This is a genomic window from Aminobacter niigataensis (assembly GCF_014200015.1).
GTDB lineage: Bacteria > Pseudomonadota > Alphaproteobacteria > Rhizobiales > Rhizobiaceae > Aminobacter > Aminobacter niigataensis.
Genome location: NZ_JACHOT010000007.1, coordinates 167,564 through 222,111, shown reverse-complemented (window position 1 = coordinate 222,111; position 54,548 = coordinate 167,564). Strand labels below are relative to the sequence as shown.

The 54,548-nt window shown below is 63.6% G+C and carries 58 protein-coding genes, 1 other RNA gene and 1 pseudogene (2 of these 60 running past the window's edge); 31 read left to right on the top strand and 29 right to left on the bottom strand.

Features of this window, described 5'->3' with window-relative positions; genetic code table 11:
* From GGQ99_RS21810 to GGQ99_RS21800, 3 genes are all read right to left on the bottom strand, one after another.
* Positions 1-428 carry the 5' portion of a TadE/TadG family type IV pilus assembly protein gene (locus GGQ99_RS21810; protein WP_246389691.1) on the bottom strand. Its footprint begins 175 nt before the window's first position, so only the first 428 of its 603 coding nucleotides appear in the window; it begins with the start codon at positions 426-428; its stop codon lies off the left edge, out of view.
* Between the two features lie 70 nt (positions 429-498).
* Positions 499-1,071, bottom strand: a complete 573-nt coding sequence (locus tag GGQ99_RS21805) for a TadE/TadG family type IV pilus assembly protein (protein WP_108609533.1) — start codon at positions 1,069-1,071, stop codon at positions 499-501.
* 134 nt (positions 1,072-1,205) lie between these two features.
* Complete coding sequence (locus tag GGQ99_RS21800) at positions 1,206-1,583, bottom strand: pilus assembly protein N-terminal domain-containing protein (RefSeq protein WP_246389690.1); 378 nt, start codon at positions 1,581-1,583, stop codon at positions 1,206-1,208.
* Between the two features lie 401 nt (positions 1,584-1,984).
* Between GGQ99_RS21800 and GGQ99_RS21795 the strand changes: the two genes are divergently transcribed.
* The 9 genes from GGQ99_RS21795 to GGQ99_RS21755 all read left to right on the top strand — a co-directional run bounded on the left by GGQ99_RS21795 (position 1,985) and on the right by GGQ99_RS21755 (position 10,967).
* Positions 1,985-2,167, top strand: coding sequence for a Flp family type IVb pilin (locus tag GGQ99_RS21795; protein ID WP_108609531.1), 183 nt, complete (start codon positions 1,985-1,987; stop codon positions 2,165-2,167).
* 151 nt (positions 2,168-2,318) lie between these two features.
* Complete coding sequence (locus GGQ99_RS21790; protein ID WP_108610078.1) at positions 2,319-2,840, top strand: A24 family peptidase; 522 nt, start codon at positions 2,319-2,321, stop codon at positions 2,838-2,840.
* A 125-nt stretch (positions 2,841-2,965) separates the two neighbouring features.
* Positions 2,966-3,781 (top strand): Flp pilus assembly protein CpaB, encoded by an 816-nt coding sequence (gene cpaB, locus GGQ99_RS21785; protein WP_183264156.1) that lies wholly within the window; start codon positions 2,966-2,968, stop codon positions 3,779-3,781.
* Entirely contained in the window at positions 3,778-5,295 is a 1,518-nt protein-coding gene (locus GGQ99_RS21780) for a type II and III secretion system protein family protein (RefSeq protein WP_108609529.1), read from the top strand. Before cpaB ends, GGQ99_RS21780 begins: the two co-directional genes overlap by 4 nt.
* A gap of 14 nt (positions 5,296-5,309) precedes the next feature.
* A complete protein-coding gene (locus tag GGQ99_RS21775; RefSeq protein WP_183264155.1) occupies positions 5,310-6,041 on the top strand; it encodes a CpaD family pilus assembly protein in 732 nt (243 codons plus the stop codon).
* A 26-nt stretch (positions 6,042-6,067) separates the two neighbouring features.
* Positions 6,068-7,351 (top strand): CpaE/TadZ family protein, encoded by a 1,284-nt coding sequence (locus GGQ99_RS21770; protein ID WP_183264154.1) that lies wholly within the window; start codon positions 6,068-6,070, stop codon positions 7,349-7,351.
* 29 nt (positions 7,352-7,380) lie between these two features.
* Positions 7,381-8,886, top strand: coding sequence for a TadA family conjugal transfer-associated ATPase (locus GGQ99_RS21765; protein WP_183264153.1), 1,506 nt, complete (start codon positions 7,381-7,383; stop codon positions 8,884-8,886).
* A 43-nt stretch (positions 8,887-8,929) separates the two neighbouring features.
* The gene (locus GGQ99_RS21760; protein WP_183264152.1) at positions 8,930-9,943 is read left to right on the top strand and encodes a type II secretion system F family protein; all 1,014 of its coding nucleotides are present in this window, start codon (positions 8,930-8,932) and stop codon (positions 9,941-9,943) included.
* Positions 9,944-9,950: 7 nt separating this feature from the next.
* Positions 9,951-10,967 (top strand): type II secretion system F family protein, encoded by a 1,017-nt coding sequence (locus tag GGQ99_RS21755; RefSeq protein ID WP_108609525.1) that lies wholly within the window; start codon positions 9,951-9,953, stop codon positions 10,965-10,967.
* A 75-nt stretch (positions 10,968-11,042) separates the two neighbouring features.
* On the opposite strand, the gene GGQ99_RS21750 is transcribed toward GGQ99_RS21755, so the two are convergent.
* Positions 11,043-11,852, bottom strand: coding sequence for a tetratricopeptide repeat protein (locus tag GGQ99_RS21750; protein WP_183264151.1), 810 nt, complete (start codon positions 11,850-11,852; stop codon positions 11,043-11,045).
* Between the two features lie 135 nt (positions 11,853-11,987).
* Here GGQ99_RS21750 and GGQ99_RS21745 point away from each other — a divergent pair, with 135 nt between their 5' ends.
* The 3 genes from GGQ99_RS21745 (at position 11,988) to GGQ99_RS21735 (ending at position 14,721) form a co-directional block, all read left to right on the top strand.
* Positions 11,988-13,352 (top strand): leucyl aminopeptidase family protein, encoded by a 1,365-nt coding sequence (locus GGQ99_RS21745; protein WP_183264150.1) that lies wholly within the window; start codon positions 11,988-11,990, stop codon positions 13,350-13,352.
* Between the two features lie 161 nt (positions 13,353-13,513).
* Complete coding sequence (locus GGQ99_RS21740; protein WP_183264149.1) at positions 13,514-13,864, top strand: MarR family winged helix-turn-helix transcriptional regulator; 351 nt, start codon at positions 13,514-13,516, stop codon at positions 13,862-13,864.
* The gene (locus tag GGQ99_RS21735) at positions 13,861-14,721 is read left to right on the top strand and encodes a C40 family peptidase (protein ID WP_183264148.1); all 861 of its coding nucleotides are present in this window, start codon (positions 13,861-13,863) and stop codon (positions 14,719-14,721) included. The genes GGQ99_RS21740 and GGQ99_RS21735 overlap by 4 nt, the downstream gene beginning before the upstream one ends.
* A 12-nt stretch (positions 14,722-14,733) precedes the next feature.
* Here GGQ99_RS21735 and GGQ99_RS21730 read toward each other — a convergent pair whose 3' ends face one another.
* From GGQ99_RS21730 to GGQ99_RS21690, 9 genes are all read right to left on the bottom strand, one after another.
* Positions 14,734-15,678, bottom strand: a complete 945-nt coding sequence (locus GGQ99_RS21730; protein WP_183264147.1) for a 2-hydroxyacid dehydrogenase — start codon at positions 15,676-15,678, stop codon at positions 14,734-14,736.
* Positions 15,679-15,693: 15 nt separating this feature from the next.
* Entirely contained in the window at positions 15,694-17,322 is a 1,629-nt protein-coding gene (locus GGQ99_RS21725) for an ABC transporter ATP-binding protein (protein WP_183264146.1), read from the bottom strand.
* Positions 17,319-17,711, bottom strand: a complete 393-nt coding sequence (locus tag GGQ99_RS21720; protein ID WP_183264145.1) for a type II toxin-antitoxin system VapC family toxin — start codon at positions 17,709-17,711, stop codon at positions 17,319-17,321. The genes GGQ99_RS21725 and GGQ99_RS21720 overlap by 4 nt, the downstream gene beginning before the upstream one ends.
* Positions 17,708-17,956 carry a type II toxin-antitoxin system VapB family antitoxin gene (locus GGQ99_RS21715; RefSeq protein WP_159091736.1) on the bottom strand — a complete coding sequence of 83 codons (249 nt, stop codon included), beginning with the start codon at positions 17,954-17,956 and terminating at the stop codon, positions 17,708-17,710. Before GGQ99_RS21715 ends, GGQ99_RS21720 begins: the two co-directional genes overlap by 4 nt.
* Positions 17,957-18,005: 49 nt before the next feature.
* A complete protein-coding gene (locus GGQ99_RS21710; RefSeq protein WP_183264144.1) occupies positions 18,006-19,148 on the bottom strand; it encodes an ABC transporter permease in 1,143 nt (380 codons plus the stop codon).
* Positions 19,148-20,251 (bottom strand): microcin C ABC transporter permease YejB, encoded by a 1,104-nt coding sequence (locus GGQ99_RS21705; RefSeq protein WP_108609516.1) that lies wholly within the window; start codon positions 20,249-20,251, stop codon positions 19,148-19,150. The genes GGQ99_RS21710 and GGQ99_RS21705 overlap by 1 nt, the downstream gene beginning before the upstream one ends.
* Before the next feature lie 45 nt (positions 20,252-20,296).
* Positions 20,297-22,102, bottom strand: coding sequence for an extracellular solute-binding protein (locus tag GGQ99_RS21700; RefSeq protein WP_246389689.1), 1,806 nt, complete (start codon positions 22,100-22,102; stop codon positions 20,297-20,299).
* Positions 22,103-22,164: 62 nt separating this feature from the next.
* The gene (locus tag GGQ99_RS21695) at positions 22,165-24,045 is read right to left on the bottom strand and encodes an extracellular solute-binding protein (RefSeq protein WP_183264142.1); all 1,881 of its coding nucleotides are present in this window, start codon (positions 24,043-24,045) and stop codon (positions 22,165-22,167) included.
* A gap of 153 nt (positions 24,046-24,198) precedes the next feature.
* Positions 24,199-24,903 (bottom strand): c-type cytochrome, encoded by a 705-nt coding sequence (locus tag GGQ99_RS21690; protein WP_108609514.1) that lies wholly within the window; start codon positions 24,901-24,903, stop codon positions 24,199-24,201.
* A gap of 201 nt (positions 24,904-25,104) precedes the next feature.
* On the opposite strand from GGQ99_RS21690, the gene GGQ99_RS21685 reads away from it, so the two are divergent.
* From GGQ99_RS21685 to GGQ99_RS21675, 3 genes are all read left to right on the top strand, one after another.
* Entirely contained in the window at positions 25,105-25,833 is a 729-nt protein-coding gene (locus GGQ99_RS21685; RefSeq protein ID WP_183264141.1) for a 3-deoxy-manno-octulosonate cytidylyltransferase, read from the top strand.
* Positions 25,834-25,850: 17 nt separating this feature from the next.
* Positions 25,851-26,717, top strand: coding sequence for a prephenate dehydratase (locus tag GGQ99_RS21680; RefSeq protein WP_183264140.1), 867 nt, complete (start codon positions 25,851-25,853; stop codon positions 26,715-26,717).
* A 78-nt stretch (positions 26,718-26,795) separates the two neighbouring features.
* The gene (locus GGQ99_RS21675) at positions 26,796-27,578 is read left to right on the top strand and encodes a class I SAM-dependent methyltransferase (protein WP_183264139.1); all 783 of its coding nucleotides are present in this window, start codon (positions 26,796-26,798) and stop codon (positions 27,576-27,578) included.
* A gap of 33 nt (positions 27,579-27,611) precedes the next feature.
* Here GGQ99_RS21675 and GGQ99_RS21670 read toward each other — a convergent pair whose 3' ends face one another.
* Genes GGQ99_RS21670 through GGQ99_RS21660 form a run of 3 tightly spaced genes read right to left on the bottom strand, consistent with a single transcriptional unit; the run spans position 27,612 to position 29,955 of the window.
* Positions 27,612-28,496, bottom strand: coding sequence for a bifunctional helix-turn-helix transcriptional regulator/GNAT family N-acetyltransferase (locus GGQ99_RS21670; RefSeq protein ID WP_183264138.1), 885 nt, complete (start codon positions 28,494-28,496; stop codon positions 27,612-27,614).
* A gap of 48 nt (positions 28,497-28,544) precedes the next feature.
* Entirely contained in the window at positions 28,545-29,501 is a 957-nt protein-coding gene (gene nudC / locus GGQ99_RS21665; protein ID WP_183264137.1) for an NAD(+) diphosphatase, read from the bottom strand.
* Between the two features lie 34 nt (positions 29,502-29,535).
* A complete protein-coding gene (locus GGQ99_RS21660; RefSeq protein WP_108609508.1) occupies positions 29,536-29,955 on the bottom strand; it encodes an HIT domain-containing protein in 420 nt (139 codons plus the stop codon).
* A gap of 185 nt (positions 29,956-30,140) precedes the next feature.
* Here GGQ99_RS21660 and ffs point away from each other — a divergent pair.
* From ffs to GGQ99_RS21645, 3 genes are all read left to right on the top strand, one after another.
* An RNA gene (gene ffs / locus GGQ99_RS21655) (signal recognition particle sRNA small type) lies at positions 30,141-30,237 on the top strand.
* 122 nt (positions 30,238-30,359) lie between these two features.
* Positions 30,360-32,177, top strand: coding sequence for a DNA polymerase III subunit gamma/tau (locus GGQ99_RS21650; protein WP_183264136.1), 1,818 nt, complete (start codon positions 30,360-30,362; stop codon positions 32,175-32,177).
* Between the two features lie 18 nt (positions 32,178-32,195).
* A complete protein-coding gene (locus tag GGQ99_RS21645) occupies positions 32,196-32,519 on the top strand; it encodes a YbaB/EbfC family nucleoid-associated protein (RefSeq protein ID WP_108609506.1) in 324 nt (107 codons plus the stop codon).
* A gap of 126 nt (positions 32,520-32,645) precedes the next feature.
* Here GGQ99_RS21645 and GGQ99_RS21640 read toward each other — a convergent pair whose 3' ends face one another.
* Positions 32,646-33,686 (bottom strand): zinc-binding dehydrogenase, encoded by a 1,041-nt coding sequence (locus GGQ99_RS21640; RefSeq protein WP_183264135.1) that lies wholly within the window; start codon positions 33,684-33,686, stop codon positions 32,646-32,648.
* Between the two features lie 181 nt (positions 33,687-33,867).
* On the opposite strand from GGQ99_RS21640, the gene GGQ99_RS21635 reads away from it, so the two are divergent.
* The 3 genes from GGQ99_RS21635 to GGQ99_RS21625 all read left to right on the top strand — a co-directional run bounded on the left by GGQ99_RS21635 (position 33,868) and on the right by GGQ99_RS21625 (position 36,731).
* Positions 33,868-34,587: a cell wall hydrolase gene (locus GGQ99_RS21635; RefSeq protein WP_183264134.1), complete on the top strand. Its 720-nt coding sequence runs from the start codon at positions 33,868-33,870 to the stop codon at positions 34,585-34,587.
* Positions 34,588-34,675: 88 nt separating this feature from the next.
* A complete protein-coding gene (recR, locus tag GGQ99_RS21630) occupies positions 34,676-35,281 on the top strand; it encodes a recombination mediator RecR (protein ID WP_108609504.1) in 606 nt (201 codons plus the stop codon).
* Positions 35,282-35,501: 220 nt separating this feature from the next.
* Positions 35,502-36,731, top strand: a complete 1,230-nt coding sequence (locus GGQ99_RS21625) for a lytic murein transglycosylase (protein WP_343061765.1) — start codon at positions 35,502-35,504, stop codon at positions 36,729-36,731.
* Between the two features lie 191 nt (positions 36,732-36,922).
* Here the strand turns inward: GGQ99_RS21625 and GGQ99_RS21620 are convergent, their stop codons facing one another.
* Both GGQ99_RS21620 and GGQ99_RS21615 read right to left on the bottom strand, forming a co-directional pair.
* On the bottom strand, positions 36,923-37,924 hold the full coding sequence (locus GGQ99_RS21620) for an LLM class flavin-dependent oxidoreductase (RefSeq protein WP_183264133.1): 1,002 nt from the start codon (positions 37,922-37,924) through the stop codon (positions 36,923-36,925).
* A gap of 96 nt (positions 37,925-38,020) precedes the next feature.
* Positions 38,021-39,073 (bottom strand): LLM class flavin-dependent oxidoreductase, encoded by a 1,053-nt coding sequence (locus GGQ99_RS21615; protein WP_183264132.1) that lies wholly within the window; start codon positions 39,071-39,073, stop codon positions 38,021-38,023.
* Positions 39,074-39,291: 218 nt separating this feature from the next.
* Between GGQ99_RS21615 and GGQ99_RS21610 the strand changes: the two genes are divergently transcribed.
* Positions 39,292-39,720, top strand: a complete 429-nt coding sequence (locus GGQ99_RS21610; RefSeq protein ID WP_108609500.1) for a DUF6481 family protein — start codon at positions 39,292-39,294, stop codon at positions 39,718-39,720.
* Positions 39,721-39,925: 205 nt separating this feature from the next.
* Here GGQ99_RS21610 and sugE read toward each other — a convergent pair whose 3' ends face one another.
* The gene (gene sugE, locus GGQ99_RS21605) at positions 39,926-40,240 is read right to left on the bottom strand and encodes a quaternary ammonium compound efflux SMR transporter SugE (protein WP_108610073.1); all 315 of its coding nucleotides are present in this window, start codon (positions 40,238-40,240) and stop codon (positions 39,926-39,928) included.
* 159 nt (positions 40,241-40,399) lie between these two features.
* Complete coding sequence (locus GGQ99_RS26330; protein ID WP_108609499.1) at positions 40,400-40,525, bottom strand: hypothetical protein; 126 nt, start codon at positions 40,523-40,525, stop codon at positions 40,400-40,402.
* Between the two features lie 155 nt (positions 40,526-40,680).
* Between GGQ99_RS26330 and GGQ99_RS21600 the strand changes: the two genes are divergently transcribed.
* Positions 40,681-41,649 (top strand): cation diffusion facilitator family transporter, encoded by a 969-nt coding sequence (locus GGQ99_RS21600; RefSeq protein ID WP_425486848.1) that lies wholly within the window; start codon positions 40,681-40,683, stop codon positions 41,647-41,649.
* A 27-nt stretch (positions 41,650-41,676) separates the two neighbouring features.
* On the top strand, positions 41,677-42,081 hold the full coding sequence (locus GGQ99_RS21595) for a GFA family protein (RefSeq protein ID WP_183264131.1): 405 nt from the start codon (positions 41,677-41,679) through the stop codon (positions 42,079-42,081).
* A gap of 7 nt (positions 42,082-42,088) precedes the next feature.
* Here GGQ99_RS21595 and GGQ99_RS21590 read toward each other — a convergent pair whose 3' ends face one another.
* Positions 42,089-43,354 carry a DNA recombination protein RmuC gene (locus GGQ99_RS21590; protein WP_183264130.1) on the bottom strand — a complete coding sequence of 422 codons (1,266 nt, stop codon included), beginning with the start codon at positions 43,352-43,354 and terminating at the stop codon, positions 42,089-42,091.
* Between the two features lie 103 nt (positions 43,355-43,457).
* On the opposite strand from GGQ99_RS21590, the gene def reads away from it, so the two are divergent.
* From def to truA, 4 genes are all read left to right on the top strand, one after another.
* Positions 43,458-43,988 (top strand): peptide deformylase, encoded by a 531-nt coding sequence (gene def / locus GGQ99_RS21585; protein WP_108609497.1) that lies wholly within the window; start codon positions 43,458-43,460, stop codon positions 43,986-43,988.
* A gap of 146 nt (positions 43,989-44,134) precedes the next feature.
* Positions 44,135-45,070, top strand: a complete 936-nt coding sequence (fmt, locus tag GGQ99_RS21580) for a methionyl-tRNA formyltransferase (protein ID WP_183264129.1) — start codon at positions 44,135-44,137, stop codon at positions 45,068-45,070.
* Complete coding sequence (locus tag GGQ99_RS21575) at positions 45,067-45,576, top strand: GNAT family N-acetyltransferase (RefSeq protein ID WP_183264128.1); 510 nt, start codon at positions 45,067-45,069, stop codon at positions 45,574-45,576. The genes fmt and GGQ99_RS21575 overlap by 4 nt, the downstream gene beginning before the upstream one ends.
* Positions 45,577-45,599: 23 nt before the next feature.
* Positions 45,600-46,352 carry a tRNA pseudouridine(38-40) synthase TruA gene (gene truA, locus GGQ99_RS21570; protein ID WP_183264127.1) on the top strand — a complete coding sequence of 251 codons (753 nt, stop codon included), beginning with the start codon at positions 45,600-45,602 and terminating at the stop codon, positions 46,350-46,352.
* Here the strand turns inward: truA and GGQ99_RS21565 are convergent.
* From GGQ99_RS21565 to dapD, 4 genes are all read right to left on the bottom strand, one after another.
* Positions 46,337-46,933 carry a transporter gene (locus GGQ99_RS21565; protein ID WP_108609493.1) on the bottom strand — a complete coding sequence of 199 codons (597 nt, stop codon included), beginning with the start codon at positions 46,931-46,933 and terminating at the stop codon, positions 46,337-46,339. The two genes, truA and GGQ99_RS21565, sit on opposite strands and share 16 nt — an antisense overlap.
* 14 nt (positions 46,934-46,947) lie before the next feature.
* Positions 46,948-48,135: a succinyl-diaminopimelate desuccinylase gene (gene dapE / locus GGQ99_RS21560; protein WP_183264126.1), complete on the bottom strand. Its 1,188-nt coding sequence runs from the start codon at positions 48,133-48,135 to the stop codon at positions 46,948-46,950.
* A 146-nt stretch (positions 48,136-48,281) separates the two neighbouring features.
* Complete coding sequence (locus tag GGQ99_RS21555; protein WP_183264125.1) at positions 48,282-48,659, bottom strand: DUF805 domain-containing protein; 378 nt, start codon at positions 48,657-48,659, stop codon at positions 48,282-48,284.
* Positions 48,660-48,729: 70 nt separating this feature from the next.
* Complete coding sequence (dapD, locus tag GGQ99_RS21550) at positions 48,730-49,584, bottom strand: 2,3,4,5-tetrahydropyridine-2,6-dicarboxylate N-succinyltransferase (protein ID WP_183264124.1); 855 nt, start codon at positions 49,582-49,584, stop codon at positions 48,730-48,732.
* Between the two features lie 144 nt (positions 49,585-49,728).
* On the opposite strand from dapD, the gene GGQ99_RS21545 reads away from it, so the two are divergent.
* Positions 49,729-50,568 carry an LOG family protein gene (locus GGQ99_RS21545; RefSeq protein WP_108609491.1) on the top strand — a complete coding sequence of 280 codons (840 nt, stop codon included), beginning with the start codon at positions 49,729-49,731 and terminating at the stop codon, positions 50,566-50,568.
* Between the two features lie 9 nt (positions 50,569-50,577).
* Here GGQ99_RS21545 and GGQ99_RS21540 read toward each other — a convergent pair.
* Positions 50,578-51,426, bottom strand: a pseudogene (locus GGQ99_RS21540) (DUF817 domain-containing protein); the annotation flags it as partial.
* A complete protein-coding gene (locus GGQ99_RS21535) occupies positions 51,423-52,133 on the bottom strand; it encodes a pyrimidine 5'-nucleotidase (RefSeq protein ID WP_055980607.1) in 711 nt (236 codons plus the stop codon). The pseudogene GGQ99_RS21540 and the gene GGQ99_RS21535, both read right to left, overlap by 4 nt.
* A 162-nt stretch (positions 52,134-52,295) precedes the next feature.
* On the opposite strand from GGQ99_RS21535, the gene GGQ99_RS21530 reads away from it, so the two are divergent.
* Positions 52,296-53,057, top strand: a complete 762-nt coding sequence (locus tag GGQ99_RS21530; RefSeq protein WP_245439537.1) for a GGDEF domain-containing protein — start codon at positions 52,296-52,298, stop codon at positions 53,055-53,057.
* A gap of 105 nt (positions 53,058-53,162) precedes the next feature.
* Entirely contained in the window at positions 53,163-54,068 is a 906-nt protein-coding gene (locus GGQ99_RS21525; protein WP_183264123.1) for a DMT family transporter, read from the top strand.
* A gap of 10 nt (positions 54,069-54,078) precedes the next feature.
* Here GGQ99_RS21525 and phhA read toward each other — a convergent pair whose 3' ends face one another.
* Positions 54,079-54,548, bottom strand: the 3' portion of a protein-coding gene (gene phhA / locus GGQ99_RS21520; protein ID WP_183264122.1) for a phenylalanine 4-monooxygenase. The gene runs 364 nt beyond the window's last position; the window shows 470 of its 834 coding nt (coding positions 365-834); its start codon lies beyond the right edge, outside the window; its stop codon occupies positions 54,079-54,081.

Here is a 54,548-nt window from a genome sequence, read left to right as displayed (position 1 = left end):
GCGCCCTTGGTCTTGAGGGCGTCGGGCACGGTCGTCACCGTGTCCTTGACGACGTCGGGCTTGCCGACGCCGTCGACGTATTTGCGCGACCAGACCACCAGCACTTGGGGCGACGCCTCGTCGGTGACCTGGATTGCCGTGATGAAGATCTTGCCGGTGCTGCGGTTGTAGGGCTGCAGGATCGACTCGGCAATCTTCATCACCGCGTCCACTTCGGTTGCCTTGATCGTCTGCTGTTGCGTGATGAGATCGGCGACCATCGAGCCGGCCCGGCTGACTTTCTTGTTCGTCTCGATCGCCTGGGAGACCTCCATGGTCACGAAATACAGCGACAACAGGAGAGGGACGACGAAGGCGAATTCGACCGCGGCGATACCGCGCCGGTCGCAAATCAGGGCATATGCGTATGATCGCAATTGCTTCAGCATCGATTGTGCCCCCCGCCACGCCGACATCCCAAGACTTTCCGCTAGCTGCGGCCGTAACTGGCCGTTTCGATCAATCATTGAACGGTTCGTTCTGCCAGATGGCAGACGCAAACTGCAGCGTATAGCCACCGTTCAGGTTCGACATGGACGCCCGCATGAAGTCGGTGATGACTGGCCATTTGTAAAAAACGCGCAGCATGTTCTTGGTGCCGGCTGGTCCAGGCGTGACACTAATGCCGGTCGTGTCGATCTCCCGGCCAGTCAGCCTGAGCTTCACGTCGGCCGCAGCAGCAAAAGTTGGATAGCTGCGCAGGTCAACGATCAGATTGGGGCACCCGTCGGCGACGATGACCTCAAGACGCTCACAGATCTTGCCTTCCAGCCAATCTTTGGTGACGTCCTTGCTCTTGACCTGTCCAGTGCGCAACTGGCGGGCGACATCGTCGACTGCGTTAGAAAGTACCTGCTGGCCGGCGAATGAAATGCAACTCTCGAGGATCGCAAAGACCAGCAGCGAGAAAGGTATCACCAGCATGACGAACTCGATCGCCGTGCTGCCACTGCGGTCGCGCGCGAAGCCGGCGAACAATCCCCGCCGGCGCGCCTTCGTCTTGTCATGCACTGCAGACGCTGTGTCGCTCATGTCCCGACCGCCTTCTCGTTCCGGGCGGACAATAGTGCAAAGCCGTTGAGGTCCCGTTTTGATGTTCGGGAAAATAGCAGGCAAAATCTTTACCCAAGGCTAACCTTGTCCGGTACGTCCTGCGGGTCCCACGCTTACTGGGAAGCGTTCATCTCGCTTTCGGACATCCGCTCGGCGTCGCTCTTGTAGGAGCTCTCGCAATAGGGCGTGCAAGAGAGCGTCTGTATCTCGGAGCGGCGGTAGATCCGTACGGAAGAGGCGTCGTGACGGATGACGGTCACCTGTTCGTCGACGATGGGCGTGCCGTCCGCATCGAGCACCACGAGGTTGGTGACGCCAAAACCCTTGCCGGTCAGCACTAGGGTCGAAGCGTCTTGGACCGAGGCGTCGGCGATGGACGAGTTGCCGACCACGATGGTGTCGGCAGGGCGGGCGAGTCGCACGATCTTGGCCTGGTTCATCGTCACTTCGATGCCGCCACCCGCATGGGCCGGCACAGCGGCGGCGGCCATCGCTATCGCAACTGCGCACGCTCCCGGAAAGAAAGCTTTCGGCCTTGTCATCGCTGCCCCTCGATCACTGTCAGTATCGACTGATCAACGGAAGATGAACGCTTTTGGTGAACCAACAGTTAAGCCGTCTGACTGGTGGCAACCGGTGCGCGAGCAGCGCCGCTAAGGAAGTGCCATGCAGCCCCCCAAACGCCTCGCGTGCAGCGGTTCCCAGCTGAAGACAAAAGGTCAGCCCAGCTTAGCCTGTAGTTAACCACACGATGGCAATGGCCGGCTAAAGGTTTCGGTAAGGCTGTTTCTTAAGCCGTTTGAAAGAGCTCCCCGCTAGGTTGCACTCATCCGATCGACGACAAAGAAATGTTGACGGAAGTGCTGTAACAAACGGAGTAAGGAGCTCTCCAATGTCCAATCTCATCGCACGCTTTGTGAAGGACGAATCCGGCGCGACCGCCATCGAATACGGTCTGATCGCCGCCCTTATCGCAGTTGCCATCATTGCCGGCGCCGGCTTGGTTGGCAGCGCGCTCGACACCAAGTTCAGGGGTGTCGCGACGGCAATCGAAAACGCCCCTGTGGCTCCGTGATAGGCGGCTCTACGCCAAAAATCACGTAGACAAAAAGCGAAAGGCTGCTCAAGGGCGGCCTTTTTCTTTTTGAGAATAGGCCCAGCCTTCACCCAAGATTAATGTCAATTCTCTAAGTTAGATCTTGGTTCAACCTATCAGGTATGTGGCGATGCTTGAAGCACTGATCTTTGTCGTGTTCCCGTTCTGCATGGTCTACTCGGCCGTATCCGACACCATGTCGATGACCATCGCCAACCGCGTGCCGCTACTCCTACTTGGCGTCTTCCTTGTCGTCGCGCCGCTGACCGGCATGGCCTGGGCCGACATCGGCATGCATCTTGCTGCAGGCGCCTTGCTTCTTACCGTCACCTTCGCGCTGTTCGCACTCGGCGGCATGGGCGGCGGTGACGCCAAGCTCATCGCCGCGTCCGCCGTTTGGATGGGGTTCGGCATGCCGCTGATGCAGTACCTGCTTACCTCCGCTGTATTTGGCGGGATGCTGACGCTCGCGATCCTGACCTTCCGCAGTTCCGCTCTTTCCCACATCACCAGCCAGAACATGTTCCTCAGGAATTTCTCCAAAGATGCCGGCGGCGTGCCCTACGGCATTGCGCTCGGCATAGGTGGCCTGATCACCTATCCGAGTTCGCCCCTGATGGTCTGGGCGCTGGAGCGGCTGACTGCCCAATGATCTCCACGCCTGCGGGCGTAAGGTATCGTTAATCATATATATAAGCATCGCGTTAACCATAATTTGACGATTGGCTATGCAAAGTCCGACTTGGCTTGATGGGTTGCCGGGGCGAGGTTCGGACAATGGCTGCATCGCGACTAATGATACTTGGCGTAGCGGTCGCCGCCGCGGGTGGCGCTGGTTTCGTCGCCAAGAATATGTCTGCTCCACCTCCTCAGGAGGTCATCGTCGAATCCGGGCCGCAACAGCCGCAACTCGCGCTCACCGACGTGCTGGTGCTCACCGGCGACGTGCCGATGGGCGGTGTTGTGGAGGGCAACATCGGCTGGCAGCCTTGGCCGAGCGACGCGATAAATCCCAATTTCATCACGCGCAGCGTCGAGCCTGAAGCGCTGGAAAAATTCAAGAATTCGGTCGCGCGCCTTGCCATGTACGGCGGCGAACCGCTGCGCAAGTCGAAGCTGATCGGCGAAGGCCAGAGCTTCATGTCGGCGGTTTTGCCGGCAGGCAGTCGCGCAGTCGCCACTGCGATTTCCGCCGACACCTCCGCCGGCGGCTTCATTCTGCCGAACGACTATGTCGACGTGATCATGACCCGTCGCAGCGATGCCGCGAAATCGGGAAGCGGCTTCACCACCGAGACCATCCTCAAGAACATCCGCGTGCTGGCCATCGACCAGACCATCCAGGAGGATGAGGAGGGCAAGAAGGTCAAGGTCGGCGAAACCGCGACGCTGGAACTCACCGCTCAGCAGGCCGAGATCATCACCGTGGCCCAGCAGATGGCGGACCGCCTCACCCTTGCCCTGCGCTCGGTTGCCGACGCCCAGGAAAAGAACCTCGCCGAGGCCGACTATCTGGTCTCGGGTAGTGGCAAGCGCGGCACGGTGCGGCTGATCAAGTCAGGTGAGATTTCCGAATCGGGAGCAAGGAAATGAGGTCCACCGCCAGACTTCTTGTGACTGCTGCGACGTTGGCCATAGGCTCCGTTGGGGTCTGGCAGTCGCCGGTACTTGCTGCCAAGGCGAGGGTCGGCGCGGAAAATTCCAGCCAGCGCGTCAAGCTTGGGCTCAACAAGTCGGTGGTCATCGACCTGCCGTCTGACGCCTACGATATCCTTGTCGCCAATCCGGCTGTTGCCGATGCAGTGACGCGCACGGCGCGCCGCATCTACCTGTTCGGCAAGTCGGTCGGCCAGACCAACATCTTCGTCTTCGGCCCCAATGGCGAGCAGATCGCCAGCCTCGATCTCGCTATCGAACGCGACGTTGCCGGGCTTGAGGACTACATCAAGCGTTTCATCCCGAATTCGCAGATCAAGGTTGAATTGATCAACGACAACGTCGTGCTGACCGGCATGGTCGATACGCCGCTCGATGCCAAGCGCGCTGTCGATCTGGCGACCATCTTCGTCACCGGCGGTGAGGCGACGACCGGGCAATATTCGCAGACCGCCAGCGGCGGCTCCGAAAATGGCGGCGTCGACATCGACAATCCTGACTCGACGCGCCAGAAGAGCAAGATCGTCAACCTGCTCCAGATCGTCGGCGACGACCAGGTGATGCTCAAGGTCACCGTCGCCGAGGTCAGCCGCACGGTGATGAAGCAGCTCGGCGTCAACATGATCGGCTCGGGCGATGCCAACGGCATCAGCTGGGGCGCCATCAGCGACAGCATCCCGGGTCTCGGCAAGCCGCTTGGCGCCTCGCAGGTCTCGATCGGGACCTCGCTTCTCGACGCGTATGTCAATGCCATGGAACAGGCTGGCGTGATGAAGACGCTGGCCGAGCCGACACTCACCGCAGTTTCGGGCGAAAAGGCGACCTTCAAGGTCGGCGGCGAGTTCAACCTGGTGACCAACCAGGAAGGCGGCGGCTCAAGCGGCGGCCGGACCTACGAAATCGAGAAGATCGAATACGGCATCGGTCTCGAATTTCAGCCGGTGGTGCTGTCGCCAGGGCGTATTAGTCTCAAGATCAGAACCCAGGTCTCCGAGCCGACCACCGAAGCGTCGGTCTCGCTGTCGGGAGGCGGATCCCGCGGAGCGAGGTTCAATGCTCCTGGCATGACGGCCCTGTCGATCCGTAAGCGCCTGGCCGACACGACGGTGGAGCTGCCCTCCGGCGGGTCGATGATGATTGCCGGCCTCGTCCGCGACGACGTGCGTCAGGCGGTCAACGGATTGCCCGGGCTGTCCAAGATTCCCGTTCTTGGCACCCTGTTCCGCAGCCGCGATTTTGTCCGCAACGAGTCCGAACTCGTCATCATCGTCACGCCGTATCTGGCCCGTCCGGTGGCGCGCAACGAGCTCGCCAGGCCCGACGACAATTTCAACGCCGCCAGCGACGGCGCCGGCATGTTCCTCGGCCGCGTCAATCGCGTCTACGGCACCATGAAAACCGACAAGCCCATGGGCCGTTATCACGGCGTCGTCGGCTTCATCTACAAATGAGCGGGGATAGGGGCATGTCTCAGGCAATACACCACGCCACGCGCGCCACCGGCCGGACCCGGCAGGAAATGTCGCGCCTCTTCCGTCCGCTTCTGGCGGCGGCCGCGGTTGCCCTTGTCGCCGGATGCGCGACCAACCGCGACAGCGTCACTGTCGGCTCGATCCCGGATGACTACCGAACCAATCACCCAATCGTCATTGCCGAGAAGAACCAGACCCTCGACATCGCGGTCGGCACCAGCGATCGCGGCATCTCCAAGGGCCAGGAAGCGACATTCGCCGGCTTCCTCAGCGACTATGACCGCCGCTCGAAGCCGGCGCTGACGATCATGGTGCCCGCGGGGGCCTCGAATGATGTAGCGGCGAACGAGGCCGCGCGGGCGCTGGCGCGCGTCGCGACGAGGAATGGCGTGCCGTCGAACCGTATCGACATCGCCCGCTACCAGGCGGCCTATGCCGATGCCGCGTCGCCGGTACGTGTGACCTACACCGCCATGCGCGCGCAGACCGACCGGTGCGGCAGCTGGCCGGAGGACGTGCTCAACACGACCGAGAACAAGCACTACGCAAATTTCGGCTGTTCCTATCAGAACAATCTCGCCGCACAGGTTGCCAACCCTGCCGACTTGCTTGGACCGCGCAAGCAGACGGAGATCGACGCTGAAAATCGCGGCGAAGTGATCGATCTCTACCGCAAACGCGGGATCACCACCGAGTTCAACAAGAACTCCGAAGTGAACTATTGATCGCGAGCTATGGGAAGAACGAGACAATGAGCAATCTCGCCTACGATTCCCAGCCTGAGAACGCGGAGCAGCCGCATCAGGACATGGCATTGATGCAGGCGCTGCGGCCCGTGCCGCGCATCTCCATCCAGGCCTTCTGCGAGACCGACAGCGTCGCGGGCCCGATCGAACGCGCCGGCGCCGACCGACGCATGGCCAAGGCCCACCTCCAGGTTCATATGGGCGGCGTCGAGACTGCGGTAGAAGTCTATCGCGGCTCGCCGACGCCCAACCTGATCATTCTCGAATCGCGCCGCGAGCCGAAGAACCTTCTCGAAGCCCTGCACGCGCTGTCGGAATATTGCGACCCGAGTTCCAAGGTCGTGGTCATCGGGCACTACAATGACATTGCGCTCTATCGCGAGTTGATCCGCTCGGGCATTTCCGAATATGTCGTGGCGCCCGTATCGACCGCCGACATCGTCAGCGTGATCTCCTCGATCTTTATCGATCCCGAAGCGGAGCCGATGGGCCGCTCGATCGCGTTCGTCGGCGCCAAGGGTGGCGTCGGCTCCTCGACCATCGCCCACAACGTTGCGTGGAGCATGTCCAGCCTGTTCAAGTCGGAAGTGGTCGTTGCCGACCTCGACCTGGCTTTCGGTACCGCCAACATCAACTTCGATCAGGACCCCGCCCAAGGCATTGCCGAGGCGGTGTTTGCGCCCGAGCGCGTCGACGAGGTCTACCTGGACCGCCTTTTGGCCCAATGTGCCGAACACCTGTCCCTGCTTGCCGCGCCCTCGACGCTCGAGCGCGTCTACGATTTCGATCCAGAGGCGTTCGCCCAGATCATCGACACCGCTCAGCGCAGCACCCCGCTGCTGGTGCTCGATGTCCCCCACATCTGGAGTGGTTGGAGCAAGAACACCCTGGCCCGTGCCGACGAAGTGGTCATCACCGCCACGCCGGAACTCGCCAATCTGCGCAATACCAAGAACCTGGTCGATATGCTCAAGCGGCTGCGGCCCAACGATCCGCCGCCGAGGCTGATCCTCAATCAGGCAGGTCTGCCCAAGCGTCCGGAAATTGCGGCAAGCGATTTCGCCGAACCGCTCGGCATCACCCCGATGTCCGTCATCCCCTTCGACGCGCTGCTGTTTGGCAATGCCGCAAACAATGGCCGCATGCTGGGCGAGATGGATGCGAAGAACCCGACGGTCCATATGATCAACGAGATTGCGCATGTGCTGACTGGGAGGTCGGAAGCCAAGGTCAAGAAACAGTCAGGGCTTGGCGGAATTCTGGCCCGGCTCAAGGCTCGCAAGAAGTGATGCCGGCGCGGCGGAGGCGATAGTCGACCATGTTTGGCAGAAGAGGCAGCGACGACGGCAACCGCTCAACGCCGGGATTCCGCCCGAACGCACCCATACAGGCGCCGGTCGCGAGCACCAGCGACACACTGGTCGCGCCGCGTCCCCCCGTCCCGGCGCCGCCCGTAGAGCCGGCCGCGGCGCAGCGGCGGACGGTCCAGCCGGCTCCGCCATTCGCCGCCGCGGAACCGCGCAAGGCGCAGCGCGAACGCAGCGAAAGCTACTACGACACGAAAAGCCAGGTCTTTTCGGCGCTGATCGACACCATCGACCTGTCGCAATTGGCCAAGCTCGATCCTGACAGTGCGCGTGAGGAAATCCGCGATATCGTCAACGATATCATCGCGATCAAGAACTTCGCAATGTCGATCGCCGAGCAGGAAGAGCTGCTCGAGGATATCTGCAACGACGTTCTCGGCTATGGTCCGCTGGAGCCTTTGCTGGCCCGCGACGACATCGCCGACATCATGGTGAATGGCGCCAGGAACGTCTACATCGAAGTCAACGGCAAGGTCGAACAGACGGGCATTCGCTTCCGCGACAACCAGCAACTGCTCAACATCTGCCAGCGCATCGTCAGCCAGGTCGGCCGCCGTGTCGATGAATCCTCGCCGATCTGCGATGCGCGCTTGCCAGACGGGTCCCGCGTCAACGTCATCGCGCCGCCGCTGTCGATCGACGGCACCGCGCTCACCATTCGAAAATTCAAGAAGGACAAGCTGACGCTCGACCAGCTCGTCAAGTTCGGCGCGATTTCCCAGCATGGCGCCGACGTGCTGAAGATCATCGGCCGGGTCCGTTGCAACATCGTCATTTCAGGCGGTACCGGTTCGGGCAAGACGACCCTGCTCAACTGCCTGACCAACTATATCGACCGCGACGAGCGCATCATCACCTGCGAGGACTCGGCAGAACTGCAGCTGCAGCAGCCGCATGTGGTCCGTCTCGAAACCCGTCCCGCCAACCTGGAAGGCGAGGGCGAGGTGACCATGCGCGACCTGGTCAAGAACTGCCTGCGCATGCGTCCGGAGCGGATCATCGTCGGCGAAGTGCGCGGACCGGAAGTGTTCGACCTGTTGCAGGCGATGAACACCGGCCACGACGGATCGATGGGCACCATCCACTCCAACAGCCCGCGCGAGTGCCTCAATCGTATCGAGTCCATGATCGCCATGGGCGGCTATTCGCTGCCACAGAAGACGGTTCGCGAGATCATCGTCGGTTCCGTCGACGTCATCATCCAGGCCGCCCGCCTGCGCGATGGCTCGCGCCGCATCACCCACATCACCGAGGTGATCGGCATGGAAGGCGACGTCATCATCACCCAGGACCTGGTGCTCTACAACATCAAGGGCGAGGACCAGAACGGCAGGCTTCTCGGCCAGCACGTTTCCACGGGGATCGGCCGGCCGCATTTCTGGGACCGGGCACGCTACTTCGGCGAGGATTCCCGGTTGGCCAATGCTCTCGAGAGCATGGAAAAGAGCGCTGACTGAGATGGCACTAACAACGATGCGAGCAGGGAGGATTTAGCGCGCCATGTTCGGGCTTGATGCTTCAATGCTGGTATTTGTCGCGCTTGCCGGTCTCAGCGCCGGCCTGGTGGCTTACGCTTTCCTGTTCAAGCGCATGGAAACCGAGAGCAACACCGAGCGCCGCCTTTCGACTGTAAGGCAGACCGAAACGGATCGCTCGCTGGTCAAGGCTTCGCGCGATCGGACTGCCGAAGTCGCCAAGCGCAGGAAGTCGGTTCAGGACACGCTCAAGGAACTGGACGACAAGCAGAGGGCCAAGGACCGCAACATCAAGAAGCCGCCGCTGAAGGTCCAGATCCGGCAGGCCGGCATGCAGGTGACGATCGAGCGCTTCTATGTCTATTCGGTGGTTTGCGGCATCGTTGCGACTCTTTTCGTCTACATCGCCGGTGCCCCGCTGATCCTGCTGCCCGGTGCGCTGCTTGCAGGCACGATCGGCCTGCCGCGCTGGTTTGTCGCCTTCCGGCGCAACCGTCGCGTCAAGCAATTCCTGGAAGAGTTTCCCAATGCGCTCGACATCATCGTGCGTGCGGTGAAGTCGGGTCTGCCGCTCAACGACGGCATTCGCCTCATCGCGTCGGAATCGCCGGAGCCGGTGCGCGGCGAGTTCCGCCGCATAGTCGAGTCTCAGCAGGTCGGCATCGCCATCCCCGATGCGGCCTTGCGCATGACCGAGACCATGCCGTGCCCCGAGGCCGGTTTCTTCGGTATCGTCATCCAGATTCAGAGCCAAGCGGGCGGCAACCTCTCGGAAGCATTGGGCAACCTGTCGCGCGTGCTGCGTGACCGCAAGAAGATGAAAGCCAAGGTTCAGGCGCTGTCGATGGAAGCAAAGGCCTCGGCCGTAATCATCGGCGCCCTGCCGATCATCGTCGCCACCCTCGTCTACCTATCGAGCCCGAACTACATCATGCCGCTTTTCACCACGAATACCGGCAACCTGATCCTGGGCATCTCGGGCATCTGGATGTCGATCGGCATCTTCGTGATGCGCAAGATGATGAATTTCGAGGTCTAGTGCACAAATGACCGATCAAGTCGTCAAGTCGCTCACGGATCCGTCCTTCCTCATCGCACTGCTGGTCGGAATCGCTGTCTTTGCCACGGTCTTCACCGCGATGCCGTCGCTGATCGGCAATCCGCTCAAGGCGCGCATGAAAGCCGTTGCTCTGGAACGCGATGAGTTGCGCGCCAAGCAGCGCGTCCGCCTCGCCGCCGAAAGTGATCGCCGCCGTGGCGCGCTGCGCGAGCAGCAGCATGTCGGCATGCGCAACATCGTCGAGCGCCTCGACCTGCGCCGTGCGCTCGTTGACGAAGGGACGCTCAACAAGCTGAAGGTTGCCGGCTTCCGCGGCCAGAATCCTCTAACGCGCTTCCTGTTCTTTCGCCTGGTGTTGCCCTTCGTCGGCTTCGTGCTGGCGGCTGTCTACGTGTTCGCAATGGGCGGAGCCGCGGAAAAGCCGATCTTCGTCAAGATTTTCATCTGTATCGTGGCTGCCTATGCCGGTTTCTACCTGCCGGTGCTCTACGTCTCCAACCGCGCCACCAAGCGCAAGCAGTCGATCCAGCAGGCATGGCCGGATGCACTCGACCTGATGCTGATCTGCGTCGAATCGGGCATGTCGGTGGAAGCGGCGCTTCGCAAGGTCGCCGATGAGATCGGCTCGCAATCCGTCGACCTCGCCGAAGAGTTCGTGCTGACCAACGCCGAGCTTTCCTACCTGACTGAGCGCCGCCAAGCCTATGAGAACCTCGCCGCCCGCACCGGCCTCGACTCCGTCAAGTCGGTGACCCAGGCCTTGATCCAGGCAGAGCGCTACGGCACCCCGGTCGCGCATGCCCTGCGCGTGCTGGCAGCCGAAAGCCGTGACATGCGCATGAACGCTGCCGAGAAGAAGGCTGCCGCACTGCCGCCCAAGCTGACAGTGCCGATGATCCTGTTTTTCCTGCCGGTGCTGTTTGCCATCATCCTCGGCCCTGCCGGCATCCAGATCAGCGAACGCGGCCTGTTTGGCGACAAGCCGCAGTCGAGCAGCGAATAGGTTCCGCATCGCCAGTCATGAACGAAAAAGGCCGCGTCAGACAACGCGGCCTTTTTCGTATCCGGCGGCAAGCGGTCAGTTGGTGGTGGGCTTGTCCTCGGCCTTGATCTGGTTCCAGGCGTTCTGCTGGGCAAGCATGTTTCGGAGATAGGTGACATTGGCCTGCGCTTGTTCGGGCGAAAGCTCCTGTTTGGCGATCTGCTCGGCTTCGCCGAACCGTCCCTGGAGGCCGATGGCGAGCGCAAGATTTTGGCGCACGCGGCTGTCCGCGCCCTGCTGCGAGGCGGCCGAGCGCAGATAGGTCTCGGCCGACTTCAGGTCGCCTTCGAGCACATAGGACATGCCGAGATTGGAGAGCACGGTCGGCTCGTTCGGCTTGAGGTCGAGCGCCTTGCGGTAAAGGCTGCGCGCGTCCTGTGTCTGGCCGAGCTGGTCGAGGATCGCTGCCTCTGCCGAGACCAACTTCCAGTCGGGATATTCCGGGGTCTGGGCGCGGCGCACGGCGTCGAGCGCCGGCTGCAACTCGCCCGACGCGGCCAGCGCCTTGCCGTATGCGGCGAGCACGTCCCGGTCCTTAGGGTAGCCGATCGCGAGCTTGCGCATGACAGCGAGCGATTGATCGGTCTGGCCCTTCATCTGCAGCACCGAGGCGTACTGCATAGCCACCGGCTTGTTGTTCGGGTCGCTGGCATAGGTGCGTCCGATCTGGTCGGCGGAACCTGCGATCGCGCCGGTCGACATGGTGTCGACCGATTTGCCACGGCCGATCGAACCGGTGGTCATCTTGCTGGTGCCGCAACCGGCGACGCCTGCCATCAGCAGTGCCACGAAAGCCGCTCTTGCAAGGCGTTTTCCCGTTGCGTTCATCGAGCGATTGGTCAACATCGGAGGCAGGTCTCCATTCGTCCGCGTGGCCGTTCGCCGGCCATTTCCCCGCTTTGGAGAAATAATCTGTTAACCCTAACGGATGGTTAAGAGTGCCCTGATGTACCGAGCCGTCCGACACTGAAGGAAGCCGCAATGCCGGTCGAACTGCTCGACGCCAAGCCCAGCGATGCGCTGCCGATCCATCTTGTTGCCAAGGATGGCCTGGGCAATGCCGGTCTTGCACCCGAAATTGCCGCCTGGGCCAATGCCAACGGCTTTGCCGGCGAGGCGGGCAGGGTGCTAGCCGTGCCCGGCGTGGACGGCAGGCTGGCCGGGGCGCTGTTCGGCACGGGTCAGCAGGAAAACGGGCTTGGCTTCGGCGTTCTTGCCCGCAACCTGCCGGAAGGCGACTGGCATTTCGCCACCGCGCCGGCGCATCCCGAGCTGGCCGCGCTTGCAGTCGCGCTCGGCGGCTACAGCTTCACCCGATATGGCAAGAAGCCGGGCAGGGAACTTGGGCTGGCGGTCCCAGCGGGGGTCGATGCCGATCGCCTCAAGCGCCTGGTCGAAGCGGTTTTCCTCGTCCGCGACCTCGTCAATACGCCGACCAATGACATGGGCCCCTCGGCGCTCGAAGCCGCGGCACGGACTCTTGCCGGCGCACATGGCGCCGAGGTCCGCGTGACGATCGGCGACGGCCTGCTTGAACACAATTTCCCGATGATCCACGCCGTCGGCCGCGCCTCGCATGATGCGCCGCGACTGATCGACCTGACCTGGGGCGCAAGCGACGCCCCGAAGGTCACGCTTGTCGGCAAGGGCGTCTGCTTCGACACCGGCGGTCTCGACATCAAGCCTGCCTCGGGCATGCTTTTGATGAAGAAGGACATGGGCGGTGCCGCCAACGTGCTTGGCCTTGCCTCGATGATCATGGCGGCAAGGCTGAACGTCAGGCTGCGCGTGCTCATCCCCGCGGTGGAGAATTCGATCTCGGCCAACGCCTTCCGCCCGGGCGACGTGCTGCAGAGCCGCAAGGGCATCACGGTCGAGATCGGCAACACCGATGCCGAGGGCCGGCTGGTGCTCGCCGACGCGCTGGCCCTTGCCGATGAGGAACAGCCGGAGATGCTTGTCGATATGGCGACGCTGACGGGGGCTGCGCGCGTGGCGCTCGGGCCGGACCTGCCACCCTTCTACACCGACGACGATGCCCTTGCTGCCGAACTCGCGGCCGCATCCGGCGCGGTCGAGGACCCGATCTGGCGCATGCCGCTTTGGAAGCCCTACGACGCAAAACTGTCTTCGAAGATCGCCGACATGAACAACGTCACCTCGGACGGTTTCGCCGGCTCGATCACTGCTGCCCTGTTCCTCAAGCGCTTTGTCGAAAAGACGCCCGGCTGGGCGCATTTCGACATCTTCGCCTGGAACCCGACGGACCGCCCGTACGGCCCGAGCGGCGGCGAAGCGCAGGCGATCCGGGCACTAGAAAAAGTGATTTCGGCACGATTTGGCTGAGGCTGGCGTGGTTCCTCGCCCCCGCTTTGCGGGGGAGAGGTGCCGAGCGCAGCGAGGCGGAGAGGTGTTTACTCCGCATCTGTCCGACTGCGCCTTGCCATCGCCGCAAAATCCCATTTGAATGAAACGGAACCGAAACAAATACAGTGGATGCTGGCGGCATGCCGATCGCATTGCGTCCGAGCCAGTCGTTGAAACTGTTGCAGCAGTTTGCCCTTTCCGAGGTGCGTGACGACGCGCCCGACCTGACGCTGCGCCAGATGGCGATCCTGCTCACCATCTATCTCGACCCGCCGCCGCATACGGTGCGGGGGCTGGCGGCTCGGCTCGGCGTCAGCAAGCCGGTCATCACCCGCGCGCTCGACACCATGGGTGCGCTCAAGCTGGTATCGCGGCACCGCGACCCGAGCGACAAGCGCAACGTGTTGATCAGGCGCACCGTCGAAGGCGCGCTCTATGTCGAGAGATTGGGCGATGCTATCATCGCCAAAGCCATGGAGCTTCCGATTTGACCGCCCGCGACAGCCGCCTTCACGCTTTCCGTCCCGACCTTGCCGACGCCCGCCTCAAGGGCGAAGTGGCGGCCGAGCGATTTGTCGCCGGCCGCCCGGCGCGCATTTCCGCCCCCGTTGCGGACGTTCGCAAGGCGCCCAGGCCGGATTCGGGCCTCAACACGCAACTGCTTTATGGCGACGACGTCACGATCTTCGAGGAGGCTGAGGGGTTCGCCTGGCTCCAGGCCGAGCGTGACGGCTATGTCGGCTATGTCTCGTCTGGCGACCTTGCGCCGCGCGGCCCGGCGCCGACCCACGTCGTCATGGCGACACGCACCTTCGTCTATCCCGGTCCTGACATGAAGTTTCCGCGCGGCCCGGCATTGTCGCTGGGATCGCAGGTTGCGATTGCCGGCCATGCCGAAACGCGCGGCACCCAATATGCCCTGCTTGCCTCGGGCGAGGCACTGGTTTCCCAGCATTTGGCGCCTTTGGGCACAAAGGCCGACGACTTCGTTTCGGTGGCGGAACGGCTGATCGACACGCCCTATCTCTGGGGCGGCTTCTCAGCCTTCGGCATCGACTGCTCGGGGCTGGTCCAGCTTTCGATGCGCATGACAGGGCGTGACGTCCTGCGCGATTCGGACATGCAGGAAGCCTCGCTTGGCAACCCGGTCGACGCGGGCACGGATTTCTCCAAGCTCCAGCGCGGCGACCTCGTCTTCTGGAAAGGCCACGTCGCGATCATGACCGATGCGGTGAACATGATCCACGCCAATGGTCACACCATGACGGTTGCGCGCGAAGGTCTGCGCGACGCCATCGACCGTATAGGCTACCTCTATGGCGGGCCTACGAGCTTCCGCCGGCCGTAAGGGCTTCCGGCTCTAATACCCTGCCGCGCGGTCGACGACATTCTCAAGCGGTTCGCCCCGCTCGAAGGCGTCCATCTGCTCGAGCATCGGCGGCACCAGATGGGTGGGGTCGGACGTCGCGGCCGCATGCGGCGTCACGAACACCTTCGGGTGGTTCCACATCGGGCTGGTCTTCGGCAGCGGCTCGACCTCGAAGACGTCGAGGCTGGCTTCCTTCAACGTGCCGTCGTCGAGCGCGCGCAGGATGTCGGCATCGCGCTGCAACTTGCCACGCCCGGCATTGATCAGCACAGCACCCCCGAGGCCGTTGCGCCGGCGCAGTTCCTTGAGCAGGCCGTAGCTGATGATGCCCTTGGTCGCCTCCGTCAGTGGCAGCAGCACCACAAGGATGTCGGTCGCGTTGAGGAACGGCACGAGGCCGGCATCGCCGCAATAGGTGGTCACGCCTGCTGCTTCCTGTGGGCGGCGGCTCCAGCCATTGACGTGGAAGCCGACACCCTTGAGCGCTTCGGCCGCCGCGCGGCCGAGATTGCCCAGGCCCATGATGCCGACCGAGATGTCGGAGGCAGGCCGCTGCTGCGGCTCGTGCCAGGCCTTCTTCGTCTGCTGTATCCGGTAGAGCTGGCCCTGGCGATGATGGTCGAACACCCGCCACAACACGTATTCGACCATGTGCTGGGTCAGGTTTTCATCCACGACGCGGATGATCGGGGCTGCAGGCAGGTTGGGATCGGCAAACAGATGATCGACGCCGGCGCCGATGGAGAAGATGACCTTCAGGTTCGGCAACTTGGCGAGCAGGCCGGGCTTCTGCTTCCAAACCACGGCGTATTCGATCGAGGGATCGGCGGGGCCATCCGGTTCGAGCACCACCTCGCGCTCCGCCGACAGCAATTCATACCAGCGCTGCGGGCTGAAACCGGTGATCGAAAGAAGAACCTTGCCCTTGCCTGCCATGCTATGCCCTTGATGCTATTCGCTGACGACGCCAGTAGGAGCGGTCTCGATCTTGAACGCCGCCGATATCAGCGCCCGAGTGTAATCCGTTTGCGGACGCTCGAAAATCTGCTCGGACGGCCCCGCCTCGACCACCTTGCCGTTGCGCATCACGATGACGTCATTGGCAAGCGCGCGCACGACCTTGAGGTCGTGGCTGATGAACAGATAGGCGAGGTCGTGCTTGGCCTGCAGGCTGCGCAAGAGATCGACCACCTGGGCCTGCACGCTCATGTCGAGTGCCGAAGTCGGCTCGTCGAGCATGACGAAGCGCGGCTTGAGCACCATGGCGCGGGCAATGGCGATGCGCTGGCGCTGGCCGCCGGAGAATTCGTGGGGATAACGGAAGCGGGTCTCGGGGTCGAGGCCGACCTCGCGCAGCACGTCGACAACCTTGCGGTCGCGCTCGGCCACCTTGAGACCGGGCTCGTGGATCTTCAGTCCCTCCTCGATGATGTCGGCGACCGACATGCGCGGGCTGAGCGAGCCGAACGGGTCCTGGAACACGATCTGCATCTCGCGCCTGAGCGGCCGCATCGCATTGAAGCTGAACTTGTCGATCTCGCGGCCATCGAAGTCGATCCTGCCTTGCGACGAGATCATGCGGGTCAGCGCCAGTCCCAGCGTCGTCTTGCCGGAGCCGGATTCGCCGACCACGCCGACGGTCTGGCCGGCGCGGACGGCAACATCGATCCCGTCGACCGCCTTCACATGGTCGACCGTCTTGCGGAAGAAGCCCTGCTTGATCGGAAACCAGACCTTCACGTCGGAACCAGACATCACCGTCTTGGCTGACGCGTCGGCGGCCGGCGGCTTGCCCTTGGGCTCGGCGGCCAGCAGGTGGCGGGTGTAGCTGTGCTGCGGGTTGGCGAAGATTTCCTTGGTCGGTCCGGTCTCGACGATCTGGCCCTTGGTCATGACGCAGACCCGGTCGGCGATGCGCCGGACGATGCCGAGGTCGTGGGTGATGAACAGCATCGACATGCCCTTGCGGGCCTTGAGCTTGGCGAGCAGCTCCAGGATCTGCGCCTGGACCGTCACGTCGAGCGCGGTTGTCGGCTCGTCGGCGATCAGGAGCTCGGGCTCGTTGGCGAGAGCCATGGCGATCATCACGCGCTGGCGCTGGCCGCCCGAGAGCTGGTGCGGATAGGCGTCGAGCCGCTTGCTGGGTTCGCGGATGCCGACCTCTTCGAGCAGTTCGAGAGTGCGCGACTTGGCCTGCTTGTCGCCCATGCCCTGATGCAGCGACAGCACCTCGACGATCTGCCGCTCGATCGTGTGCAGCGGGTTGAGCGAGGTCATCGGCTCCTGGAAGATCATGGTGATCTTGTTGCCGCGGACCTTGCGCAAGGCGTTTTCGTCGAGCGCAAGCAGGTCCTGGCCGCCGAACATCATGCGTCCCGAGGGGTGGCTCGCCGGCGGGTAGGGCAGGAGCTTCAGCACCGAAAGCGCCGACACCGACTTGCCCGAGCCGGATTCGCCGACCAGCGCCACCGTCTCGCCCTTGGCGATGTCGAAGGAGATGTGGTCCACGGCGGTCGTCGTCATGCCACCCTGGCTGAAGGCGACGGACAGGTCCTGGACGGAAAGGAGAGGGGAGGTCAAATGGCGGCCTCGATGTCGGTCATGCGGAAATCGTCGCCTTTGAAAAGAAGCGGCTCGCGGCGCGCCTTGGCAAGCGCATAGGCAAAGCAGTCGCCGAGGTTGAGCTTGGCCGGGTGGTTGCCCTTGCCGAATTGTTGATAGGCTTCGCGGGCGAGCAATGCCTGTTCCGGTGTCACCACGACGATCTCGATGCCGAAGTCTGCCAACAAATTGTTGAGTTCAGCACCTTTCCTGGTGTCCTTTAGGCCGTCTGCTTTGACAGCGGCTTCAAGGTAGTTGACTGGGGACATCGCGTGGCGCTGACGAGGCGAAAGGAGCTTGTCTTCCATCGCGTCGCCATCGGACTCTTCCAGTAGGATTGCGAGAATTGCCGACGCATCAACGATCATGCCGGCAAACCGTCATCGTCATAAAGGTCGGAATGATCGCTTGTGGCGCCTGGGGGTGTTGGCCCCGAGCGCCTTAAGATTTCCTTGATCCGCGCTTTGCGAATTGCAAGGTCGTCATTGGTTTCGAGCCTTTTGATTTCGGCTTCCAACGCCTGTTCGATGGCTGCCGTCATGCTTTGCCCTGTCGCATCGGCCAACCGTCTCGCGAGCTTTTGCGCCTTCTCACTCTTGATGTTCATGCCCATGTTGATCTCCATGGTAGAAAACACAAGAAATTATACCATAGGTCCCAGCTCACTTGAACGTCTTCCTTGGGTCGAAGGCGTCGCGGGTTGCCTCGCCGATGAAGATCAGCAGCGACAGCATCAGCGAGATCACGACGAATCCGGAGAGCCCGAGCCATGGCGCGTTGAGATTGCGCTGGCCCTGCTTGAGCAATTCGCCGAGCGACGCCGAGCCCGGCGGCAGGCCGAAGCCGAGGAAGTCGAGCGAGGTCAGCGTCGAGATCGAGCCGTTGAGGATGAAGGGCAGGAAGGTCAGCGTTGCCACCATGGCGTTGGGCAAAAGGTGGCGGAAGATGATCGTCCGGTTGGGCACGCCGAGCGCGCGCGCTGCATTGACGTACTCGAAGTTGCGGGCGCGCAGGAACTCGGCCCGTACGACGCCCACCAGCGCCACCCATGAGAATACCAGCATCAGCCCGAGCAGGATGAAGAAGCCGGGCGGCAGGATGGCGGCGACGATCAGCAGCAAATAGAGCACCGGGATCGCCGACCATATTTCGATGAAGCGTTGGAACAGCAAGTCGGTCCAGCCGCCGAAATAGCCCTGCATGGCGCCCGCCGAGACGCCGATCAGCGCCGAGCCGGCGGTCAGGATCAGGCCGAACAGCACCGAGATGCGGAAGCCGTAGATGACGCGGGCGAGCACATCGCGCGCCTGGTCGTCGGTGCCGAGCCAGTTCCAGTTGCCGATGGTGCAGTTGGGGTCGTCCACCCCCAGCGGATAGCGCTGGCAGCGAACGTCCTTGGGGTACATCCAGGACGGCTTGGCGGGAGCTGCCTCGGGAATTTCGTTGTTGGTCGTGCGGTAGGAATAGCGGACCGGCGGCCAGATCATCCAGCCATTGGCTGATATCGCCTCCTGCACCACCGACATGCGGTAGTCGGTGACAGGCAGGAAACCCTCGTCGCCAAGGAACGTCTCTTCGCCATAATCGCTGACGATCGGCGAGAAGAACTCGCCCTTGAAGCGGATCAGGAGCGGCCTGTCGTTGGCGATCAACTCGGAGAACAGCGTGAGCACGAACAGGATGAGGAACAGCCACAGAGACCAGTAGCCACGGCGGTTGGCCTTGAAGCTCTGCCAGCGTCGCTTGTTGATCGGCGAGAGCCAGGGCCGCTTGACCGGTGCGGCAACCGTATCGACCGTCGACATCAGACGTCCCTCCGCTCGAAGTCGATGCGCGGATCGATCCATGTGTAGGTCAGGTCGGAGATCAGGCTGACGAACAGCCCCATCAGCGAGAAGATGTAGAGATTGGCGAAGACCACGGGATAATCTCGGTCGAGCACCGAGCGGAAGCCGAGCAGGCCGAGTCCGTCAAGCGAGAAGATGTTCTCGATCAAGAGCGAACCGGTGAAGAAGGCCGAGATGAAGGCGCCGGGGAAGCCGGCGATGACGATCAGCATGGCGTTGCGGAAGACGTGGCCGTAAAGCACCTGGCGCTGCGACAGCCCCTTGGCGCGGGCGGTGACGACATACTGCTTGCGGATTTCGTCGAGGAACGAGTTCTTGGTCAAAAGCGTCGTGGTGGCGAAGGCCGACAGCACCAGTGCGGTCAGCGGCAATGCGAGGTGCCAGAGGTAGTCGAGCACCTTGCCGCCGAGCGACAGCTGGTCGAAATTCTCCGAGGTCAGGCCGCGCAGCGGGAACCAGTCGAAGAACGAGCCGCCGGCGAACAACACCATCAGAAGGATGGCGAACAGGAAGGCCGGGATGGCGTAGCCGACGATGATGACGCCGCTGGTCCAGATATCGAAGGACGAACCGTCCTTGACCGCCTTGCGGATGCCGAGCGGAATCGAGATCAGGTAGGAGAGCAGCGTGATCCAGATGCCGAGCGAGATCGACACCGGCATCTTCTCGAGGATAAGATCGAGCACCGAGACGTCGCGGAAATAGCTGTCGCCGAAGTCGAAGCGGGCATAATTCCACAGCATCATGCCGAAGCGTTCGAGCGGCGGTTTGTCGAAGCCGAACTGCTTCTCCAGCTTGGCGATAAACTCGGGGTCAAGACCTTGCGCGCCGCGGTATTTGGACGAGCCTTCGCCGCCCGCCGGGTCGAAGTTGTTGCCGCCGACATCGCCTCCGCCGCCCGAAAGCCGGTCACTGGCGTCGCCGCCTTGGCCGGTCAGCTTGGCGATGACCTGCTCGACCGGGCCGCCCGGCGCGAACTGGATGACGGCGAACGAGATCGCCATGATGCCGAACAGGGTCGGAATCATCAAAAGGATACGGCGTAAGACGTAGGCGCCCATCAGGCGAGGCTCCTCAGGCGGAACGGAGCTTCAAGCGAAAAAATCTCAGGTCTTGCCAATACGTGAAGCCTTGTCCTTGTCGAACCACCACATCGCCTCGATGGGGAAGCCGAAATCCGGTTTCGGCTCCTTGAAGCCGAACATGTCCCAGAATGCGGCGCGGTGATTCGCCGAAAACCAATTTGGAATCCAGTCTTGCCGGGCGCGCAAGACCCGGTCCAGAGCCCGCATGGCGACTGTCAGCGCTTCGCGATCCTTGGCCGCACCCACGGCGTCGATCAAGGCGTCGATGGCGGGGTCGGCGGTGCCGGGCAGGTTGGTCGAGCCCTGCAGGGCGGCCGAGCGCGAATGGAACAGCCCGTCGATCTCGTCGCGGCTGGGGGTCGCCGAAAAAGAGGCCGCGGCCGAAATGGCGTCATAGTCGAATGTTGTCTGCCGCGCCTGGTGCTGGGTCGAATCGACCATGCGCAGCGATGCCGCGATGCCGATCGCCTTCATGTTCTCGACCCAGGGTGAAAAGACGCGGACCAGGGAGTCGTCGTCGACGAGGATTTCGAGCGTCAGCTGCTCGCCTTTGGCGTTGCGCAGATTGCCGTCCTTGCGGATCCAGCCGGCGTCAGCGAGCAGTTTCGAAGCCTTGCCGAGCAGCTTGCGGTCTCGGCCCGAGCCGTCCGACGGCGGCTGCAGCACTGCCTCGCCGAAGGCCTCGTCGGGAATGCGGCCTCGGAACGGTTCGAGCAATGCCAGTTCCTCGGGCGTGGGCAAGCCCTCGGCACGGTAAGCCGATTTCTCGAAGGTCGACTGCGAACGCTCGTAGGCGCCGTAGAACAGATTGCGGTTGGTCCATTCGAAGTCGAAGCACAGCGCAATCGCCTGCCGCACGCGCGGGTCGCGAAAGCGCTCGCGCCGCTGGTTGAGCGCCAGTGCCTGCATTGATGGGCGCTTTTCGCTGGGGAACTCGCGCTTGACCACCTTGCCGGCCTTCAGTGCCGGGAAGTCGTAGCCGGTCGCCCAGACGCGGGAGACGTATTCCTGCCGGTAGAGGATCGCGCCCTTCTTGAAGGCTTCGAAGGCGGCCTGCCGGTCCTGGTAGAACTCGATGCGGATGCGGTCGAAATTGTAGAGGCCGCGATTGACCGGCAGGTCGCGGCCCCAATAGTCGGCGACGCGCTCGAACTCGATGATCTGTCCGGGCGAGACGCGGCCGACCTTGTAGGGGCCGGAGCCCAGCGGCGCCTTGAGCTGGGAGCCGTCGAACGGATTGGCCTCGAAGAAAGCCTTGGCCGGGATCGGGTATGTCGCGATGTCGAGGACGGTCCGGTCCGACTGCTGGCCGTCGAAGCTGAGCCGCAGCGTGTGCGCGTCGAGCGCCTTCGCCTCCTTGAGATGGCTGAGCGGCAAAAGCAGGTTCGGATGGCCATTCTTCTTGAAAAGATCGAAGGCGTAGGCCGCGTCTTGCGCCGTGAACGGCGTGCCGTCGTTGAAGCGCGCTTCGGGCCTCAGCGCGAAATCGAAGCTGTTGCGATCGTCGGAAATGGTCACCGACTGCGCCAGCAAGCCGTAGATGGCGTCGGGCTCGTCGATCGCCCGCGTCATCAGCGAATCGTAGCACAGCTCCATGCGTGGCGGGGAATCGCCCCTGGCAACGAAGGTATTCAGCGTGTTGAAGGTCTGCGGGTTCTGGTTGAAGACCCAGTAGGACGGCGAAAAGTTGAACGTACCGCCCTTGGGGGCGTCGGCATTGACGAAGTCGAGATGCGTGAAGTCAGGGCCATATTTGAGATCGCCGAAGGCCGACAGACCGTGCAGCCCCACACCGGTGGGGCTCGCCGCGAAAACGCGTCCCGCCATCAGCGGTGCTACGGCCGCGGCCGTACCAAACGCCAGGAAATCGCGACGGGTCGGGCGCGGTCTCAATTGGCTCCCTTGTACTTGGCGGCGAGTGCCGCCTCCTTGTCCTTGTCGATCCACCAGGAATCGATGTCGGCGCCGATGAAGCTCGGCTGCTTTTCAGGGATGCCGAACTTGTTCCAGTAGGCAAGCCACAGCACCGGCCGGTGATATTGCGGCACGACGTAGTAGTTCCACAACAGCACGCGGTCGAGCGCGTGGGTGGCGGCCAACAGGTCGTCGCGATCGGTGGCGAAGATGACGCGTTCGACCAGCGCATCGACGATCGGGTCGCCGATGCCCATGATGTTGCGCGAACCGGGCTTGGCGGCGGCCTTCGAACTCCAGAAGTCGCGCTGCTCATTACCCGGCGAGGACGACTGGTTGAGCGTCGTCGTTGTCGCGTCGAAGTCGAACTCATTGATCCGGTTGATGTACTGGCTGGTGTCGACCATGCGCAGCGTCGCGTCGATGCCAAGTCGGCGCAGACTGTCGATGAAGGGGCTGGCGATGACCTCGTCGGTGGCGTCCTTGCCGAGGAACTCGATCTTGAACTGCTCGCCGGTCTTTTCGTTCATCAGCTTGCCGCCGCTGGCGCGCCAACCGGCCTCGGCGAACAGCGATATCGCCTGGCGCAGATACTGCCGTTCCGCCTGGGGCGTGTCGTAGACGGGCAGCTTGAATTCCTCTGTGAAGAGTTCGGGTGGCAGCTTGTCCTTGTAAGGCGTCAGAAGCTCCAGCTCCTTGCCGGTCGGCAAGCCGCTTGAGGCGAGATCCTGGCCCTGGAAGTAGCTGTTGGTGCGGGTGTTGAGCCCGAAGAACAGCGTGCGGTTCATGTATTCGAAATTATACGCCAGCGTCAGCGCCTGCCTGACGCGACGGTCCTGGAACTGCGGCCGACGCAGGTTGAGCGCGTAGCCTTGGAACGGTTCGCCCGACGAGGTCTTGAACTCCTGCTTGATGACGTCGCCGGCCTTGAAGGCGGGGAAATCATACTGCGTTGACCAGCGGCGCGAGCTGTTTTCGCGCTTGACGTCCTGAAGCCCGCCCTTGGTGAAGGCCTGCCATTCGGCGCTCTCGTCGAGGAAGTAGCTATAACGGCGCTTGTCGAAATTGTTGCGCCCGACATTGACGCCGACGGTGGTCGCCCAATGGTCGGGTACGCGGGTCCAGACGATCTCGGTACCCGGCTTGAAGCTTTCGACCTTGTAGGGGCCCGAGCCGAGCGGGATTTCGAGCGTTGGCCGGGTCACGTCGCGCTTCTTGCCCGAAGCGTCGTTGCCTTCCCACCAGTGCTTGGGCAGGACCACCAGGTCGCCGATGATCTTGGGAAGCTCGCGATTGCCCTTCTGGTCGAAACGAAACTCGACCACGCGATCCGAGACCGCGACGGCTTCCTTCACATTGGCATAATACTGGCCGTATTGCGGGCTGTTGGCCTTCAGCACATTGAACGACCAGACGACATCGTCCGTGGTGATCGGCTTACCGTCGTGCCACTTGGCGCGCGGGTCGAGCCGATACGTCGCGGAAGAGTAATCGGCGGCAAAATTGTAGGCATCGGCGATCATGGGGTGGCTAACGCTGGGTTCGTCGAGCGATTGCTCCATCAGCGTTTCATAGAGCAAACCGCCACCGAAATAAGTGAAGCCAGCGGCCGATGCGCCTTTGACGATATATGGGTTGAAGCTGTCGAAGGTGCCGCCGACGGTCGAATTCAGCGTGCCGCCCTTGGGCGCATCCGGATTGACGTAGTCGTAGCGCTTGAAGTCCTGGCCGTATTTCGAGGGACCGGTCAGCGACGAACTGGTTTGCCACTCCTGGGCGCTCGCCGGCAGCAGCATGCCCGATGCCAGAACAGTGGCGAGGCCGGCTGCAAATATCCTCGTCAGGCAAGCCTTCATGAAATTCCCCTTCGCCCGGTGCTTCGCGCCACTCTAATTGTTTCCCGACGCATGGGAACCGCACGTTGGACGATTGTCGTCGCATGTTTGCGGCAGGCAACAAAAAAGCCGGGTCAAACCCGGCTTTTTCAAGATGCGAAGATTACAAATCGGTTAGTGCGCGGCCGGAGCCGGCGCGGCACCTTCTGCCGGTGCTGCCGGGGCAGCACCCTCTGCGGGAGCAGCCGGTGCGGCGCCTCCAGCGGGAGCTGCCGGAGCCTCGCCAGCCGGGGCTGCTGTCGGCTCAGCGGCAGGAGCCGCGTCTGCCGCAGGCAGCGGTGCCGGGCTGTCCGACTGCGAGTTCAGATAGGCCAGCAGGTTGGCGCGCTCGTCATCCTTCTTGATGCCGGCAAAGCCCATCGCCGTGCCCTTGATATAGCCCTTCGGCGACGCCAGGAAGTGGTTCAGGTGCTCGAAATCCCAAACGACCGAACCACCCTGCGAGAATTCCTTCATCGCGCCCGAATAGGAGAAGCCTTCATGCGAGGCGATCGGGCGGTTGACCACGGCCCAGAGATCCGGTCCGACCTTGTTGGGGCCACCCTTCTCGATGGAGTGGCAGGCCGTGCACTTCTTGAACACGGCAGCGCCCGCTTCGGCATTGGCGCTGGCCAGCAGCTGGGCGACCGGTACTGCGGCCGGAGCGGCTTCGCCACCACCTGCTGCTGCGCCACCTTCTTCGGCAGCCTCGATGGCAAAGCCTGGCTTCTCGGGAACCGGCGCAGCGAAAATCGCGTCCGAGACGAGCGAGATGGAGAACACCACAAAGGCAGTGCCCAGCAGGCCGCCGAGCACCTTGTTGATTTCGAATGAGTCCATACGCCCCTGGCTCCCTTATCCGGCCGATCGCCATCCTCTGCGACCGTTGCCGTTCGTCGGTATCGTCTATCGCCCGGCCGGCCGGGTGAAATCGCGCGGAAACTAGGTCTTTTGCTTGCCGGTTGCAACACCTATAAGGGCGCTTCCAGTGAGACCTTTTGACACTTTTCCACGCCATTTCGAGACAGCCGCAGCCAAGCCATGTCCACTCTCGTCCTGATCCCCGCCCGCATGGCCTCGACGCGCCTTCCGGGCAAGCCGCTCGCCGACATCGCCGGCCGCCCGATGATCGTCCATGTCGCCGCCCGCGCTTCGGAAAGCGGCCTGGGCCGTGTCGTGGTGGCCACCGACACCGACATCGTCGCGGAAACGGTGAGGGCGCATGGCTTCGAGGCGGTGATGACACGCGCCGACCATGAGTCGGGTTCGGACCGCATCTTCGAGGCGCTGACCAGGCTCGATCCCAAGGGCGAGGTCGACACGGTGGTCAACGTCCAGGGCGACTTGCCGACCATCGACCCGGAACTGATCCGGGCTGCCTTCCGGCCATTGGCTGAAGCAGCCGTCGACATTGCCACGCTCGGCGTCGAGATCGTCCGAGAGGAAGAAAAGACCAACCCCAACGTCGTCAAGATCGTCGGCTCCGCCCTTTCGGTGCAGCATCTGAAGGCGCTCTATTTTACGCGCGCGACTGCCCCCTGGGGCGAGGGGCCGCTCTACCACCACATCGGGCTCTATGCGTATCGCCGTGCGGCACTCGAACGGTTCGTCCGGCTCGGGCCGTCACCGCTCGAAAAGCGCGAGCGCCTCGAGCAGTTGCGCGCGCTCGAAGCCGGCATGCGCATCGACGCCGAGATCGTCTCGTCGGTACCGCTCGGCGTAGATACGCCCGAAGACCTCGAACGCGCCCGCGAACTTCTCTCGAAATAGACAAAGACAGGCCAACCATGCCGACCACGACCAACAAGATTGCCTTCCAGGGCGAGCCGGGCGCCAATTCCGACACCGCCTGCCGCAACGTCTATCCGACCATGGAACCGTTGCCGTGCCCGACCTTCGAGGACGCATTCAATGCGGTCGAGACCGGCAAGGCGGATCTCGCCATGATCCCGATCGAAAACACGATCGCCGGCCGCGTCGCCGACATCCATCACCTTTTGCCTGAATCCAAGCTGCACATCGTCGGCGAATATTTCCTGCCGATCCATTTCCAGCTAATGGTGCTGCCGGGCGTCAAGCGCTCCGAGATCAAGACCGTGCACAGCCACATCCACGCGCTCGGACAGTGCCGCAAATACATTCGCAAGAACAACTGGAAGCCGGTCGTTGCCGGCGATACCGCCGGTGCGGCCAAGCTCGTCGCCGAGGTCAAGGACCGCACGATGGCAGCGCTTGCGCCGCGTCTGGCCTCGTCGCTCTACGGCCTCGACATTCTCGAGGAGAACGTCGAGGACACGGAAAACAACATCACCCGTTTCGTCGTCCTGTCCAAGGGCAAGAGCTGGGCCGAGCGCACCAATCCCGAGACGAAGATGATGACGACCTTCGTCTTCCGCGTCCGCAACGTGCCGGCCGCCCTCTACAAGGCGATGGGCGGCTTCGCCACCAATGGCGTCAACATGACCAAGCTGGAAAGCTACCAGCTCGGCGGCGAGTTCACCGCCACCCAGTTCTATTCCGATATCGAGGGTCACCCCGACGACCGTCTCGTGGCGCTTGCCTTGGAGGAGCTGCGTTTCTTCACTCGCGAGGTGCGCATCCTCGGCGTCTACGAAGCCAACGAATTCCGCGGCACGCAGGGCAACGGCGACTGAAGCCGCAGCTTGCTCACCGCAGATTGAATTGTGAGTTCGCCGCACCTGGCGCAGCATCGTCCACGCTAGGACGGCGTCATGGGCACGGCAGCAATCCAGGGTGAATTGTGGGGCGCCAAGGCGCGAGACTGGGCGGAAGCCCAGGAACCCGCCTGGCTGCCGGTGTTTGGGGCCGCCATGGCACTGGCCGGCGTCGGGCAGGGCAGGCGACTGCTCGACATCGGCTGTGGCACCGGCGGGGCACTCGTGATCGCTCGCGATCGTGGGGCGGAGGTTTCAGGCATCGACGCCTCGGAGGCCTTCGTCGCCATTGCGCGGGAGCGCCTGCCGGACGCCCAGATAGAAGCCGGCGAGATGGAGGAGCTGCCCTTCGCTGACGGTGCCTTCGATATCGTGACCGGCATCAATTCGTTCCAATTCGCGGGCGACATGATTCGTGCGCTGGGCGAGGCCGCTCGCGTCTGTGACAGCGGTGGCAGCGTTTTCATGCTGGTCTGGGGGCAGCGGGATAGATGCCAGCTGCAACTGGCGGCGATACGGGCGCTCGGTCCATTGCTGCCGCCATCGCCTGTGCCGCCCCCGCCACTCGCCGAGCCTGGCGTGATCGAGGGCCTTCTGCGCAAGGCAGGGCTGACACCGAGCGGTTCTGGCGTGTTTGACGAGACCATCGCCTTTCCCGATTCCGGCACGGCATTGCGTGCCTTTGCCTCGGCCGGGATGGTCACCCGAGCCGAGCGCCATTCAGGCGCCCATAAGGTTCGCGACGCGCTTGCCGACGCAATCAAGCCCTATATTCGTGGAGATGGTCAGGTCGTGCTTGCCAACCAGTTTCGCTGGGTGAAGGCCGTGCCGGAGTTTTAGGCGCCTGTCGCCAGATGCTGCCGGCGAAGCGCTCTACAGGCGTTTCTCGAACCAGTGGTCGGCATAGGGATTGTCGTTGAAGCGCGCAATTTCCTCGTAGCCCTCACGGCGGTAGAGAGTCTGCGCCTCCTTGAGCGCCCGGTTGGTGTCGAGCCAAACCGTTTTCGCGCCAAGACCTGCCGCGATCGCTTCCAGCTTGAGCAGCAGGCGGCTGGCAATGCCAAGCCCGCGTGCGGAAGGCGCGACCCACATCCGCTTGATCTCCGCGGTCGTGGCATCGATCATGCGCAGTGCTGCGCAGCCTACGGGACGTCCGTCGAGCCGTGCGATCACGAAACTGCCACGGGGAGGGATGAACTCTTCCTCTGTGGTTGTGTTTCCCCAGGCCGGGTCGAACCCCTTCTCGAAACGCTCTGCGAGTTCGTCGAAATACTGCGCCAGGCATTGCCGCGCTTCCGCAGAATTGGGAGCCTCCTCGCCGATCGTGATCGACGCTGCCATAAGCAGGCGCTCGACCTCTGCCATCGCGGCAACGAGGCGATCTCGCCGCGACACCGAAAGCGGATCGAGAATGGAATTCGCCAATTCGTCCGACAAGGCGTCATAGGCTGCGTGCTCGTCGCGGCCCTTTTGGGTCAGCGTCGCGCGGCGGCTGCGGGCGTCGCCGGCGTGTTTGCCGACGGCGACGAGGCCCTGTGCCTCGAGCGAACGCAACATCCGGCTGAGATAGCCCGAATCCAGCCCAAGCCGCGAGCGGAGCACGCCGAGCCCCGCGCCTTCCAGCCCGATTTCGAAAATGACCCGTGCCTCGCCGAGCGGGCGCCCACGGCTGAGATAGCTGTCTTCCAGCACGCCAATACGGCGGGTCACCGTGCGGTTGAAGCTGCGAATCCGGGTGACTTGCAGAGCCTTGTCCATTGCCTGACTATAGTCAGGCATATGCGGGCAGGCAAGAATTATCGGACTTTAGTCAGGTATTTCATTGAGCGTTTTTGCCCAAGCGTGGATCAGCTGGTGGGCGATGGCGTGGGGCGGCGGCACCCGGAGTTCTCCGGGGTGCGTGCCGTCGAGCATCTGCAGCACCTCGGCACGGGAAAACCAGCGGCAATCCTCGAGCTCGGCGGTATCAGGCACGATGTCCTCGTTCAGCGCTTCGCCATAGCAGCCGATCATCAGCGAGTAGGGGAACGGCCAGGGCTGGCTCGAGTGGTAGACGACGCGGCCGAGCCTGATGCCGGATTCCTCCAGCGTTTCGCGCCGCACCGCCGCCTCGATGGTCTCGCCCGGCTCGATGAAGCCGGCGAGCGCCGAGTAGACCCCGGGCGCGAAATGCCGGCCCCGCCCCATCAGGCACCGGTCGCCCGACACGGTCAGCATGATGGCCACCGGGTCGGTGCGCGGGAAGTGTTCGGCGCCGCAGGAAGTGCACCGCCGCTTGTAGCCGCCGGCGCGCATCTCGGTTGGCCCGCCGCAGCGGCCGCAGAAACGGTGGGTTGCATGCCAGGCGAGCAGGGCCGCACCTTGCGCCATGGCGCCGAGGCCGGCGCCGTCGATCAGGCCCTGCGTCAGGATCGAGCGGAAATCGACCGCCTTGAGGTGCTCGGGCAGGGTTTCCGGCTCGACGGCGACAGGCACCGCGAGCATGGCGACATCGTCGGCCCGGCCGAGCAGGATCGCGGCGTCGGGTTGGATGCCGATGGCCTCGGCTGCGGCGACCGTGAAATAAGGGCTGGCCGCGCCGGTGCTGAAATCGAGCACCAACCGTCCCGCGCCGATCAGCAGCAACCGCGCGCCGGGCTCGGCCAACGCCAGCCGGGCGGAATCGTCGCTGCGCTTTTCCGACTGGCGGTCGATGACGTTGCCGGCAAAACCGAGGAACTGGCTGGCTTCGCGCTCGGGCGCGTTGGACAGGCTGAAATGCATTGCGTGGACTCAGGCGCTGGGTCGGGGGATGCCCTTATAGGGCGGCCTTGATGTTCTCGGCAAACCGGTGGAGGTCGTCGCGGCGATAAGGCTCGCGCACGCCATGGCCCCAGACCGGGCCGGGCCAGCCGGGGTCGCCCTCGGAGCGGGCGACGACATGGAAATGCAGCTGCCGCACGACATTGCCGAGTGCACCGCTGTTGATCTTGGCGCAGCCGGTTACGCGCTTCAGCGCATGGGCCACCATGTTGCTTTCGAAGGTCAGCATGGCTTGGTCGAGCGGGGTCAGGTCGTGGATTTCCTCGATGCCGGAGCGTTGCGGCACCAGGATCAGCCAGGGCCAGCGCTGGTCGTTCATGACGCGCAATTCGCACAAGCCAAGCCACATCAAGGGCTCGCTGTCGGTGTCGAGACGCGAATCCAGCGCAAACCCGGCCTTGAGCCCCGACATCATTGGCGTTTTCCCTGTTCATGCGGAGGCTAGAGCCTGCCTGCTGCCGCTGCAAGCGAATCATTGCTCTCGGCCGCCGTGCTTCGATCAATCTGATGGGCTACCGGAGGGACGATAGAGGGGCATGTTTGCAGGCGGTGCCTGCTTGGCTCTTGCAATTGCTGCGGCAATTGCCGATATGGGGATTGGGAGGTTGGTGGTGGACGATCCACTCGCCAACCGGGTCAGGTCCGGAAGGAAGCAGCCCTAACGAGCCCGGAACGGGTCATTGTTCCAGCCTCCCGCCTCTTCGCCCTTCTCCGCGTCATTGACGGCGTTGCGCCGTGCGGGCGAAACTCGTTTCGCGGAATCGGCCCTGTGGGGTCGAGGCAGGGGCGCCACTACGAACGGGCGAGCGAACGGGGCGGATGAGCGAAGCCGGACAAACCGATAAGAGCAAGGCTTACCGCGTTCTCGCGCGCAAGTACCGCCCTGCGGATTTCTCAGCCCTCGTCGGCCAGGAGCCGATGGTTCAGACGCTGACCAACGCTTTTTCCAGCGGGCGCATCGCTCAAGCCTGGATGCTGACCGGTGTCCGCGGCGTCGGCAAGACCACCACCGCCCGCATTCTGGCCCGTGCCCTCAACTACAAGACCCCGGACATCGACCGGCCGTCGGTCGACCTGTCGGTGCTCGGCGAGCATTGCCAGTCGATCATGGAAGGCCGCCATGTCGATGTCATCGAAATGGACGCGGCCTCCCACACCGGCATCGACGACATCCGCGACATCATCGAGCGTGTCCGTTATGCGCCCGTTTCGGCGCGCTACAAGGTCTACATCATCGACGAGGTGCACATGCTTTCGACGCAGGCCTTCAACGGCCTGCTGAAGACGCTGGAAGAGCCGCCTCCGCATGTGAAGTTCATCTTCGCCACCACCGAAATCCGAAAAGTTCCGATCACGGTGCTGTCGCGCTGCCAGCGCTTCGACCTGCGCCGCATCGATGCCGGCAAGCTGGTCGGCCATCTCAGGAGTATCGCCCAGCAGGAAGGCATTGCGGTCGAGGATGACGCGCTTGCCATGGTTGCCCGTGCAGCCGAAGGCTCGGCGCGCGATTCGCTGTCGATCCTCGACCAGGCCATCGCCCATGGCGGCGGCAAGGTGACGACGGATGCGGTGCGCGCCATGCTCGGCCTTGCCGACCGTGCCCGTGTCGTCGACCTGTTCGAAAACGTCATGAAGGGCGACATCGCCGCTGCCCTTGGCGAACTGCGCGTCCAGTATGACACCGGCGCCGACCCGGTCGCCGTGCTCAACGATCTCGCCGAATTCACCCATCTGGTCACGCGCCTGCGCTTCGTGCCGTCCGCGGCCGACGACGCCTCGCTGTCGGAAGACGAGCGCAAGAGGGGCGGGGAGTTCGCCCAGAGCTTGTCGGTCAGGGTCCTGTCCCGCGCCTGGCAGATGCTGCTCAAGGGTATCCCCGAAGTGCAGTCGTCCAACCGGCCTGTCAGTGCCGCAGAGATGGTGCTGATCCGGCTGGCGCACGCCGCCGACCTGCCGACGCTCGACGAGGCGTTGAAGTCGCTGGGCGATGCGCCGTCACAACCCGCATCCGGCCCACGCAATGGCGGCATGCCTGCGGGCGGCGGCAATGGTGGACCTAGCACTTCGGCCGTTTCCCAAGCCCGCATGCCGGTCAGCAATGGCGGTGGCCAGGCCATGCGCCTGGTGGAAACGACGCCTGCACCCACAGCTTTTGTCGCGCCGACGCCGGCACCCGAGCCGGTGGTCGACGCGGTGCCGGTCAAGTCGATAGCTGATCTGGCGGCGCTTGCAGAAACCAATCGCGAGATGGCCTTCAAGGTGCTGATCCGCCGCGTGGTTCGGCCGGTCCGCATCGAGCCGGGCCATATCGAGGTCAGCCTGACCGCGGACGCGCCACGGACTTTTCTCAACGACCTGACCACCAAGCTGAAGGCCTGGACCGGGCGCCACTGGCTGGTGTCGCTGTCGAAGGACGAAGGCGGTGCCACGCTCGCCGAGATCGAGGCCAACAAGCGCGAGGTCGCCCTTACCGATGCGAAGGCCGATCCCACCGTGGCCGCGATCCTGTCGCGCTTTCCCGGTGCCAAGATCATCGACGTGCGCCTGCCGACGCAGCCGGACGCGCCCGATCTGGATACCGACACCGAGTTGCCGCCCGATCCCGGCGTGGACAACGACGATGACGACCCGTTCTGAGACGAAAGGAATACGACCATGAAGGATCTGCTCGGCCTGATGGGCAAAGCGAAGGAAATGCAGGCCAAACTCCAGGCCATGCAGGAAGAGGTCGCCCTGATCGAAGCCACCGGCCAGTCCGGCGGCGGGCTCGTCACCGTCACCCTTTCCGGCAAGTCGGAGATGAAGTCGCTGAAGATCGACCCGTCGTTGCTGAAGGAAGGCGAGGGTGAGATCCTCGAGGACCTGATCGTCGCCGCCCACAACGACGCCAAGGCCAAGGTCGAGGCGACGATGCAGGAAAAGACCAAGGCGCTGACCGCCGGCCTGCCGATCCCGCCCGGCATGAAGCTGCCGTTCTAAGACGAGCGAATAGCGAATAGTGAGTAGGGAATAGCGGGGCGGCGCTTGATCATCAGGCGCCGTTGCTCATCAATCTATTCGCTATTCGCTATTCGCTATTCGCTATTCGCTATTCGCTGTTTGCCCCTAGAACCTCGTCACCACACTGATCCCAAGCCCCTCGAACCGGTCCATCGCCATCAGTGCGGCGGGCGCTTCGTCGAGGCTGAGATGCTTGCCGACCAGCATCTGCGGCTTGAGCGTGCCGGCGTCGATCATCTCCATCATCGCCTGGTAGCGGAACGCCTGCATGCCGTGACTGCCGAGGATTTCGAGTTCGTGGGCAATCACCTTGTCCATCGGAATCCTGGGGTGATGGTGATCGCCGAGCATCAGCCCGACCTGCACGTGCCGGCCGCGGCGACGCAAATTGGCGATCGAGTTGAAGCAGGTGGTGGGATGGCCGAGCGCGTCGAGCGAAAGATGCGCGCCGCCCTTGGTGATCTCCCTGACAGCATCGACGACGTCCTTGTCGCCTGAGGCATTGATCGTCGCCACGGCGCCGACTTTCCTGGCGAACTCCAGCTTGTCGTCGGTGAGGTCGATGGCAATCACGTTGGCCCCGGCAGCCGCCGCGATCATGATCGCCGACAGCCCGACGCCACCGCAGCCGTGCACGGCGACCCATTCGCCCGGCTTGACCCGGCCCTGATCGACGACCGCCCGGAACGAGGTGACAAAGCGGCAGCCGAGGCTGGCCGCCGTGGCGAAGTCCAGCTTTTCCGGCAGCCGCACCAGGTTGGTGTCGGCGAAATCGACGGCGACATATTCGGCAAACGAGCCCCAGGCCGTGAACCCGGGCTGGAATTGATGTTCACAGACCTGGTGGTTGCCCGACGTGCATTCGAAGCAACGGCCGCAACCGCCGACGAAGGGCACGGTCACGCGGTCGCCGACCTTCCATTGCGTCACCAGCTTGCCCAGGGCAGACACCGTGCCGGCAAGCTCATGACCCGGCACGTGCGGCAGCACGATGTCGGCGTCGTGCCCCATCCAGCCGTGCCAGTCGCTGCGGCACAGGCCGGTCGCCTCGACCTTGATCACCACGCCTGCCGGCGAGGGCGTCGGATCGACCACGTTCTGCATCTTTGGCGGCTGGCCGAATTGCTCGAACAGGACAGCTTTCACGATCGTCTTCCTCTTGCTTCTCGGCCGTTGCGCCGCGTCTTGGCAGCGACCATAGCGACCGGGCGTTGCAGAGGCGACCCTGCCGATTGCCACATTTCGGCCTTCGGCCATCATTTTGCCTGAAATGCGCTCATTGTTGCTGCAATCTGGGGACGTGGCGGGACTGCAAGAGGGGCGCTTTTTGATCGCCAACAAATGGAAGATGCCGATCCTTGTCGGCATGCTGGTCTCGCTGTTCATCGTGTCCGGATGCACCACCAGCAAACTCGCTGACGGGGTCACCACGAGCTCGGTTCGTTCCGGTTCCTACGCCTATACGGCGAAGGACAAGGAGTGCCTGGCGCGGGCGATGTTCTTCGAATCCAACCGCTCCAGCCGCGACGGCCTCGTTGCCGTTGGCAGCGTCGTCATGAACCGCCTCAAGTCGGGCGAATATGGCGAAACGGTCTGCGGTGTGGTTGGCCAGAAAGGCCAGTTCGCGCCCGGCGTGCTGTCGCGACCGATGAATTCGAAGGCCTTGCCCGACGTGCAGGCGGCTGCGGATGCCGTGCTCAAGGGCGAACGTCACCCAAAGGTGAAGCCCGAAGTGATGTTCTTCCACACGGCCGGGCTGAAGTTTCCCTACAAGAACATGCACTACACGACAGTCGCCGGTGGCAACGCCTTCTACGAGAAGCGCAGTCGCAGAAAGCCGCTGCCTGCTGCGATCGAGGCCGAAACCATGGTCGCTTCAGCCGAACCACAGGCGCTGCCGGGCGTTGTCGAGGAGAAGCCGACGACCGTCGCTTCCGCCGGTTCCGATGCGGCACTGGCCAGTGCCATGTCGTTCCAGGCGACATCCGAGGATGCCGACGCGATCGGCGCGCTGATTGCCAGCCAGGACAGGCCGATGAGCGACTGAGCGAATAGGGAAAGAAGACAGGAGCAGCCGGTTGGCGCTTCGTCACTATTCGCTACTCACCATTCGCTCCTCGTTTTATACCGCTTCCATGTCGAAGCGAATCGCCGGTCCCGAGATCGAACGCCTGATTCAGCTGCTGGCCAAGGTGCCGGGGCTTGGGCCCCGTTCGGCCCGACGCGCAGCCCTCCATTTGATCAAGAAGAAAGAGCAGCTGCTGGCACCTCTGGCTGCCGCCATGGGCGAAGCGGTCGACAAGGTGCGTGTCTGCTCGACCTGCGGCAATGTCGATACCTCCGATCCCTGCATGATCTGCACCGATCCGCGTCGCGACCCGACCACCATCATCGTCGTCGAGGACGTGTCGGATCTCTGGGCGCTGGAGCGGGCTGGCGCCATGAATGCGCGTTTCCATGTGCTTGGTGGCACGCTGTCGCCGCTGGATGGCGTGGGGCCGGACCAGCTGACCATCAAACAACTGGTGACCCGCATCGCCGAGGGCGGCGTCAGCGAGGTCATCCTGGCGGTCAACGCCACCGTCGAGGGCCAGACCACGGCGCACTATCTCACCGACCAGCTCTCCGGCTTCGACGTGAAGATCACGCGGCTGGCACATGGCGTGCCGGTCGGTGGCGAACTCGATTATCTCGACGAAGGCACGCTTTCCGCGGCCCTCAAGTCGCGGACCGTGTTTTGACGCAATTGGCTTGCAGGGAGGTTGGATGATCGGCGCCCTAAGTTGCCCCCCTCTGTCCTGGCGGACATCTCCCCCACAAGGGAGGAGATCAGCCCTCATCGCACCTTTGGCCAATCTCCACCGTCGTTGCACGACGAGCGGTGAGGGCGCAGCCGCCAATCTCCCCCCTTGTGGGGGAGATGTCCGCCAGGACAGAGGGGGGCAACGTGGAGCGCAATCCTTGCGCCAGTTCCTGGCTTCGCTGGTGATAGGACTCTTGGCCTGCGCCGCCCCAGCCTCCGCTGCCCCCATCGACAGCCAGTTCCAGGCCTGGCTGGCGAAGGACCTCTGGCCGGAAGCCAAGGCCAAGGGCATCTCCAGGGCGACATTCGACGCGGCTTTCGCCGGCGTCTCGCCCAATCTCAAGTTGCCCGACCTCGTCTTGCCCGGCGAAAAGCCGAAGACGCCGAAGAAGCAGCACCAGGCCGAGTTCGGTTCGCCAGGCAACTACTTCGCCGAGAAGACCCTGGGTGCGGTCAGTGCAGGCGGGCGCACGCGTGCCGGCTCCAATGCCAAAACGCTTGCCGCGATCGAAAAGCGCTTCGGCGTGCCCCGCGGCGTGGTGCTCGCCATATGGGGCCGCGAGTCTGGCTTTGGCGCCGCCAAGATGCCTTACGATGCCTTCGAGGTGCTGGGCACCAAGGCATTTCTCGCCACCCGTAAGGACATGTTCCGCAAGGAGTTGCTCGCCGGTCTCGAGATGGTCGAGCGCGGGCTGGTCAGCCGCAAGGCCATGCGCTCGTCCTGGGCCGGCGCGCTTGGCCAGCCGCAGTTCCTGCCGACTTCGTTCCTCGAGCATGCCGTCGATTTCGACGGCGACGGCCGCGCCGACATCTGGAACTCGACGCCCGACACGCTGGCCTCGATCGCCAACTATCTTGTCCATTACGGCTGGGTGAAGGGGCGCGACTGGGGTTTCGAGGTGTCGGTGCCGGATACCGTAACCTGCGCTCTGGAGGGTCCTGACCAGGGCAAAAAAATCGCCGACTGGGCGGCGATGGGCATCGGCCGTATCGGCGGCAAGCCATTCCCGCAAAACGAAGCGAGGGCCGAAGGTTTCCTGATGATGCCGGCGGGACGCAACGGGCCTGCCTTCATCGTCACGCCCAATTTCTACGTGCTCAAGGAATACAACGAGAGCGACGTCTATGCGCTGTTCATCGGCCATGGCGCCGACCGGATCGCGTCAGGCGACAGGCGCTTCGCCGGCAGCTGGGGCAAGGTCGACGGGCTCTACCGCTCCGACATCGCCGCCATGCAGCGTGGGCTGGAAAAGCTCGGCTACGACGTCGGCGGCGCCGATGGGTTGCCGGGGTTCAAGACCCGTCGCTCGATCGGCGACTGGCAGGCCAAGAATGGCCGCGCAGCGACGTGTTTTCCGGACAAGGGCATCGTAGAGGCTATGCGATAGCGCACTCTTCCTTCTCCCCTTGTGGGAGAAGGTGCCTCGAAGCAATGAGGAGTGCTGGCCGGAGCTCGGTTTTCGAAATTCGGTCCTGCGCCCGCTCCTGATGCCTCGTATATCTTCCAACACCCCTCATCCGTCTCGGCGCTTCGCGCCGATTTACCTTCTCCCACAAGGGGAGAAGGTAAGACACCAGACTACGCCGCCTTTGCCAGTGCGGCGCCGACTTCCGCCAATATCTCGTACGACCGCTTGCGCGCGACATGGTCAAACACCTGCGCCGTCACCATCAATTCGTCAGCACCGGTTCGCGCAATGAACGCCTCCACGCCGCGGCGGACGGTTTCGGGCGAACCGACCACCGCGCAGGCGAGCGTCTGCGACAGCATCTGGCGGGCGACCGGGTCAAGGTCGCGCTCGTAGCCTTCGACCGGGGCCGGAAGCCTGCCTGGGCGGCCGCTTCGCAGATTGACGAAGGCCTGCTGCACCGAGGTGAACAGGAGCTTCGCCTCCGCGTCGGTCTCCGCGGCCACGACATTGATGCCGGCCATGACATAGGGCTTGGCCAGCCGCTCCGAGGGCTGGAAGCGCGAGCGGTAGATCTCGATCGCATGGTCGAGCTCGGCGGGCGCGAAATGCGAGGCGAATGCGTAGGGCAGGCCAAGCATGGCGGCGAGTTGCGCGCCATAAAGGCTGGAGCCGAGCACCCAGACCTCGACCTGCTCGCCCTCGCCGGGTACGGCGCGGATGCGCTGCTCCGGCGTCGCCGGCTCGAAGTAGCCCATCAGCTCGACGACATCCTGCGGGAAATTGTCGACGCCGGCTTCGAGATTACGGCGCAGGGCGCGTGCGGTCAGCATGTCAGTGCCCGGCGCCCGGCCGATGCCGAGGTCGATGCGGCCGGGGTGAAGGGCGGCCAGCGTGCCGAACTGCTCGGCGATCACCAGCGGCGCGTGGTTGGGCAGCATGATGCCGCCAGCGCCGACTCGGATGGTGCTGGTGCCGGCCGCGACATGGGCGATGACGACCGAGGTCGCAGCACTCGCGATGCCGGCCATGTTGTGGTGCTCGGCCAGCCAGTAGCGGTGGAAGCCGAGTGTCTCGGCGTGGCGGGCGAGGTCGAGCGTATTCCGGAGCGATTGCGCGGCAGTGCTGCCTTCGGTGACCGGCGAAAGGTCGAGGACAGAAAGGGTGGTCATGATGCAGCTCCGGCGGGTGGGGACCCGCCGGATATAGGAACCACTATCCTCGCAAACAAACCTTCCCGCTCAGGGTAAGTTTTGGTCCAGCCGGATTCAAGCTGCCGGACCGGCGGGCGAGGCGCCAAGTTCCTTGCGCACCAGCGGCGCCACCTTGGTGCCGTAGAGCTCGATCGCTTTCATGATCTTGTCGTGCGGCATGATGCCGATCGCCATCTGCAGCAGGAAGCGCTCGTTCTTGAACAGCTTGTGCTGTGCCACGATCTTTTCGGCCACCACCTCCGGGTTGCCGACGAACAGCGCGCCTTGCGGCGAACGCGATTGGTCGAAATGCGCCCTTGAAGTCGGTCCCCAGCCGCGCTCGCGGCCGATGCGGTTCATCACCTCGGCCTGCGGTTGGTAGAAGTCGTCGGCCGCCTGCTCGGTGGTTTCGCCGACGAAGCCATGGACGTTGATGCTGGTGGCAAGCTTGGCCGGGTCCTGCCCGCCGCGCCGTGACGCCTCGCGATAGAGGTCGAAAAGCGGTGCGAATCGTGCCGGCTCGCCGCCGATGATGGCAAGCGCCAGCGGCAGGCCGAGCACGCCGGCGCGCGCTGCCGATTGCGGCGTGCCGCCGATGGCGATCCAGATCGGCAGCTTGTCCTGATAGGGGCGGGGATAGACGCCGCGATCGTCGATCGACGCGCGATGCGTGCCCGACCACGTGACGCGCTCGCTGTCGCGCAGCGCCAGCAGCAGGTCGAGCTTTTCGGCGAACAACTCGTCGTAGTCCTCGAGGTTGTAGCCGAACAGCGGGAACGATTCGATGAACGAGCCGCGACCGGCCATGATCTCCGCGCGGCCGCCGGAAAGCTGGTCGAGGGTGGCGAATTGCTGGAACACGCGCACGGGATCGTCGGAGGAAAGCACGGTGACGGCGCTGGTCAGCCGGATGCGCTTGGTGCGCTCGGCTGCGGCAGCAAGCGCGACGACCGGCGCAGAGGCTGCGTAATCCGGGCGGTGGTGCTCGCCAAGACCGAACACATCGAGCCCGACCTGGTCGGCCAGTTCGATTTCTTCGATGAGATTGCGCAACCGCTGATGCGGTCCAATGGCTCCCGGGCCTGCTTCCGGGCTGACGTCGGCAAAAGTGTAAAGGCCAAGTTCCATATCGCTGGTCCTGTCGCTGTCATTCGTGCTACAGGTAGCCATCGCTCCACGAAGCCGCCAGATGCGGACTAGTGAACAATCCATATCGAGATTGGCGCCAAAGAGCGTTTCCTATCCGCAACATCACGCGAATTCATGGGAGACATGCCTTTTTGGCGCTTGAACTCTGCCTTTGCGCGCGTATGTAAGCGGCGCGAAGTGACTCCAGGGAAATCAAATTGGCAATCTACAGGGAAAAAGACGTCTTCGAACGGCGTAACGCCGCCAATGACGCAAAGAAAGCTCTCCTCGAAAAGTACAAGGCACGCCCGGCAGCTGACGATCCAGCGGTTGTGGCACGCCAGGCTGAACGCAAGGCGATCCTAGAGGCACGCGCCATCCGCGAAGCCGAAAAGGAAAAGCTGCGGCAGGAACGCTTGGCTCGTGAAGCCATCGAAAAGGCCGAACGCGAAGCCAAGGCCGAAGCTGAACGCCTGGCCGCCGAAGAGGCCGCGCAGGCGGAAGCCAAGGCACGCGAGGCTGAAGAGGCCGACCGTATCAGCCGCGTGCTCTCCGACGAGGCTGAGCGCAAGGCCAAGCGTGACGCGCGTTACGCAGCGCGCAAGGCGCGCGGCAAGCGGATGCCGCCTTCGGCCAATTTCGGCTGATTGCAGGACACATTCGCCTGAAAGACGCATCGGCCTGCTAGCCAGGTCCGATTGCGCGAATTCTCATTGCTGGTGGTTCGCGACCGGGGTTTTGCCAAGCCCGGGGCGCGGGCCGCTTTGGCGTGTCCGCAGGTCAGTCGGCATGCAGATTGCTGTGGCCCGCCCGGTTGGGCAGGCCAGGCCAGGCCATTTCGCGACTGCGCGATCAGGCGACGAGCTTGAGGCCGACGATGCCGGACACGATCAGGCCGATGCAGGCAAGGCGGAGCGCCGTTGCCGGCTCGCCCAGAAGCCAGATGCCAAGCATCGCCGTGCCGACCGTGCCGATGCCGGTCCAGATGGCATAAGCCGTGCCGACGGGCAGCGTCTTCAGCGCCAGGCCGAGCAGGCCGAGGCTGACGATCATCGAGGCGATGGTGAGGACAGTCGGCATCGGCTTCGAAAAGCCGTCCGTGTATTTCAGCCCGATGGCCCAGCCGATCTCAAACAGTCCAGCAAGAAACAGATAAGTCCAAGCCATGGAACGCTCCATTGGATGGCGGGTCGTCCCGACCGGTTTTTTGGGGGAGGCGCAAGATCGTTCCTGCGCCAGGATAGATGGGGTTTTTGGAAGAAGAATCAACCAGACGCCCGGCCGAGACCGGGCGTCTGGTGATTGATATCAAGCCGAGACCAGAGCCTACTTGTCCTTGATCTTGGTGGCTTGCACCGGAGGCGCCTTGAATGCCGGCGCTGGCGCAGGCTTCTTGGCGTCTTTTTTGGGTTTCCGGGCTTCTTTCCCGGCTTTCATCGCACCCTTGGCCATGATTCGTTTCTCCCGCTGCTGAGACACGAAGTGAAACGCGAAGTTGTCTCGCTTGCAAGAGGGGTGTTGAGCCACCAGCCGCTTGTTTCGCAGCCACGAATTGGCTTGAGCCCAGCCCGGCGCCCGCTACAGTTGCCTCTCGCGAGGAACTGACGGTGGCACACTCCGGCTCCAGATTTGTGATCTTTGCGGCAATCGCCGGCAACCTGCTGATCGCCGCCACCAAGTTTGTCGCCGCCGCGTTCACCGGCAGTTCGGCGATGCTGTCGGAAGGCGTGCACTCGCTGGTCGACACCGGCAACGGGCTTTTGCTGCTCTATGGGCTTCGGCGCGCCGCCCAACCGCCCGACCGCTTGCATCCATTCGGCCATGGCCGCGAGCTCTATTTCTGGAGTTTCATCGTCGCACTTCTGGTCTTTGCGCTCGGTGCCGGCGTCGCCTTCTATGAGGGCGTGATCCACATGCTCGATCCCGAGCCGATCGAAAACCCGCTCGTCAATTACGTGGTGCTTGGCCTGTGCATGGTCTTTGAAGGTGGCTCCTGGCTGGTCGCGCTCAAGGAGTTCCGGCGCAGCAAAGGCAGCCTCGGCTACATCCAGGCCGTGCGGCGCAGCAAGGATCCCAGCGTCTACACCGTGCTGTTCGAGGATAGCGCAGCCCTGCTCGGGCTGGTCATCGCGCTCATCGGCATTTCCGCGGCGCAGTATTTCGAGCAGCCCTGGATGGACGGCGCCGCATCCATCGGCATCAGCCTGATTCTCGCGGCGACGGCGGTGTTCCTCGCCCGGGAGAGCAAGGGGCTGCTGATGGGAGAGCCCGCCTTGCCCGATATGCAGGCCAAGATCCTGGAGGTTGCCCAGGCCGACCCGGCGGTCGAAAAGGCCAACGGCGTGCTGACGGTGCACATGGGCCCCGAGCAGATCGTCGCTGGCCTCAGCCTCGATTTTGTCGACCACATCTCGGCGGCCGATATCGAAACCTGCGTCGAGCGGCTGGAGAACAAGCTCAAGGCGGAAGTCCCCGAGGTGAGTGCGGTCTTCATCAAGCCGCAGACTTCCGAGCGCTGGCGCGAGCGGCGGGATAGACTTATGACCGGGGATACGGCGGCGCCTGAGACGGAATAGAATCGTGAGGAAAAGGGAGGAATTTCAATGAAGATTGAAGGCGGCTGCCATTGCGGCGCCATCACCTACATGGCCGAGGTCGACCCCGAGAAGACGGCGATCTGCCATTGCACCGACTGCCAGAAGCTGACCGGCACTGCATTTCGCGTGACGGTTCCGGTCGCAGAGGACAAGATCGCGTTCACGGGCACACCCAGGATCTACGTGAAGACCGGCGAGAGCGGCAACAAGCGGGCACAAGGCTTTTGCGCCGAGTGTGGGTCGCATCTCTTCGCCACCTCGGTCGGCGACGGGCCGAAGGTCTACGGCCTCAGGACCGGGACATCCAGCCAGCGCGAGCAGCTGGTTCCGCGCAAGCAGGTTTGGCACCGCTCGGCCCTGCACTGGCTGCCCGCATTCGACGGCATGGAGACGGTCGAGAAGCAGTCCTAGCGACGCCCTATTCGCTTTCCTCTACCACCCGCAGCCTGAGCTGGCCCGTCTTGGAGTCGGCGGCGCGGCCATTCGGCGCTTGAGGTTTCGCGGCTTCGTCCGATTCGCCGGCATGCGAGGCGCCGAATTCCAGCGCCTCGATCTTTTCGCCGCGCTTGGTGACCTTGGACGACGACACCAGGATGTCGTCGATGTCCTTGCTGGCCTGGCCGAAATGGGTCTGCAGCTTGCGCACGCGCTCGTCGAGGCGGCCGACATCCTCCATCAGGCGGATGACCTCGCCCTGGATCAGGTGCGCCTGCTCGCGCATCCGCGCATCCTTGAGGATCGCCTGGATGACCTGGATCGACAGCATCAAAAGCGATGGCGAGACGATCACGATGCGGGCGCGATGCGCCCGGTGCACCAGTGATTCGAAATTCTCGTGGATCTCGGCGAAGATCGATTCCGACGGCACGAACATGAACGCCGTGTCCTGCGTCTCGCCCGAGATCAGGTACTTGTCGGCGATCGCCTTGATGTGCACCTCGAGATCGCGCCGGAACGCCTGCGCGGCATATTTCTGCGCGTCTGCAGCGCCATCGACGTCGGCTGCGGCACGGATGGCGTTCCAGGCCTCGAGGGGAAACTTGGCATCGATGACCAGCGACGGTGCGCCATTGGGCATCTTGACCAGGCAGTCCGGCCGGTTGTTGTTCGACAGCGTCGCCTGGAACTCATAGGCGCCGAGAGGCAGCCCGTCGGCGACGATCGCCTCCATCCGCGACTGGCCGAAGGCGCCGCGCGTCTGCTTGTTGGACAGGATCGCCTGCAACTGCACCACCTGGCCGGCGAGCGACTGGATGTTGCCCTGGGCCGTGTCGATGACGGCGAGCCGCTCCTGCAGCTTGGCCAGGCTGTCATGCGTCGATTTCGTCTGCTCGGCCATGGTCTGGCCGATGCGGCCGGTCATGGCGTCGAGACGCTGGCCGAGCGACTGCGTCAGCTCGGCCTGGCGCGCGCCGAAGATGTCGGCAACCGTGCCGAGCCGCCCCTGCATCTCGGCCTGGGCCTGCAGGATGCCGGCCATGCGGGCTTCCGCGTCGCGGGCGTGATCGGCGGCTTCGGCGGCGGCCACTGCGCGCGCCTTTGCCGATCGCCACAAGGCGATCATGAGGACGGCGAGCAGGATCACGAACAGCAGGGCGCCGAAACCAAGCGCCTGGCCGAGCGTGATGATGGTGGCGCCAAGCTGGGCGATGGGAGCGGACAAGATGCTGGAAAGGTCGTTCATGGCCGGCACCATAACCGATTCGCATCCTACGGTCAGATCAAAACAGGAACATCGCCCCATGCCACCGGTTGACGGTTTTATTCCGACATCTTAGTTGAGGCACATGACTATCAAGCCGCTGATCATCCTTCCCGATCCACTGCTGCGCGAGCTTTCCAGGCCCGTGGAGCGCATCGACGACGACGTGCGCAAGTTCGCGCGCGACATGCTCGACACCATGTATGACGCGCCGGGCATCGGCCTTGCCGCCATCCAGGTAGGCGAGCCGCTGCGCATGCTGGTGCTCGACCTTGCCAAGGAGGGCGAGGAGCCGGCGCCGCGCGTCGTCATCAATCCGCAAGTGCTTTCGCGCAGCGACGAACGCTCGGTCTACGAGGAAGGCTGCCTGTCGATCCCCGACTATTATGCCGAGGTCGAGCGTCCGTCGGCGGTTCGGGTCAAGTATCTCGACGAGAACGGCAAGGAGCAGGAGGTCGAGGCCGACGGCCTGCTCGCCACGTGCCTCCAGCACGAGATCGACCACCTCGATGGCGTGCTGTTCATCGACTACATCTCCAAGCTCAAGCGCGACATGGTGCTGCGCAAGTTCAAGAAGCTCGCCAAGGACCGTCCGCCGAGCCGCATGGTGGGTTGATCCCGCTCTGTTTGCCTCAGAGCTCGCCACGCGCAACATCCGCGACTTCGACGGACTTGACCTCAGGCTCGTAAACCCGTTTGAAGCAATGGCCTGAACGGTTGGCCGTCGCCGGCCGGGCCTAGCTTGCTGGACCGCATACCCTCATGAGCCTTCGCGTCATCTTCATGGGAACGCCGGATTTTTCCGTGCCGACGCTGCGTGCGATCGCCGAGGCTGGCCACGAGGTCGTCGCCGTCTATTCGCAGCCGCCGCGCGCCGCGGGCCGTCGCGGACTGGAGCTCACGCCCTCGCCGGTGCAGCGCGAGGCCGAGCGGCTGGGCATCGAGGTTCGCACGCCGCTTTCGCTGAAAAGCGACGCAGAGCATGCGGCATTCGCCGGGCTTAAGGCCGATGTCGCCGTGGTCGTGGCCTATGGCTTGTTGCTGCCGAAGGCCATTCTCGAAGGCACGCGATTGGGCTGCTACAACGGCCATGCTTCGCTCCTGCCGCGCTGGCGCGGGGCCGCACCCATCCAGCGCGCGATCATGGCCGGTGATGCTGAAACCGGCATGATGGTCATGCGGATGGAAGAGGGATTGGACACCGGACCGGTCGCGCGACTTGAAAAAGTCGCGATCGGACCCGACATGACGGCTGGCGAGTTGCACGATCGTCTGATGGCGGTAGGTGCCTCGCTCATGGTAGAAGCGCTGGCTGAGCTCGAAGCGGGCAGGCTGGAAACGGTGCCCCAGGCCAGCGAAGGCGTGACCTACGCCAAGAAAATCGATAAAGCGGAGACGCGGATCGATTGGACCTTGCCGGCGACGGCGGTCGACAACAATATCCGCGGCCTGTCGCCATTTCCCGGCGCCTGGTGCGAGTTCGAGATCGGCGGACGGACTGAGCGCTTGAAAGTGCTGCGCTCGAAACGTGCCGCCGGACAAGGAGAGCCGGGAACGGTTCTCGACGACCGGTTGGAGATTGCCTGTGGCGAAGCCGCCGTCAGGCTGGTCGAGGTGCAAAGGGCGGGAGGAAAACCCGTCACCGCGGATGAATTCCTGCGCGGTGCCAAGATCGAAAAAGGAATGAAGTTGTCATGAGCATGATGTCGATCCGGGCGGCAACGCCCCGCGACCGCGAGGCGATCCGCCTCGTCGAGGAACACGCCTTCGGGCAACAGGCCGAAGCCGGTCTCGTCGATGCACTGGTCGCCGAGGGCGACGCGGTCGTCGAACTGGTGGCCGAAGAAGACGGCGACGTTGTCGGCCACATCCTGTTTTCGAGGCTCTATGTCCAAAACGGCGGCAAGACCGTTCCGGCAGTTGCGCTCGCACCGCTGGCGGTCGAGCCCGATTTCCACGGCACCGGCATCGGTGGCGCGCTGATCCGCGAGGCTCATATCCGCCTCAAGGATGGCGGCGAGACGCTGGCCGTGGTGCTCGGCGATCCGGCCTATTACGGCCGCTTCGGCTACACGCACGACCGCGCGGCCAAATTCGAAAGCGACTACCAGTGCGAGGCGCTGCAGGCGCTGGCCTGGGGCGATGCGCCCGAGACCGGCGAGCTGGTCTACGCCTCGGCCTTCGGTACGGCTCTGGCCGCGTAAAGCGGCCGGAGTTTTGACAGCACATGCCGCGCTATCGCCTCGACATCGAATATGACGGTCGCGCTTATGCCGGTTGGCAGCGGCAGGCCGGCCTTCATACCGTCCAGGCGGCGATCGAGCAGGCAATCCTGAAATTCTCCGGCGATGACATCTCCCTGCGGGGCGCTGGCCGCACGGATGCCGGCGTGCACGCGTCCGCCCAGGTCGCCCATGCCGACCTCACCAAGGCATGGGCTGACGACAAGGTGCGCGATGCCGTCAACGCGCATATGCAGGCTGCCGGCGAGACGGTATCGGTGCTTGCCGCCCGGCAAGTGCCAGACGATTTCGACGCCCGTTTCTCCGCCACAGGGCGCCATTACATCTACCGTATCCTCAATCGCCGCGCGCCAGCCGCACTGGAGCGTGGCAGGGTCTGGTGGGTGCCCAAGCGCCTCGACCACGAGGCGATGGCAGAGGCGGCCAAGCTCCTGCTCGGGCGGCACGATTTCACCACTTTCCGCTCGACCCAGTGCCAGGCCAACAGCCCTGTCCGCACGCTCGACCGGCTCGACGTCACGCGGTCCGGCGACATGATCGAGGTCAGGACTTCGGCTCGCTCGTTCCTGCACAACCAGGTACGTTCGATGGTCGGCAGCCTGAAGCGGGTCGGCGAGGGCGGCTGGACGGCCGACGATCTCAGGGCGGCCCTCGAGGCGCAGGACCGCGCCGCTTGCGGACAGGTGGCGCCGCCGGACGGTCTCTACCTGACCGGCGTGGATTATGCGGGTACGTAGATCCCGAACATCGACTGCAGCGAAAACAGCACGAGCAGCGACACCAGGAACATGCCGGCAAAGACTGCCGAGCCGACCGCAGCCCCCTTGCCGATCGCCGCATTGGTCATGCGCCAGCTGAGCACCATCGACAGGACGAACAGCGCCAGCGACAGCGCTGACGTGGCGCTCTGCGCCGCCGGCATCAGCATCCGGAGCAGGGCGGCGGGCAGCATCAGCCAGGCGATGATGGCCGAAGCCCAGTTGCTGGCCACGACATAGTGCACGAAGCGGTCGCCGACGCCGGCGCGGCGTGCCACCAGGGCAAAGACGATCAGTGGCAGGACCCAGGCACCGATGTCGACCAGCGCCAGCCGGACGACGATGCCGAAGCGGCCTGCGAATGCGGTCGATTGCAGGGCAAGCTCGTCGGAGACCCCGACCCAGCCGATGATCAAGGCCGGCACGGCGATCAGGATGGCGAAGAACGAGTTCCAGAACCCGTCGGCGCTGAGATCGAGCAGGCGCAGGCCGTCGGCCTTGCCCAGCATCAGCCGCCAGGCACCGGACAGATATTGCTGGATTTCACTGCTGCCCAACATCGCGTCCTAAGCTGTCATCCGAACCAGTCTTCCAGGAAGCGCTGGTAGACCTGTGTCAGCATTTCGAGTTCGGCAAGCGGCACGCGCTCGTCGACCATGTGCATGGTCTTGCCGACCAGCCCGAATTCGACGACCGGGCAATAATCCTTGATGAAACGCGCATCCGAAGTGCCGCCGGTGGTCGACAGTTTCGGCTTGCGGCCGGTGACCGCCTTGATCGAGCCCGCCAGAGCGTCGACCAGCTTGTCGTCGCGGGTCAAAAAGACATGGCTCGGCGTGTCGCGCCAGGTCAGCTCGAATTCGATCGGCTCCTTGCGGCCCTTGCGGTATTTCTTCCGGCCGCTCGCCTTGTCCAGGCGATTGTGGATCTCCGCCTGCAGCGTCTCCACCGTCCAGGTGTCGTTGAAGCGGATGTTGAAGGCTGCCGTCGCCTTGGCCGGAATGACGTTGGTGGCCGGGTTGCCGACGTCGAAGGTGGTGACCTCGAGGTTGCTCGGCTGGAAATCCTTGGTGCCCTTGTCGAAGGCAGGGTTGAGCAGCGCGTCGACCAGCGTCATCAGCCCGCGCACGGGGTTGTCGGCGAGGTGCGGATAGGCGGCATGGCCCTGGCGTCCGTTGACGGTGACGACGCCCGACACCGAGCCGCGCCGGCCGATCTTGATCATGTCGCCCAGCATATCCGGGTTGGTCGGCTCGCCGACCAGCGAAGCGTCCCACTTCTCGCCGCGTGCGGCTGCCCATTCGAGCAGCTTGACGGTGCCGTTGATCGCGGGGCCTTCCTCGTCGCCGGTGATCAGCAGCGACACCGATCCTTTCGGGCCGCCATTGGCCTCGACATGGCGCGCCACCGCCGCCACGAAGCAAGCGATGCCGCCCTTCATATCGACGGCGCCGCGGCCATACATCTCGCCATTGGCGATGGCTGCCGAGAACGGCGGGTGCGTCCACGCCGCCTCGTCGCCGACCGGCACGACGTCGGTGTGGCCGGCGAACATCAGGTGCGGTCCGTTGCCGGAACGGCGGGCATAGAGGTTCTCGATGTCGGGTGTGCCCGACTCGGAGAAGGTCGGGCGCTCGACGGCGAAGCCGAGCGGCTTCAGCATGGCTTCCAGCGCCGTCAGGGCGCCGCCTTCAGCCGGGGTGACCGACGGGCAGCGAATGAGGGCGGCAAGGTTCTCGGCGGGATCTGTAGGCAGTTTCATGGCCACAGCGATAATTGAATCGCCCGGCCCTGTCACGACGTTCGGTTGCTCCGGTGAACGCCGAGTTAAGCCTCGCTACAGCGTCGCCCGTCACGACCTGTCATGGGGCAGGCGCAGGCTCGCTCGTTGGGCCTCACAGGAAGGGTCTATTGCGGCGCGTTGGTCTGGTGGCCGAACTGGTTCGGGCCCGGCGTTCCCGGATAGAAGCAGAGCGCGATGAAGGCGAAGATCGAGATCACCGGGATGAACAGCGCCACCGCGAAGAGGCCTGGCTTGTCGAAATCGTGCAGGCGTTTGACGCTGAAGGCGATGTGCGCCCACAGGAAGACTAGGAAGCTCAGGCCGAACAGCATCGACCACAACTGGGCCGCGCCGCTTTCGGGATGCACGCGCATGAACTGGTAGAGCGGGAACGACATCGTCACCAGCATCAGCAGAAAGCCGAGCACGTAGGCCGCGCGGTTCACGCGGCCCGAGAATCGGAAGAACAACCAGAAAAGCTGGGATTTGTCAGGCAAGTGCATCCGGTCCGTTCTGTTGGCCGGGCATTAGAGCGATTTGCTCAAATGCCTGGGAGAAAATTCTGCCGAAAGGTCAATCTCTGAGCAGTTCGTTGATCGAGGTCTTGGACCGGGTCCTGGCGTCTACGCGCTTGACGATGACGGCGCAATAGAGGCTCGGGCCGGGCTCGCCATTGGGCAGCGGCTTGCCGGACAGCGAGCCGGCGACGACGACCGAATTGGCCGGCACTTCACCGTAGAATATGTCGCCCGTGGCGCGGTCGACGATCTTGGTCGACTGGCCGATGAACACGCCCATGCCGAGCACCGAGCCTTCGCGCACGATGCAGCCCTCGACCACTTCCGAACGCGCGCCGATGAAGCAATTGTCCTCGATGATGGTCGGGCCGGCCTGCATCGGCTCAAGCACGCCGCCAATGCCGACGCCGCCGGACAGGTGCACGTTCTTGCCGATCTGGGCGCAGGAGCCGACCGAGGCCCAGGTATCGACCATCGTGCCGGTGTCGACATAGGCGCCGACATTGACGAAGGACGGCATCAGTACGGCCCCTGGAGCGACGAAGGCCGACTTGCGCACGACGGCCGACGGCACGGCGCGGAAGCCGGCCTTTTCGAAGTCGACCGAGCCCCAGCCGTCGAACTTGGACGGCACCTTGTCCCACCACGAGGCGCCACCGGGCGCACCCGAGATCAGCTCCATCGGGTTCAGGCGGAACGACAGCAGCACCGCCTTCTTGAGCCACTGGTTGACCTGCCACTTGCCGTCGTCCTGGCGCTGCGCGACGCGGGCAGTGCCCTTGTCCAGAAGGTCGAGTGCGGTCTCGATGGCGTCGCGGACTTCGCCGCGCGTCGATGTCGAAATGCCGTCGCGTTCCTCGAACGCCTTGTCGATCGTCTTTTCGAGGCTGGCGAGATCGGGCTTCGACATGAACATCTCCGTTACGTACCGTTAAGGTTAAGGCTTCTAAGTTGGCATAAAATCGCGCGGACCCTATTTCAGGCTAGTGGAGGGGTCAATCGCGGTGACGCCGCGGAATGTCGCGGGCAACGGTAATTTGGGGTCGAGCAGAAAATGAATCCTATGGATAAGGCTGGCTGGACGCCGCTGCCGCACTCTGACGAGGACCTGGAGCGCTCCAAAAGCGTACCCGATACGCCGCAGACGCGCGCCTCGACCTACCGGCTTGCCTGGAACGACGAAGACTTCATGACCCAGCGCGACCTGCGCCCGGTGCGGCTGCAGCTGGAACTGCTCAAGACCGAGATGATTCTGGCAGAGCGCGGCATACGCTCCACGGTGATTCTTTTCGGCGGCGCGCGTATTCCCGAGCCCGGCGGCGAGGCCTGGGCGGCGAAGAACGAGACGCAGCGCAAGAATCTTGAGGCCAACAGTCGCTACTACGAGGAGGCGCGCAAGTTTGCCCGCCTGTGCTCGCAGCATTCGGCTGCGTCCTACTACCGCGAGTTCGTCGTCGTCACCGGCGGCGGCCCTGGCGTGATGGAAGCCGGCAACCGCGGTGCCGACGATGTCGGCGCGCCTTCCATAGGCCTCAACATCGTCCTGCCGCACGAGCAGGCGCCCAATGCCTATGTGACACCGGAGCTGTGCTTCAACTTCCACTACTTCGCCATCCGCAAGATGCATTTCGTCATGCGTGCCAAGGCGGTCGCCGTGTTCCCCGGCGGCTTCGGCACGATGGACGAGTTCTTCGAGACGCTGACCCTGATCCAGACCGGACGCATGGAGCGTGTGCCGGTCATCCTGTTCGGCAAGTCATTTTGGGAGCGGGCGATCGACCTCGACTTCCTCGCCGACCAGGGCACGATCACGCCGGGCGACCAGGACATCATCGATTTTGTCGACACCGCCGACGAGGCCTGGGACATCATCGCCAAGTTCTACAGCCTTTGAGCCTGGCGTCGCGTCCATCGGCCGCGGCCGGTGGACCAGCGTCACCAGCACGAAGGATATGATCATCAGCAGATACCAAGAGCCGAGCTTCTGGATCGACACCGGCGTCCAGCCGTCATGCTGGCCGGGATAGATCCAGGCGCGCGACCACGTGCCGATGTTCTCCGCGAACCAGATGAACATCGCGACCAGCAGGAAGCCGAGCAGCAGCGGCATGCGGTGGCGGAAGCGGAAGACGCGGTAATGCACCACCGTCGTGAGGTAGAGCAGCGCGGTTGCCGCAAACAGGCCGTAGCGGATGTCGATGGTGAAATGGTGGGCGAAGAAGTTGACGTAGATCGCCGCGCACAGCAGCACCGTCGCCCATAGCGGCGGATAGCCAGTATAGCGCATGTCGAAGATGCGGCTGACGCGGGCGAGGTAGGAGCCGACCGCCGCATACATGAAGCCGGAGAACAGCGGCACGCCGGCGATGCGAAACAGGTTCTCCTCGGGATAGATCCACGAGCCGGCGGAGGTCTTGAACACCTCCATCACTGTCCCTACGACGTGGAATATCAGGATGACCTTGGCTTCGGACGGCTTCTCCAGGCGCAGCGCCAGCATGGCGACCTGGATGGCGACCGCGGCGAGGAACAGGAAGTCGTAGCGCGTCAGTCCGGCGTCCGCAGGCCACCACAGCCTGGTCGCCATGATCAATGCCAGCATGGCGCCGCCGAACAGGCAGGCCCAGGCCTGCTTCAGCCCGAAGACAAGGAATTCGACGAGCGCACCGTAAAAGCCTCCGGCAGGCAAGCGGTCGAGCACGGCATGTGCCGCCGCATCGATCCGCGCCTCGACGGAGGTGAAACGGCTCAAGCGGCGTTGGCCTCGACGATCGTCGTCAGGAAGGTCGCGAGATCGTCGGTGACGTAGTCGACGTCGTCCTCGTGGGTGGGATCGCTCTCCCAGATCTCCGAGAAGGTCGGCTCGAAATTACGCGGCACGATCAGCACCGTCGTCATGCCGAGCGACTTCGGCACCGAAAGGTTGCGCGCCAGGTCCTCGAACATCACGGCATTGGCGCCGGTGACCTTGTGCAGGGCGGCGAAGGTCTCATAGGGCTGGCGTGCCGGCTTGGGCGTCAGGCCGGCGGCGACGATGTCGAAGATGTCGTCGAAATGGTCGAGGATGCCCAGCTGGCGCGCGGTGCGCTCGGCGTGGCTACGGTTGCCATTGGTGAAGATGAACTTGCGGCCGGGCAGCTGGCGGATGGCAGCGCCCAGCACCGGATCCGGCACCAGCCAGGAATAATCGATGTCATGGACATGTTCGAGGAACGCATCGGGATCGATGCCATGGCGCTGCATCAGGCCGTTCAGCGTCGTGCCATATTCGAGATAGAGTTCTTTCTGCAGCTTGCGTGCGTCCTCGCGCGACAGCGTCAGAAGCTCCGCGACATAGCCCGTCATCTTCACGTCGATCTGGGAAAACAGATTCGAATGATGCGGATAGAGCGTGTTGTCGAGGTCGAACACCCAGTCGGTGACGTGGTCGAAGCGGGCGGGATCGGGAATATCGGTCATGACGCCCTTATGGCATGGTTCAGGAAATTTGGAAGCGTCCGCGCACGCTCACAATCGCATTGGACGATGGCGAATTTACGCGGGGTAAGTCGAATTTTAACTACCTGGGAAAGATGACCTTCAGTTGATGCTGGCATTCCAGCTGTCGGCAGGGAGCAGAAATTGAAGATTGTGCTTTTAAAATCCGGTTTCGTCACACTATTGTGCATTGCGGTCACGATGGCGCTGGTCCTGACGGTGATTCCGCTCACGAATGGCACTGTCGACACCGCCGCTTATCTATTGCCGGTGCTGTGTCCCGTCTTGATTGCATTTCCCTTTTCTTTTCACACCTTCTGGCAGCGTGAAAAGTTGAAGGTGGCCCATGCAGAGCTGACGCGTGCCCACGCTCAGCTTGCCGCCGCGCACAAGCGCCTCTCGGAAAAGGCAAGCCGCGACGAGATGACCGGCATGCTCAACCGCGAGAACTTCTTTGCCGCCCTCGATGGATCCAGGCGCAAGACCGATCGCGGCGCGCTGCTGATCATCGATGCCGACCACTTCAAGCAGATCAACGACAGCTTCGGTCACCTGACCGGCGACCAGGCGCTGCTCCAGATCGCCGCCGCGATCACACGCGGCGTGCGCAGCGGCGACATCCTCGGGCGCATCGGCGGTGAGGAGTTCGGCGCCTTCCTGGTTGGCGCCACGAAGGACGAGGCCAAGCTGGTGGCCGAGCGTATCCGCAGCGAGGTCGAGGCGCTGCGCTTCCAGCCCAACGACGAGCGCTCCGTGCCGCTGACCGTCAGCATCGGCGGCACCACCTGCGAGTCCGAGGCCAACGTATCGGAACTGATGAAAAGCGCCGACAAGCGCCTCTACGAGGCCAAGCGCCGTGGCCGCAACCGCGCGATCTTCGATACGGGCGTCCCCGAAGCGGCCTGATCTGTTTCTGGCACAAGGTTTTTGAGGCCGCGTACGGTTGCACGCGGCCTTTGCCGCTTCTAGAGGGAACGGGCGGCGCCTCCAGCCGTCCCGCCGGACATCTCCATGGAACTCTGGATACCCATCACCATTGCCGCCGCCTTCCTGCAGAACCTGCGGTCGGTGGTGCAGAAGCACCTGAAGGGCGTGATGGGCACCACCGGTGCCACCTTCGTCCGCTTCGGTTTCGGTTTTCCCTTCGCGCTTGCCTTCGTCGGCGTGCTGCATTTTGTCGTCGGCTACGACCTGCCGCCGCTCAACCGAGCGTTTTTTGCTTGGGCCGTGGTCGGCGGTGTCGGCCAGATCGCCGCGACCTTCCTTTTGATCCACCTGTTTTCGTTCCGCAACTTTGCCGTCGGCACCGCCTATTCGCGTACCGAGCCGGCGCAGGCGGCACTGTTCGGGTTGCTGTTCCTCGGCGAGCGTGCGACGGCGGGCGCCATCGCGGCCATCGCCATCAGCGTCTTCGGCGTGATGCTGATCTCGGTCGCGCACACGGCATTCACCGCCCGCACGCTGGTGACCTCGGTGCTCAGCCGCAACGCGCTGATCGGGCTGGCCTCGGGCACGTTTTTCGGCATCTCGGCCGTCGCCTACCGCGCCGCTTCGCTTTCGCTCGGCGGGCCGAATTTCATGATGCAGGCGGCGGTGACGCTTGCCGTCGTCATCGTCTTCCAGACGCTGATCATGCTGGCCTGGATCGTCTGGAAGGAGCGCGATGAGCTGCCGCGCATCGCCAAGGCGTGGCGGCCGGCATTGTTCACCGGCCTTGTCGGTGCGTCGGCGTCCTTCGGCTGGTTCATGGCCATGACGCTCCAGCAGGCGGCGATCGTCAAGTCGCTGGCCCAGATCGAGATGCTGTTCACCTTTGCGTCGAGCGTCTTTTTCTTCCGCGAACGCATCAACCGGCTCGAGATCGCCGGTTGCGTTTTGATCGTCGGCGGCATCCTGGTGCTTTTGGCCGTCGGCTAGCCAGGCAAGCCTAGATCGTCGCCGGGTCGAGCGGCGGCTCATCCTTCCAGCGCTTGATGATACCGGCCAGGTCGGAGTTCTGGAAAGCGTCTCTGAGCACGTCGAACGACGGCAGCACGAAATAGGCGCGCTGGAACTTGTCGATCTCGTAGGTTGTGCGCATCACCGTCTCGATGTCGAACGGGACCTGGTGGGCATCGGGGCTTTCGACGGCGAATTGTAGTTCCGTGAACGACGACATCAGCCCGGCGCCGAATGCCTTAAGCGGCTGGCCGGCTTCACGCATCAGGCCGTATTCCGCCGTGTACCAGTAGAGCCGGGTGGTCATCTCGTCGCCGCCGAGCGCGATCAGGTCGCCGGCCTTCTCGCCATACATCTGCATGAAGTCGCCGAACACCGGCTGGCTCAGCACCGGCACATGGCCGAAGAAGTCGTGGAACATGTCGGGCTCGACGATGTAGTCGAGCTCTTCGCGCGTCC

Excerpts from the sequence above, each read along its gene's own strand:
- GGQ99_RS21805 (WP_108609533.1), bottom strand. The coding sequence starts at position 1,071 with ATGAGCGACACAGCGTCTGCAGTGCATGACAAGACGAAGGCGCGCCGG.
- GGQ99_RS21800 (WP_246389690.1), bottom strand. The coding sequence starts at position 1,583 with ATGGCCGCCGCCGCTGTGCCGGCCCATGCGGGTGGCGGCATCGAAGTG.
- GGQ99_RS21795 (WP_108609531.1), top strand. The coding sequence starts at position 1,985 with ATGTCCAATCTCATCGCACGCTTTGTGAAGGACGAATCCGGCGCGACC.
- GGQ99_RS21790 (WP_108610078.1), top strand. The coding sequence starts at position 2,319 with ATGCTTGAAGCACTGATCTTTGTCGTGTTCCCGTTCTGCATGGTCTAC.
- cpaB (WP_183264156.1), top strand. The coding sequence starts at position 2,966 with ATGGCTGCATCGCGACTAATGATACTTGGCGTAGCGGTCGCCGCCGCG.
- GGQ99_RS21780 (WP_108609529.1), top strand. The coding sequence starts at position 3,778 with ATGAGGTCCACCGCCAGACTTCTTGTGACTGCTGCGACGTTGGCCATA.
- GGQ99_RS21775 (WP_183264155.1), top strand. The coding sequence starts at position 5,310 with ATGTCTCAGGCAATACACCACGCCACGCGCGCCACCGGCCGGACCCGG.
- GGQ99_RS21770 (WP_183264154.1), top strand. The coding sequence starts at position 6,068 with ATGAGCAATCTCGCCTACGATTCCCAGCCTGAGAACGCGGAGCAGCCG.
- GGQ99_RS21765 (WP_183264153.1), top strand. The coding sequence starts at position 7,381 with ATGTTTGGCAGAAGAGGCAGCGACGACGGCAACCGCTCAACGCCGGGA.
- GGQ99_RS21760 (WP_183264152.1), top strand. The coding sequence starts at position 8,930 with ATGTTCGGGCTTGATGCTTCAATGCTGGTATTTGTCGCGCTTGCCGGT.
- GGQ99_RS21755 (WP_108609525.1), top strand. The coding sequence starts at position 9,951 with ATGACCGATCAAGTCGTCAAGTCGCTCACGGATCCGTCCTTCCTCATC.
- GGQ99_RS21750 (WP_183264151.1), bottom strand. The coding sequence starts at position 11,852 with ATGTTGACCAATCGCTCGATGAACGCAACGGGAAAACGCCTTGCAAGA.
- GGQ99_RS21745 (WP_183264150.1), top strand. The coding sequence starts at position 11,988 with ATGCCGGTCGAACTGCTCGACGCCAAGCCCAGCGATGCGCTGCCGATC.
- GGQ99_RS21740 (WP_183264149.1), top strand. The coding sequence starts at position 13,514 with ATGCCGATCGCATTGCGTCCGAGCCAGTCGTTGAAACTGTTGCAGCAG.
- GGQ99_RS21730 (WP_183264147.1), bottom strand. The coding sequence starts at position 15,678 with ATGGCAGGCAAGGGCAAGGTTCTTCTTTCGATCACCGGTTTCAGCCCG.
- GGQ99_RS21720 (WP_183264145.1), bottom strand. The coding sequence starts at position 17,711 with ATGATCGTTGATGCGTCGGCAATTCTCGCAATCCTACTGGAAGAGTCC.
- GGQ99_RS21715 (WP_159091736.1), bottom strand. The coding sequence starts at position 17,956 with ATGGGCATGAACATCAAGAGTGAGAAGGCGCAAAAGCTCGCGAGACGG.
- GGQ99_RS21710 (WP_183264144.1), bottom strand. The coding sequence starts at position 19,148 with ATGTCGACGGTCGATACGGTTGCCGCACCGGTCAAGCGGCCCTGGCTC.
- GGQ99_RS21705 (WP_108609516.1), bottom strand. The coding sequence starts at position 20,251 with ATGGGCGCCTACGTCTTACGCCGTATCCTTTTGATGATTCCGACCCTG.
- GGQ99_RS21700 (WP_246389689.1), bottom strand. The coding sequence starts at position 22,102 with ATGGCGGGACGCGTTTTCGCGGCGAGCCCCACCGGTGTGGGGCTGCAC.
- GGQ99_RS21695 (WP_183264142.1), bottom strand. The coding sequence starts at position 24,045 with ATGAAGGCTTGCCTGACGAGGATATTTGCAGCCGGCCTCGCCACTGTT.
- GGQ99_RS21690 (WP_108609514.1), bottom strand. The coding sequence starts at position 24,903 with ATGGACTCATTCGAAATCAACAAGGTGCTCGGCGGCCTGCTGGGCACT.
- GGQ99_RS21685 (WP_183264141.1), top strand. The coding sequence starts at position 25,105 with ATGTCCACTCTCGTCCTGATCCCCGCCCGCATGGCCTCGACGCGCCTT.
- GGQ99_RS21680 (WP_183264140.1), top strand. The coding sequence starts at position 25,851 with ATGCCGACCACGACCAACAAGATTGCCTTCCAGGGCGAGCCGGGCGCC.
- GGQ99_RS21675 (WP_183264139.1), top strand. The coding sequence starts at position 26,796 with ATGGGCACGGCAGCAATCCAGGGTGAATTGTGGGGCGCCAAGGCGCGA.
- GGQ99_RS21670 (WP_183264138.1), bottom strand. The coding sequence starts at position 28,496 with ATGGACAAGGCTCTGCAAGTCACCCGGATTCGCAGCTTCAACCGCACG.
- nudC (WP_183264137.1), bottom strand. The coding sequence starts at position 29,501 with ATGCATTTCAGCCTGTCCAACGCGCCCGAGCGCGAAGCCAGCCAGTTC.
- GGQ99_RS21660 (WP_108609508.1), bottom strand. The coding sequence starts at position 29,955 with ATGATGTCGGGGCTCAAGGCCGGGTTTGCGCTGGATTCGCGTCTCGAC.
- GGQ99_RS21650 (WP_183264136.1), top strand. The coding sequence starts at position 30,360 with ATGAGCGAAGCCGGACAAACCGATAAGAGCAAGGCTTACCGCGTTCTC.
- GGQ99_RS21645 (WP_108609506.1), top strand. The coding sequence starts at position 32,196 with ATGAAGGATCTGCTCGGCCTGATGGGCAAAGCGAAGGAAATGCAGGCC.
- recR (WP_108609504.1), top strand. The coding sequence starts at position 34,676 with ATGTCGAAGCGAATCGCCGGTCCCGAGATCGAACGCCTGATTCAGCTG.
- GGQ99_RS21620 (WP_183264133.1), bottom strand. The coding sequence starts at position 37,924 with ATGACCACCCTTTCTGTCCTCGACCTTTCGCCGGTCACCGAAGGCAGC.
- GGQ99_RS21615 (WP_183264132.1), bottom strand. The coding sequence starts at position 39,073 with ATGGAACTTGGCCTTTACACTTTTGCCGACGTCAGCCCGGAAGCAGGC.
- sugE (WP_108610073.1), bottom strand. The coding sequence starts at position 40,240 with ATGGCTTGGACTTATCTGTTTCTTGCTGGACTGTTTGAGATCGGCTGG.
- GGQ99_RS26330 (WP_108609499.1), bottom strand. The coding sequence starts at position 40,525 with ATGGCCAAGGGTGCGATGAAAGCCGGGAAAGAAGCCCGGAAACCCAAA.
- GGQ99_RS21595 (WP_183264131.1), top strand. The coding sequence starts at position 41,677 with ATGAAGATTGAAGGCGGCTGCCATTGCGGCGCCATCACCTACATGGCC.
- GGQ99_RS21590 (WP_183264130.1), bottom strand. The coding sequence starts at position 43,354 with ATGAACGACCTTTCCAGCATCTTGTCCGCTCCCATCGCCCAGCTTGGC.
- def (WP_108609497.1), top strand. The coding sequence starts at position 43,458 with ATGACTATCAAGCCGCTGATCATCCTTCCCGATCCACTGCTGCGCGAG.
- fmt (WP_183264129.1), top strand. The coding sequence starts at position 44,135 with ATGAGCCTTCGCGTCATCTTCATGGGAACGCCGGATTTTTCCGTGCCG.
- GGQ99_RS21575 (WP_183264128.1), top strand. The coding sequence starts at position 45,067 with ATGAGCATGATGTCGATCCGGGCGGCAACGCCCCGCGACCGCGAGGCG.
- truA (WP_183264127.1), top strand. The coding sequence starts at position 45,600 with ATGCCGCGCTATCGCCTCGACATCGAATATGACGGTCGCGCTTATGCC.
- GGQ99_RS21565 (WP_108609493.1), bottom strand. The coding sequence starts at position 46,933 with ATGTTGGGCAGCAGTGAAATCCAGCAATATCTGTCCGGTGCCTGGCGG.
- dapE (WP_183264126.1), bottom strand. The coding sequence starts at position 48,135 with ATGAAACTGCCTACAGATCCCGCCGAGAACCTTGCCGCCCTCATTCGC.
- GGQ99_RS21555 (WP_183264125.1), bottom strand. The coding sequence starts at position 48,659 with ATGCACTTGCCTGACAAATCCCAGCTTTTCTGGTTGTTCTTCCGATTC.
- dapD (WP_183264124.1), bottom strand. The coding sequence starts at position 49,584 with ATGTCGAAGCCCGATCTCGCCAGCCTCGAAAAGACGATCGACAAGGCG.
- GGQ99_RS21545 (WP_108609491.1), top strand. The coding sequence starts at position 49,729 with ATGAATCCTATGGATAAGGCTGGCTGGACGCCGCTGCCGCACTCTGAC.
- GGQ99_RS21535 (WP_055980607.1), bottom strand. The coding sequence starts at position 52,133 with ATGACCGATATTCCCGATCCCGCCCGCTTCGACCACGTCACCGACTGG.
- GGQ99_RS21525 (WP_183264123.1), top strand. The coding sequence starts at position 53,163 with ATGGAACTCTGGATACCCATCACCATTGCCGCCGCCTTCCTGCAGAAC.